Annotated in this window: 39 protein-coding genes and 6 pseudogenes; 20 read left to right on the plus strand and 25 right to left on the minus strand. The window is 72.0% G+C overall.

Annotated elements, in window-relative coordinates:
- A pseudogene (locus ACZ4UU_RS33055) lies at nt 1-397 on the plus strand (hypothetical protein); the annotation flags it as partial.
- A gap of 271 nt (nt 398-668) precedes the next feature.
- Here the strand turns inward: ACZ4UU_RS33055 and ACZ4UU_RS33060 are convergent.
- Complete coding sequence (locus tag ACZ4UU_RS33060; protein ID WP_471907055.1) at nt 669-3,140, minus strand: SpoIIE family protein phosphatase; 2,472 nt, start codon at nt 3,138-3,140, stop codon at nt 669-671.
- 198 nt (nt 3,141-3,338) lie between these two features.
- Between ACZ4UU_RS33060 and ACZ4UU_RS33065 the strand changes: the two genes are divergently transcribed.
- The 5 genes from ACZ4UU_RS33065 to ACZ4UU_RS33085 all read left to right on the plus strand — a co-directional run bounded on the left by ACZ4UU_RS33065 (nt 3,339) and on the right by ACZ4UU_RS33085 (nt 10,933).
- Entirely contained in the window at nt 3,339-5,405 is a 2,067-nt protein-coding gene (locus tag ACZ4UU_RS33065; protein WP_471907056.1) for a SpoIIE family protein phosphatase, read from the plus strand.
- Nucleotides 5,406-5,613: 208 nt separating this feature from the next.
- The gene (locus ACZ4UU_RS33070) at nt 5,614-6,393 is read left to right on the plus strand and encodes an IclR family transcriptional regulator (protein ID WP_471907057.1); all 780 of its coding nucleotides are present in this window, start codon (nt 5,614-5,616) and stop codon (nt 6,391-6,393) included.
- Between the two features lie 130 nt (nt 6,394-6,523).
- On the plus strand, nt 6,524-7,660 hold the full coding sequence (locus ACZ4UU_RS33075) for a PP2C family protein-serine/threonine phosphatase (RefSeq protein WP_471907058.1): 1,137 nt from the start codon (nt 6,524-6,526) through the stop codon (nt 7,658-7,660).
- Between the two features lie 181 nt (nt 7,661-7,841).
- Entirely contained in the window at nt 7,842-8,177 is a 336-nt protein-coding gene (locus ACZ4UU_RS33080; RefSeq protein ID WP_471907059.1) for a hypothetical protein, read from the plus strand.
- Nucleotides 8,178-8,233: 56 nt separating this feature from the next.
- On the plus strand, nt 8,234-10,933 hold the full coding sequence (locus ACZ4UU_RS33085) for a SpoIIE family protein phosphatase (protein WP_471907060.1): 2,700 nt from the start codon (nt 8,234-8,236) through the stop codon (nt 10,931-10,933).
- Between the two features lie 46 nt (nt 10,934-10,979).
- Here ACZ4UU_RS33085 and ACZ4UU_RS33090 read toward each other — a convergent pair.
- Nucleotides 10,980-11,156: pseudogene (locus ACZ4UU_RS33090) on the minus strand (MurR/RpiR family transcriptional regulator); the annotation flags it as partial.
- 6 nt (nt 11,157-11,162) lie between these two features.
- Between ACZ4UU_RS33090 and ACZ4UU_RS33095 the strand changes: the two are divergent.
- Both ACZ4UU_RS33095 and ACZ4UU_RS33100 read left to right on the plus strand, forming a co-directional pair.
- A pseudogene (locus ACZ4UU_RS33095) lies at nt 11,163-11,704 on the plus strand (ABC transporter permease); the annotation flags it as partial.
- A 5-nt stretch (nt 11,705-11,709) separates the two neighbouring features.
- Nucleotides 11,710-12,585, plus strand: coding sequence for an ABC transporter ATP-binding protein (locus ACZ4UU_RS33100; protein WP_471907061.1), 876 nt, complete (start codon nt 11,710-11,712; stop codon nt 12,583-12,585).
- Nucleotides 12,586-12,597: 12 nt separating this feature from the next.
- On the opposite strand, the gene ACZ4UU_RS33105 is transcribed toward ACZ4UU_RS33100, so the two are convergent.
- Nucleotides 12,598-14,610 (minus strand): flavin monoamine oxidase family protein, encoded by a 2,013-nt coding sequence (locus ACZ4UU_RS33105; RefSeq protein WP_471907062.1) that lies wholly within the window; start codon nt 14,608-14,610, stop codon nt 12,598-12,600.
- A 260-nt stretch (nt 14,611-14,870) separates the two neighbouring features.
- On the opposite strand from ACZ4UU_RS33105, the gene ACZ4UU_RS33110 reads away from it, so the two are divergent.
- The 4 genes and pseudogenes from ACZ4UU_RS33110 to ACZ4UU_RS33125 all read left to right on the plus strand — a co-directional run bounded on the left by ACZ4UU_RS33110 (nt 14,871) and on the right by ACZ4UU_RS33125 (nt 18,793).
- Entirely contained in the window at nt 14,871-16,361 is a 1,491-nt protein-coding gene (locus ACZ4UU_RS33110; RefSeq protein ID WP_471907063.1) for a family 43 glycosylhydrolase, read from the plus strand.
- 62 nt (nt 16,362-16,423) lie between these two features.
- The gene (locus ACZ4UU_RS33115) at nt 16,424-17,839 is read left to right on the plus strand and encodes a family 43 glycosylhydrolase (protein WP_471907098.1); all 1,416 of its coding nucleotides are present in this window, start codon (nt 16,424-16,426) and stop codon (nt 17,837-17,839) included.
- A gap of 130 nt (nt 17,840-17,969) precedes the next feature.
- Nucleotides 17,970-18,323: pseudogene (locus ACZ4UU_RS33120) on the plus strand (polysaccharide deacetylase family protein); the annotation flags it as partial.
- Between the two features lie 29 nt (nt 18,324-18,352).
- Nucleotides 18,353-18,793: an SRPBCC family protein gene (locus ACZ4UU_RS33125; protein WP_471907064.1), complete on the plus strand. Its 441-nt coding sequence runs from the start codon at nt 18,353-18,355 to the stop codon at nt 18,791-18,793.
- A 177-nt stretch (nt 18,794-18,970) separates the two neighbouring features.
- On the opposite strand, the gene ACZ4UU_RS33130 is transcribed toward ACZ4UU_RS33125, so the two are convergent.
- The 10 genes from ACZ4UU_RS33130 to ACZ4UU_RS33175 form a co-directional block, all read right to left on the minus strand.
- On the minus strand, nt 18,971-22,135 hold the full coding sequence (locus tag ACZ4UU_RS33130) for a S41 family peptidase (RefSeq protein ID WP_471907065.1): 3,165 nt from the start codon (nt 22,133-22,135) through the stop codon (nt 18,971-18,973).
- Between the two features lie 45 nt (nt 22,136-22,180).
- The gene (locus ACZ4UU_RS33135; RefSeq protein ID WP_471907066.1) at nt 22,181-23,752 is read right to left on the minus strand and encodes a SagB family peptide dehydrogenase; all 1,572 of its coding nucleotides are present in this window, start codon (nt 23,750-23,752) and stop codon (nt 22,181-22,183) included.
- Nucleotides 23,753-23,811: 59 nt separating this feature from the next.
- Complete coding sequence (locus tag ACZ4UU_RS33140; RefSeq protein WP_471907067.1) at nt 23,812-25,911, minus strand: TOMM precursor leader peptide-binding protein; 2,100 nt, start codon at nt 25,909-25,911, stop codon at nt 23,812-23,814.
- Nucleotides 25,912-25,914: 3 nt separating this feature from the next.
- On the minus strand, nt 25,915-26,061 hold the full coding sequence (locus tag ACZ4UU_RS33145) for a hypothetical protein (protein WP_234766714.1): 147 nt from the start codon (nt 26,059-26,061) through the stop codon (nt 25,915-25,917).
- A gap of 127 nt (nt 26,062-26,188) precedes the next feature.
- The gene (locus ACZ4UU_RS33150; protein WP_471907068.1) at nt 26,189-28,318 is read right to left on the minus strand and encodes a TOMM precursor leader peptide-binding protein; all 2,130 of its coding nucleotides are present in this window, start codon (nt 28,316-28,318) and stop codon (nt 26,189-26,191) included.
- A 64-nt stretch (nt 28,319-28,382) separates the two neighbouring features.
- Complete coding sequence (locus ACZ4UU_RS33155) at nt 28,383-29,534, minus strand: XdhC family protein (protein WP_471907069.1); 1,152 nt, start codon at nt 29,532-29,534, stop codon at nt 28,383-28,385.
- A 62-nt stretch (nt 29,535-29,596) separates the two neighbouring features.
- Nucleotides 29,597-31,057, minus strand: coding sequence for an NCS2 family permease (locus ACZ4UU_RS33160; protein ID WP_471907070.1), 1,461 nt, complete (start codon nt 31,055-31,057; stop codon nt 29,597-29,599).
- A 244-nt stretch (nt 31,058-31,301) separates the two neighbouring features.
- Complete coding sequence (locus ACZ4UU_RS33165) at nt 31,302-33,686, minus strand: xanthine dehydrogenase family protein molybdopterin-binding subunit (protein WP_471907071.1); 2,385 nt, start codon at nt 33,684-33,686, stop codon at nt 31,302-31,304.
- A 5-nt stretch (nt 33,687-33,691) separates the two neighbouring features.
- Nucleotides 33,692-34,294 carry a (2Fe-2S)-binding protein gene (locus tag ACZ4UU_RS33170; protein WP_062719967.1) on the minus strand — a complete coding sequence of 201 codons (603 nt, stop codon included), beginning with the start codon at nt 34,292-34,294 and terminating at the stop codon, nt 33,692-33,694.
- Nucleotides 34,294-35,184 carry an FAD binding domain-containing protein gene (locus ACZ4UU_RS33175; protein WP_471907072.1) on the minus strand — a complete coding sequence of 297 codons (891 nt, stop codon included), beginning with the start codon at nt 35,182-35,184 and terminating at the stop codon, nt 34,294-34,296. The genes ACZ4UU_RS33170 and ACZ4UU_RS33175 overlap by 1 nt, the downstream gene beginning before the upstream one ends.
- A 377-nt stretch (nt 35,185-35,561) precedes the next feature.
- Between ACZ4UU_RS33175 and ACZ4UU_RS33180 the strand changes: the two genes are divergently transcribed.
- Together ACZ4UU_RS33180 and ACZ4UU_RS33185 are read left to right on the plus strand one after the other, a co-directional pair.
- Nucleotides 35,562-37,238, plus strand: a complete 1,677-nt coding sequence (locus tag ACZ4UU_RS33180; protein WP_471907073.1) for a PucR family transcriptional regulator — start codon at nt 35,562-35,564, stop codon at nt 37,236-37,238.
- A gap of 153 nt (nt 37,239-37,391) precedes the next feature.
- Nucleotides 37,392-38,168 (plus strand): hypothetical protein, encoded by a 777-nt coding sequence (locus ACZ4UU_RS33185; protein WP_471907074.1) that lies wholly within the window; start codon nt 37,392-37,394, stop codon nt 38,166-38,168.
- Nucleotides 38,169-38,335: 167 nt separating this feature from the next.
- Here the strand turns inward: ACZ4UU_RS33185 and ACZ4UU_RS33190 are convergent, their stop codons facing one another.
- On the minus strand, nt 38,336-39,130 hold the full coding sequence (locus ACZ4UU_RS33190) for a GntR family transcriptional regulator (protein ID WP_471907075.1): 795 nt from the start codon (nt 39,128-39,130) through the stop codon (nt 38,336-38,338).
- Nucleotides 39,131-39,285: 155 nt separating this feature from the next.
- Between ACZ4UU_RS33190 and ACZ4UU_RS33195 the strand changes: the two genes are divergently transcribed.
- On the plus strand, nt 39,286-40,137 hold the full coding sequence (locus ACZ4UU_RS33195) for a (2Fe-2S)-binding protein (RefSeq protein WP_471907076.1): 852 nt from the start codon (nt 39,286-39,288) through the stop codon (nt 40,135-40,137).
- A 328-nt stretch (nt 40,138-40,465) separates the two neighbouring features.
- Entirely contained in the window at nt 40,466-41,506 is a 1,041-nt protein-coding gene (locus tag ACZ4UU_RS33200) for a DUF2637 domain-containing protein (protein WP_471907077.1), read from the plus strand.
- Nucleotides 41,507-41,575: 69 nt separating this feature from the next.
- Here ACZ4UU_RS33200 and ACZ4UU_RS33205 read toward each other — a convergent pair whose 3' ends face one another.
- Complete coding sequence (locus ACZ4UU_RS33205) at nt 41,576-42,058, minus strand: ATP-binding protein (protein WP_471907078.1); 483 nt, start codon at nt 42,056-42,058, stop codon at nt 41,576-41,578.
- A 145-nt stretch (nt 42,059-42,203) separates the two neighbouring features.
- On the opposite strand from ACZ4UU_RS33205, the gene ACZ4UU_RS33210 reads away from it, so the two are divergent.
- Nucleotides 42,204-42,485 carry a hypothetical protein gene (locus tag ACZ4UU_RS33210; protein ID WP_471907079.1) on the plus strand — a complete coding sequence of 94 codons (282 nt, stop codon included), beginning with the start codon at nt 42,204-42,206 and terminating at the stop codon, nt 42,483-42,485.
- 174 nt (nt 42,486-42,659) lie between these two features.
- Here ACZ4UU_RS33210 and ACZ4UU_RS33215 read toward each other — a convergent pair whose 3' ends face one another.
- Nucleotides 42,660-43,277, minus strand: coding sequence for a hypothetical protein (locus ACZ4UU_RS33215; protein WP_471907080.1), 618 nt, complete (start codon nt 43,275-43,277; stop codon nt 42,660-42,662).
- A 244-nt stretch (nt 43,278-43,521) separates the two neighbouring features.
- Between ACZ4UU_RS33215 and ACZ4UU_RS33220 the strand changes: the two genes are divergently transcribed.
- Nucleotides 43,522-44,811 (plus strand): helix-turn-helix domain-containing protein, encoded by a 1,290-nt coding sequence (locus ACZ4UU_RS33220; RefSeq protein ID WP_471907081.1) that lies wholly within the window; start codon nt 43,522-43,524, stop codon nt 44,809-44,811.
- Nucleotides 44,812-44,820: 9 nt separating this feature from the next.
- On the opposite strand, the gene ACZ4UU_RS33225 is transcribed toward ACZ4UU_RS33220, so the two are convergent.
- From ACZ4UU_RS33225 to ACZ4UU_RS33235, 3 genes are all read right to left on the minus strand, one after another.
- Nucleotides 44,821-46,101: a PP2C family serine/threonine-protein phosphatase gene (locus ACZ4UU_RS33225; RefSeq protein ID WP_471907082.1), complete on the minus strand. Its 1,281-nt coding sequence runs from the start codon at nt 46,099-46,101 to the stop codon at nt 44,821-44,823.
- A 254-nt stretch (nt 46,102-46,355) separates the two neighbouring features.
- On the minus strand, nt 46,356-46,961 hold the full coding sequence (locus ACZ4UU_RS33230) for a dihydrofolate reductase family protein (RefSeq protein WP_393629014.1): 606 nt from the start codon (nt 46,959-46,961) through the stop codon (nt 46,356-46,358).
- A gap of 144 nt (nt 46,962-47,105) precedes the next feature.
- On the minus strand, nt 47,106-47,330 hold the full coding sequence (locus ACZ4UU_RS33235) for a helix-turn-helix domain-containing protein (RefSeq protein ID WP_471907083.1): 225 nt from the start codon (nt 47,328-47,330) through the stop codon (nt 47,106-47,108).
- Nucleotides 47,331-47,655: 325 nt separating this feature from the next.
- Here ACZ4UU_RS33235 and ACZ4UU_RS33240 point away from each other — a divergent pair, with 325 nt between their 5' ends.
- Both ACZ4UU_RS33240 and ACZ4UU_RS33245 read left to right on the plus strand, forming a co-directional pair.
- Nucleotides 47,656-48,645, plus strand: coding sequence for a helix-turn-helix domain-containing protein (locus tag ACZ4UU_RS33240; protein ID WP_471907084.1), 990 nt, complete (start codon nt 47,656-47,658; stop codon nt 48,643-48,645).
- Nucleotides 48,646-48,760: 115 nt separating this feature from the next.
- On the plus strand, nt 48,761-49,243 hold the full coding sequence (locus ACZ4UU_RS33245; RefSeq protein ID WP_471907085.1) for a DUF456 domain-containing protein: 483 nt from the start codon (nt 48,761-48,763) through the stop codon (nt 49,241-49,243).
- A 203-nt stretch (nt 49,244-49,446) separates the two neighbouring features.
- Here the strand turns inward: ACZ4UU_RS33245 and ACZ4UU_RS33250 are convergent.
- The 6 genes and pseudogenes from ACZ4UU_RS33250 to ACZ4UU_RS33275 all read right to left on the minus strand — a co-directional run.
- Nucleotides 49,447-49,938, minus strand: a pseudogene (locus ACZ4UU_RS33250) (methylated-DNA--[protein]-cysteine S-methyltransferase); the annotation flags it as partial.
- 2 nt (nt 49,939-49,940) lie between these two features.
- A complete protein-coding gene (locus tag ACZ4UU_RS33255) occupies nt 49,941-51,341 on the minus strand; it encodes a bifunctional transcriptional activator/DNA repair enzyme AdaA (RefSeq protein WP_471907099.1) in 1,401 nt (466 codons plus the stop codon).
- Nucleotides 51,342-51,505: 164 nt separating this feature from the next.
- Entirely contained in the window at nt 51,506-52,657 is a 1,152-nt protein-coding gene (gene rsgA, locus ACZ4UU_RS33260; protein WP_471907086.1) for a ribosome small subunit-dependent GTPase A, read from the minus strand.
- Nucleotides 52,658-53,319: 662 nt separating this feature from the next.
- Nucleotides 53,320-53,727, minus strand: a pseudogene (rsgA, locus tag ACZ4UU_RS33265) (GTPase RsgA); the annotation flags it as partial.
- Nucleotides 53,728-53,985: 258 nt separating this feature from the next.
- Nucleotides 53,986-55,476: a cellulose binding domain-containing protein gene (locus tag ACZ4UU_RS33270; RefSeq protein WP_471907087.1), complete on the minus strand. Its 1,491-nt coding sequence runs from the start codon at nt 55,474-55,476 to the stop codon at nt 53,986-53,988.
- A gap of 189 nt (nt 55,477-55,665) precedes the next feature.
- Nucleotides 55,666-57,003 carry a radical SAM protein gene (locus ACZ4UU_RS33275; protein WP_471907088.1) on the minus strand — a complete coding sequence of 446 codons (1,338 nt, stop codon included), beginning with the start codon at nt 57,001-57,003 and terminating at the stop codon, nt 55,666-55,668.
- Nucleotides 57,004-57,187: the final 184 nt, after the last annotated feature.

A 57,187-nucleotide genomic window follows, 5' to 3' on the forward strand; every position in this document is an offset into this window, starting at 1 on the left:
CTACCCGGAAAAGCCCGCCTACCCGGTCAAGCCGGTCAAGCCCGCCTACCCGGAAAAGCCCGCCTACCCGGTCAAGCCGGTCAAGCCCGCTTACCCGGTCAAGCCCGCGTACCCGGAAAAGCCCGCCCACCCGGTCAAGCCGGCCTACCCGGAAAAGCCCGCCTACCCCGCCAAGCCCATCAAGCCCGCGCACCCGGTCAAGCCGGCGTACCCAGTCAAGCCCGCGCACCCGGTCAAGCCGGCGTACCCAGTCAAGCCCGCGCACCCGGTCAAGCCGGCGTACCCCATCAAGCCGGCCCACCCCGTCAAGCCGGCGTACCCGGTCAAGCCGGACTACCCCAAGCACCCGAGCAAGCCCAAGCACTCGGGTCACGAGAAGAAGCAGCACGGGTGGTGACGACGCAGGGACACTGATCTCGGCCCCATGGGAGAGGTCGCACGTCATGGAAGCCGGGCCCGGACATCCGGGCCCGGTTTGCCAGGTCGGGCAGGGCCCCGACCGCAGCAGGTCGTCGGGCCGATGGGGATTCCGATCGCCCGGATGTGCCGGCGGACCGCCCGGGGACACAAGGCCGACAGGCAGCCCGCGCCCGTATCTCGTACCTCGCCCCCTGGAGCCGCGTGGGGAGCCACCAGGCGTTCATGAACGGCGAGCCGGCACCGAGCTCTCAGGCGATCTCCTGCTCCGCCCAGATGATCTTGCCGGCCGGCGTATAGCGGGCGCCCCAGCGGTGGGACAACTGGGCCACCAGGAACAGGCCCCGGCCGCCCTCGTCCATGCTGCGGGCGTGGCGGAGCCGGGGCGCGGTGCTGCTGGCGTCGGCGACCTCGCAGGTGAGGCGGGAGTCGCGGATGAGGCGTAGGCGGATGGGGGGTTCGGCGTAGCGGATCGCGTTGGTGACCAGTTCGCTGACGATCAGTTCGGTCGTCATGGCGAGTTCGGTGTAGCCCCAGGACTCGACCTGGCGGGTCGCCCGGCCCCGGAGGTCGGCGACGGCGGCCGGGTCGACGGGCACCTCCCAGGAGACGACGTGTTCGGCGCCCAGCGCGTGGGTGCGCGTGAGGAGCAGGGCGATGTCGTCGGGCTGTGGGGCGGGCACGAGTTGGCGTACCGCGGAGGAGCACAGGGTGTCGAGGTCGGAGTCCCGCCGGGACAGCAGGTCGCCGAGCCGGGACATGCCACGCTCCATGTCGCGGTCGGCGGCGGCGACGAGGCCGTCGGTGTAGAGGCCGAGGAGGCTGTTCTCGGCGAGTTCGATCTCGCCGGCCTCGAAGGCCATCCCGCCCAGCCCGAGCGGCGGTCCGGCCGGGGGTTCGGGGAAGGAGACCTGCCCGTCGGGCGCGACGACGACCGGCGGCGGGTGGCCGGCCCGGGCCATCGTGCAGCGTCTGGTGACCGGGTCGTAGACGGCGTAGAGGCAGGTCGCGCCGAGGAAGCCGGTCCGGCCCTGGCGGGCCGCCTCGGTCGCCTCCTCGTCGGTCTGCTCCTCGCTGAGGCGGAGCACCAGGTCGTCGAGGTGGGCCAGCAGTTCGTCGGGCGGCATCTCCATGTCGGCGAGGGTCTGTACGGCGGTGCGCAGCCGGCCCATGGTCGCCGCCGCCGTGATGCCGTGGCCGACGACGTCTCCGACGACCAGGCCCACCCGGGCGCCGGACAGCGGGATCACGTCGAACCAGTCGCCGCCGACCCCGCCGGACGGGTCCGCGGGCAGATAGGAGGAGGCCACCTCCAGGGCCGTACCGCCCGTGAGGGCCTGGGGCAGCAGACTGCGCTGGAGGGTGACCGCCGCGGTGTGTTCGCGGGTGTAGCGGCGGGCGTTGTCGACGCACAGCGCGGCGCGGGCGACCAGCTCCTGGGCGACGAGGACGTCGTCGGGCTGGAAGGAGACGGGGTTGCGGGAGCGGATGAACGTCGCCAGGCCGAGGGCGGTGTTGCGGGCCCGCATCGGTACGGAGATGAGGGAGTGCAGTCCGAACTCGCGGATGCTGGCGGACCGCGCGGGCTGTTCGGCGGTCCACAGCGCGTCGGAGGGGTCGAGGACCGGGATGAGGATCGGGCCGCCGTCGATGAGCAGGTTCGCGCCGTGCGGCGGCGGGACGAAGTCCACCCGCTCCCCGATCCGCGCCACCGCCTCCGGGCAGCCCTCGCGCACCGAACTCATCCCGGCCCGGCGCATCACCGGCTTGGCGGGCGCCGGCCCGGCGTCGGGCAGCCACGCCCCGTGTCCCTCGGAGCTGAGCACCGGCTCCAGCAGGTCCACGACGACGAAGTCGGCGAACCGGGGCACGGCGAAGTCGGCGAGTTCCTGCGCCGTCCACAGCACGTCCAGCGTCGTGCCGATCCGGGTCCCGGCCTCGCTGACCAGCGAAAGCAGCTGGCGGGCGTTCCATCGTTCGGTGACGTCCAGGACCATGTAGCAGACCCCGGTGATCGAGTTGTCGGGGTCCACCAGAGGGAAGAAGGACGTCGAGTAGGCGTGCTGGCGGTGCGGGTCGGCCCAGCTCCAGCCGACGTACTCGTAGTCGGTGACCGGCAGCCCGGTCTCCAGGACCTTGCCCATCAGGCCCTCGATGGTGTCGGCCTGCAGCCCGGGCAGCAGTTCGCTCAGCCGTCGGCCGAGGCGCTGCTCACGGGGGACGCCGCCGAAGCGTTCCAGGGTGTCGTTGAGCCAGACGTAGCGCAGCTGGGTGTCCATGACGGCCATGCCGACCGGTGAGCGGGTCAGGAACCCGTCGAGGACGGACTGGCCGACCGCCCACTGCTGCCGTCGCTCCCGCGCGGAGATCAGGAAGCACTCGTCCACGCCGATCCGGAAGGACGCCGAGACCCGCAGGTCCACGTCGATCCGGCGGCCGTCGCGGTGCCGTACGGCGATGAGGCCGCTCCATCCCATGCCGGCCCGGCAGCGTTCGGCGACACCTGCCACCCGGACCGGGTCGCCCGGCATGGCCAGCAGGTCGGAGGCGGACGTGCCGACGGTCTCGGACGCCGTGCGGCCGAGGAGTTCCTCCGCGGACCGCGTCCAGCCGAGGACGACACCGCGTCCGGACACGACGGCCGCCGCGTCGGTGGACGCGTCGAAGAGCGCGCCCGGTCCTGCGGACGTGGGCGCCTCAGGTCGTTCTCGCGCAGCATCCATGGGTCCTCACGCAGCGTCCATGGGTCCCGTCCTCACAGGACCATGTTCCTGCTTGTCCGCCGGATGTGCACGGGCCGGTGCCCGGCGGGCGGGCGGTGGCGGTCGGAGGGAGCATGGAGGTGCCGGTCGGCCCAGGCGTGGTACCCGGTCGTGGTCGAGGTCGGCGGGCCCGGCCGGCCCGGCGCAGGAGGAGCTGCGATGACAGCTGGATCCTTCGAGTCCGAGGCAGGCGGGTACGACCCGGAGCCGCCCCGCCCGACCGGCCTGCTCGACGTGCTGAGCGTGGCGGCGGTGGTGGTCGACGCGGGTGGGCGCGTGGTGTTCTGGACCCCGCAGGCCGAGGAGCTCTTCGGCTACACCGCGCAGGAGGCGCTCGGCACGCACGCGGCGCGGCTGTTCATCCACCCCGACCAGCTGCCGGCCGTGGTGCAGTTGTTCACCGAGGTGCTGGAGACGGGACGGAGCTGGGCCGGCACCTTCCCGGTGCGGCACAAGGACGGCAGCACCCGGCTGACGGAGTTCCGCAACATGCGGCTGCTGGACGACCTCGGTGACGTCTACGCGCTGGGTATCGCCGCCGACCACTCCCTGCTCCAGCGCGTCGAGACCGATCTGGCGCTGTGCGAGCGGCTGATCAACCAGTCCCCGATCGGCTTCGCCCTGCTCGACCCGGACCTGCGCTATCTGCTGGTCAACCCGGCGCTGGAGCGGATCGACGCCACCCCTGCCGAGGAACACGTCGGGCGCCGGCTGCGGGAGACGCTGCCGCTGCCGGACATCGACACCATCGAGTCCGCGCTGCGTCAGGTGCTCACGACCGGCACACCGCTGCTGGACCAGTACCACGTGGGTCGTCCGCCGGCCGACCCCGACAACGAGCACGCCTGGTCGCTGTCCTTCTACCGGCTGGAGGATCCCGGCGGGCGGGTCCTGGGCGCGGCCATCTCGTTCGTCGACGTCACCGAGCGGCATCGCGCGTCCGCGGAGGCGGATCGGGCCCGGCGCCGGCTGGCCCTGATCGCGGACGCCTCCACCCGGGTCGGCACCACGCTGGAGGTGGAGCGGACGGCGCACGAGCTGGCGGAGGTCGCCACGCCGGAGCTGGCCGACGTGGTCGCCGTGGACGTGCTGGACTCCGCGCTGGCCTGCCGCCGTATGCGCAATCCGGACAACGGGCCGGAGCTGTTCCGCGCCCTGGCCCTCAAGTCGGCCTACCCGAGCGTGGCGCTGCGTGCCGCCGACCCGCCCGGTGACCTCGCCGCGTACGACGGCGACCGGCTGGTCACCCTGTGCGTGCACACGGCCCGGCCGGTGCTGGTGCGCCATGTCGGCGAGCGGGATCTGCCGCGTATCGCCCGGGACGAGGAGGCCACGTCGCTGCTGGCGCGGGCGGGCGTGCACTCGTATCTGGCCGTGCCGTTGATCGCGCACGGCGAGGTGCTCGGCGCCCTCGACCTCAAGCGGACCCGTAATCCGGCGCCGTTCGACGAGGACGACGTCGTCCTGGCCGCCGAGCTGGCCAGCCGGGCCGCGGTGGCCATCGACAACGCCCGCTGGTTCCAGAGTGTGCGCAACACCGCGCTCACCCTCCAGCGCAGCCTGCTCCCCGACCATCCTCCGCATCACACCGGTCTGGAACTCGCCTCCCGCTACCAGCCCGCGCAGGCCACCAGCGAGGTCGGCGGCGACTGGTACGACGTGATCCCGCTGGACGACGACGAGACCGCCCTGGTCGTCGGCGACGTCATGGGCAACGGCATCGACGCCGCCGCCACCATGGGCCGGCTGCGCACCGCCACCTGCGCGTACGCCGACCTCAACCTCGATCCCGGCGCCGTGCTCCAGCACCTGGACAAGATCACCTGCGATCTGGAGCACTACATCGTCACCTGTCTGTACGCGGTGTACGACCCGCGCACCCAGCGCTGCCACATCGCCAACGCCGGACACATGCCGCCCGCGCTGGCCCGCCCCGGCCGGGCGCCGCGGCTGCTCGACCTGCCGGCCGGGGGCCCGCTCGGTGTCGGTGGCATCTCCTTCGAGACCACCACGATCGAGCTGGGCCCCGGCGATCTGCTGGTCCTCTACACCGACGGCCTCGTCGAGACCCGGCACCATCCCATCGACGACCGCCTCGACGTCCTCCTCGGCTTCCTCGACGAACCCCGCAGGCCGCTGGAGGAGACCTGCGACCTCCTCCTGTACGGCCTGCGCCATCCCGACGACCACGACGACGTGGCGCTGCTCGTGGCGCGGGTGCGGTAGCCCTGTCCGGCCGGCGGAACCAAGCCGGCTGCGCGGAACGGCATTTGATCAACGCAGGTGAGCAGGGCGATGGCGGTGCCCCGCGCCCTTACGGCGGTGCGGGAGGGGGCGCGGCGGCCCCCGCGACGCCGGCCTGATCCGCCGGCCAGGCCCCGGCCCGCGCCGGTTCCGTCTTGCCCGGGCCGCGCGCCCGGCGCAGGCTGTTCCTATGGGTGCGGACAGTGGCCCCACGCTCATCGGCTCCGTCCAGCGGGCGTTCCGTCTGCTGGAGGCGATGAGCGCGCACCAGAACGGCGCGCCGGCCAAGCAACTGGCGCGGGAGACCGGTCTGCCCCTGGCCACGACGTACCACCTGCTGCGGACGCTGGTCCACGACGGATACGTGCGCAAGCTCGACGACGGCGGGTTCATCCTGGGCGACCGGCTGGAGACGCTCCACAGCTCGGGGCGGGCCCAGTCGCTGATCAGCCGGGTCCGGCCCACGCTCGCCGCGCTGCGGGACGAGTTGTCGTCCGCCGCGTACCTCACGTTCTACGAGGAGGGGGAGATCCGGGTCGCCGAGATCGTCGACGGTCCGCGCGCGCCCCGGGTGGATCTGTGGGTGGGGTTCGAGGACGCCGGGCACGCCACGGCGCTGGGGAAGTCCGTGCTGCGCGAGCTGGACGAGGAGGCCCGCAAGGACTACCTGTCCCGGCACGCGCTTCCCGACCTCACACCCAGGACGATCACCGACCCTCCGGAGCTGATCCGGCGGCTGGACTCCTCGCCCCTGGCCCCGGCGGTCACGGACATCGAGGAGTACACGCTCGGCACGGTCTGTGTCGCGGTGCCCGTCTACAGCGGCAGCACCCTGGGCTCGCTGGGCGTGTCGCTGCGGGCGGACCGACGGTCCCGTATCGAGGAGACGCGGGCCCGTCTGGAGGAGGTCAGGGCGCGTCTGCTGCCGACCGCGAGCCGTGTGACCAGGGGACTTTCGCTCACGATGTGATCGGTGAACCCCTCGCTCACTATCTGAAATCCCTCTCCTTGTCCTGTCCGGGTCCGGGCCGTTTTCCTATATAAAACGGACTTTTCCCGGGCGTATGCCCTTGTTCACAGGTGAGGACAGCCGAGAAGACATGAGCGAGGCCCCGCACCACGGTCGTGACCACTGGCCGAGGCGACTGGTCGCCACCACGCCCGTACTGCCCATCCTGATCGTCTCCGCCATCGTGCTCGTCGCACTCGTCTGCGGCTCGGGGATGACCTGGCTGCCGCTGCTCGCCGTCGGACCCGCGCTCGCCGCGACCACCAACGGCCCGCGCGGAGTCCTGTGCCTCGGGCTGTTCGCCGCCGTCCTCGGCGCGGTCCTCGGCGTCCGTGACGACGTCGAGAGCCGCGAGCTGGCCGTCGTGCTGGCCGCGCTGTTGGCCGTCACGCTGGCGGGGAGCCTGGCCAGCGCGCTGCGCGGGCGCCGCGAACGGGTGCTCGCCGCGGTCCGGTCCGTCGCCGAGGCCGCCCAGCACGCGCTGCTCCAGCCCGTCCCGGCGACCGTCGGCCCGTTCCAGGTGGCCGTCCGCTACAGCGCCGCCGCGGCGGAGGCCCGGATCGGCGGCGACCTCTACGCGCTCGTGTCCACTCCCTACGGAGTGCGGCTGATCGTCGGCGACGTACGCGGCAAGGGGCTGCCCGCGGTCGGGACGGCGGCTCTGGTGCTGGGTGTCTTCCGCGAGGCCGCCTACGACGAGCCCGATCTGCTCGCCGTCGTCGCGCGGATCGAGCGGAGCCTGGCCCGCAACCTGGGCAGCGACGACTTCGTGACCGCCGTGGTCGCCGGGTACCCCCGGGAAGGGCAGCTGGAGGTCGTCAACTGCGGGCACGCGCCGCCGCTGCTGGTGCGCGACTCCGTCGTCGTACCGGTCGAGCCGGACCGTCCGGCGCCGCCGCTCGGGCTGCGCACCCTCTCGGGCGAGACGCCCGCACTCCAGGTGCTGCCCTTCGCCGACGGCGACCAGCTGCTGCTCTACACCGACGGCGTCACCGAGGCCCGCGACCACGACCGGGAGTTCTACCCGCTCGCCGAAGGGCTGGAGCGGCACACCTGCGAGGAGCCGGTGCGCACCGTCACCGCGCTCCACGACGAGCTGCTGGCCCATGTGGGCGGCCGGCTCCACGACGACGCGGCGCTGCTGCTGCTCCGTATGCCGGAGGCCGCCGGAGCGGCCGTCGCCCGCGAGGCGCTCGACGCCGGGCGCGTGGGGTCGTGCTCACCGTAGGTCCGACGGGGCCTGGAACACCCTGGAAGTCCTCGGCCTTGGCGCGGGCGATGTCGACCGCCCGGTCAACGCGATCCCCGGCCGGGCACGCGCCGCACTTCAACTGCGGTACGTCGTCGGCACGGACGTCGGCAAGGCCGCGGAGGCGGTCGCCGAGCACCTCGCCGAGCACGGGTTCCCGATGGTCGACGTCCGGCTGCTGGGCAGCTTCGCCGCGAGCCGTACGCCCCTGGACGACCCGTGGGCGCGCTGGGCCCGTACGACGCTGGAGCAGGTCGCCGGACGGCCCGTCGCCGTCCTGCCCAACATCGGCGGCTCCCTGCCGAACGCCGTGTTCACGGACGTCCTCGGCCTGCCCACCCTCTGGCTGCCGCACTCCTACCCGGGCTGCCTCCAGCATGCCCCCGACGAACACCTCCTCGCGTCGATCGCCCGCGAGGGCCTCGTCCTGGCGACCGGGTTCTTCCACACCCTGGGCCACCCGCCGGCCGGGCACCCGCTGCCGACCCGTCCGTAGGGCCGAACCGGGACAACAGCCGTGCCCGGTCCACCGAACGGTGTTAGAAAAGAGGCATGGCCGCAGTCCTCGGCCGCCTGCGCTCGCTGGTGAGCGCGCGTACCGTCGCCCGGCAGGTCTTCGTGCTGCAGGCGGCGATCGTCGTGCTCCTCGTCGTGGCCGCGGTGGTGGCGCTGGTACTCCAGGTGCGCAACGACACCGAGCGGGAGGCCCGCAACCGGTCCCTGGCCGTGGCGGAGGCCTTCGCGAACGCGCCGGGTGTCGTGGACGCCCTGGCGGAACCCGATCCGACCGTGCTGCTCCAGCCGCGCGCCGAGGCGGCGCGCGAGGCGACCGACGTGGACTTCCTCGTCGTGATGAACACCGACGGGATCCGGTACACGCACCCCAACCCCGAGCAGATCGGCAAGCACTTCGTCGGCACCATCGCACCGGCCGTGGCGGGCGGCACCGTACGTGAGACGTACACCGGGACGCTGGGGCCGTCCGTGCGGGCCGTCGTCCCCGTGACCGACGACGACGGCCGGGTCGTCGGACTGGTGGCGGCCGGTGTGACGCTGGCCAGCGTGGGCGGTGTCGTGGACCACCAGCTGCCGATGCTGCTGGCCTCGGCGGCGGCCGCGCTCGCCCTCGCCACCGGCGGGACCGCGCTGGTCAGCCGTCGGCTGCTGCGCCAGACGCACGGGCTGGGGCCCGCCGAGATGACCCGGATGTACGAGCACCACGACGCCGTCCTGCACGCCGTACGCGAGGGCGTGCTGATCCTGGACGGCCAGGGCCGCCTCGCGCTGGCGAACGACGAGGCGCGCCGGCTGCTGGGGCTCGGTTCGGACGCGGAGGGGCGGCCGTGCCTCGCTCTGGGCCTGGGCAGCGACCTCGTCGGGTTGTTCACGTCCGGGCGGGACGCCACCGACGAGGTGCATCTGGCGCAGGGCCGGCTGCTGGCGGTGAGCCAGCGGGCGACCGACCGGGACGGCGGGCCGCCCGGCAGCGTGGCGACGCTGCGGGACACCACCGAGCTGCGGACGCTGACCGGCAGGGCGGACGTGGCGCAGGAGCGGCTGAAGCTGCTGTACGACGCGGGCCTGGAGATCGGCACCACCCTCGACGTCACCCGCACCTCGCAGGAGCTGGCCGACTTCGCGGTGCCCCGGTTCGCCGACTTCGTCTCCGTCGACCTGGCGGATCCGGTGCTGCGGGGCGAGGAGCCCAAGGAGGGCCGCACCGACATGCGCCGGGTCGCCTTCCGGGGCGTACGGGAGGGCAGCCCGCTCTATCCGATCGGCAAGCTGATCCACTTCGCCCCGGACAGCCCGCAGGCGTTCGGCTTCGGCACCGGCGAGTCGGTGCTGGAGGCGGACCTGCCCGCCTTCTCCGGCTGGCAGGTCCAGGACCCGGAGAACGCCCGCAGACTGGTGGGGTTCGGGATCCACGCGATGCTGACGGTGCCGCTGCGCGCCCGGGGCGTGATCATGGGCATGGCCACGTTCTGGCGGGCCGACCGGCCCGAGCCGTTCGAGCGGGAGGACGTCTCCCTCGCCGAGGAGCTGGTCGCACGGGCCGCCGTCAGCATCGACAACGCCCGCCGCTACACCCGCGAGCACACACTGTCGGTCACGCTCCAGCGCAGCCTGCTGCCGCGGGCCCTGCCCGACCAGAGCGGCCTCGACGTCGCCTACCGCTACCTGCCCGCGCAGGCGGCGCAGGGCGGCGTCGGCGGGGACTGGTTCGACGTGATCCCGTTGCCCGGCGCGCGGGTGGCACTGGTCGTGGGGGACGTCGTGGGGCACGGGCTGCACGCGGCGGCGACGATGGGACGGCTCCGTACGGCGGTCCACAACTTCTCGACGCTCGACCTCCCGCCCGACGAACTCCTCGGCCACCTCGACGAGCTGGTGGCCCGCATCGACCAGGACGAGGGCGGCGACGGCGAGATCGCGCCGGTCACCGGGGCGACCTGTCTGTACGCCGTGTACGACCCGTCCTCCGGGCTGTGCACCCTCGCCCGCGCCGGCCACCTCGAACCGGCCGTCGTCCACCCCGACGGCGACGTCGAGTTCCCCTCGGTCACCGGCGGGCCGCCGCTCGGCCTGGGCGGCAGTCTGCCCTTCCAGGCGACCGAGCTGCGGCTGCCCGAGGGCAGCGGTCTCGTCCTGTACACGGACGGGCTGGTCGAGGACCAGGGGCGGGACATCGACGTGGGTCTCGAACTGCTGCGCGGGGCGCTGGCCGCGACGCCGCCGACGCACGGCCGGACGCCGGAGGAGACCTGCAAGGCGGTCCTCGCGGCCCTGCTGCCGGAGCGGCCGCGCGACGACGTCGCCCTCGTCGTCGCCCGGACCCGGATGCTCGCCGCCGACCGCGCGGCCACCTGGGACGTCCCGGACGATCCGGCCGCCGTGGCCCGGGTCCGGGCCGCGGCCGCCCGGACCCTGGACTCCTGGGGCCTGACCGAGGAGGCGTTCACGACCGAGCTGATCCTGAGCGAGCTGGTCACCAACGCCCTGCGCCACGCCACCGGCCCCATCCGCGTCCGCCTCATCCGCGACCGCGCCCTCATCTGCGAGGTGTCCGACGGCAGCAGCACCGCCCCGCACCTGCGCAGTGCGGCCACGACGGACGAGGGCGGCCGCGGGCTGTTCCTGGTGGCGCAGTTCGCCGAGCGCTGGGGCACGCGGTACACGACGACCGGCAAGGTGATCTGGACGGAACAGCCGTTGGCGCAGGACCCGGCGATCGGGTCGGGCGGGCTGTAACGGTCGGCACGGCTGTAACGCGCGATACAACCGGGTTCGGGCGCCGTCACGCCCTGCGGCCGCGAGGCTCCTTCTGCGCCAGGAGCTGTTCCCGCAGGGCCGTCAGCTGGTGGGAGTGCTCCACCGCGCGGGTCTCGTCGAGGGTGGTCAGGGCGAGGACGAGGGCGTCGGCGACGACGAGGCCGGTCAGCGCCTCGTTGGTGTTGCCGGTCGGGGTGTGGGGGGGGCGGGCACGGTCGCCGCCTGGCGCGGCGGCTGGGCGGACACGCTGGTGTCCCGGGTGACCGACGTGATGTACGCCTTCCCCGGGCTGCTGTTCGTCGTCCTCGTCATCGCGGTGTTCGGGGCGGGCATCACCACGTCCGTCCTGGGACTCGGGCTGGCCTTCGCGCCGACGATCGCCAAGCACACCCGCAGCGTGGCACTGGCCGAACAGGCCAAGCCCTACGTCGACGCCTATCGCGTACAGGGCATGGGCGGTCTGCGGATCTGCGTACGGCACCTGGTGCCCAACCTCGCCCGGTCGATCGTCGGATACCTCGTCGTGCTGTTCGGCGAGGCCCTGATGAGCCTGGCCACCCTCAGCTATCTGGGGTTCGGTGCCCAGCCGCCCAGTTCCGACTGGGGGTTGATGGTGCAGGAGGGCCAGGCCGCCATCGTCCAGGGCGCCCTGCTGCCCGCGCTGGTGCCGGGCACCGCCATCGCCGCCGTCGTGGTGGCCTTCAACGTGGTCGGGTCTGGGCCGCCGACCGGCTCGGCGCCAGGAGGTGACCGCCATGCTGCTCGACATCCAGAACCTGACCCTGAGCCTGCCCGGCGCGGCCCGGCCCCTGCTCGCCGAGGTGAGCCTGCGGGTCGGCGCCGGGGAGACCGTCGGTCTCGTCGGCGAGTCCGGCTCGGGCAAGTCGACGACCCCGAAGACCGTGCTGCGGCTGCTGCCCGCGCACGGGACGGTCACCGGCAGCGTGCTGGTCGACGGCACGGACGTGCTCGCCCTGAGCGGAGCCGCGCTGCGCGAGTACCGGGCCGGTACGGTCGCGATTCGGCCGCGTTCCCTCGGCCGGGGCAGGGCCGCGCACCGGCTGGCCCGCGCCCGCGAGATCCAGATGGTGTTCCAGGATCCGTATGTCTCCCTGGACCCCCGGCTGACGGCCCGCCAGTGCCTGCGCACCACCCTGCGCCTGCACGGCCGTGACGGGGACGACGACCAGCGGATCGCCGCCCTCCTGGACCGGGTGGGGCTCGGTGCCCGGGAGGCGGGGGCGCGCCCGCACGAGCTGTCCGGCGGTCAGTGTCAGCGCCTTGCCATCGCCCGTGCCCTCGCCGTCGATCCGCGTGTCCTCGTCCTGGACGAGGCGGTCGCCGCGCTGGACGTGTCGATCCAGGCGCAGATCCTGCGACTGCTGGGTGAGATCCGGCGGGACACGGGCGTGGCGCTGGTCTTCGTCAGCCATGACCTGGCGGTCGTCCGGCACATCACCGACGAGACCGTGGTGATGCGGCGCGGCCGGGTGGTCGAGCAGGGCCCGTCGGACCGGGTCCTCGGTGCGCCCGAGGACCCGTACACCCGCCTGCTGCTGGCCTCCGTGCCGCGCCGGGGCTGGGATCCGGCCGACGCGGTACGGGCCAGGGCGCAGGCGGATGCCGCATAGCGCCACGGGGTTTCAGGCGCCGTGCGCCTCCAGCGCCGCCCGCACGCCCGACTCCAGGGCGCCCTCGATCCACGACGGTTTCACCGAGGTGTGGTCCCCCGCGAAGTGGAGCGGGCCCTCAGGGGTGCGGATCGCTTCGAGGAGTTCCGTGTGCTGGCCGGGGAGGAGGACGGGCGCCTCGCCGTAGGCGTACGGGTCGCGCAGCCAGCTCTGCGTCCGTCCGGCCCCGGTGTAGAAGACCTCGACGCGCTGGCCGTAGACCTGTTGCAGCCCCCGCAGCGCGTGCGGATAGCGGGCGTCCTCGTCGAGGGAGTCCCAGCGTGAGGCGTCGTCGGCCCAGCTGTAGGAGGCCAGGACGACACCGCCTTTGCTGCCGTCGATCGGGTGGGAGGGGTTGATCATGAAGCGGTTGGAGTTGTCGGAGACCGACCCGCCGCCGATGATGTGCGCGGCCTCGGGCTGGTCGCGGGTGCCCCAGCGGTTGGCGGCGTAGTGCATGCGCTGGGCGTCGTTGATGTGGCCGCGCGGCACGGAGGGGTGAGTGCCGAGGAGGCTGCCGTCGGCGGGCGCCTTGCCCTTGCGGTAGTCGTCGTAGAGCCCGGGCCGTACGGCGTCGAGCTCCCGCTTCCAGTCGTCCTCGGTGAACTCCCACCAGCGCAGGCCGAACTCGAGCAGCACCTTGGTGGCGCTGTCGTAGTGCAGCTCCGCGACCGCACGCCGCTTCTTGTACGACATCAAGGGGCTGACCTGCACCTGCCTGAGCCCCGAGAACGGCACGGTGACGATCGCGAGGTCCCCGGTGAACTGCTCGCGGACGACCTTGCCGTCACGTCCCTCGGAGACCGTGTCGATCCAGACGTGCGGGCCCTTGGCATGGACGTGGGAGGTGTCGTCGGCGCCGGGCCTGTCGGGCGCCCAGTATTCGATGTGGGTCGCGCGCCGGTCGAGCCGCAGGACGTCCGCGACCTGCTCGAGCAGCGCGTCCGGGAGTGTCGCGGTGCCGCCGACCAGCTCCCAGAACTCGGTGTCGGGGCTGATCAGGGACTGGCTGATGAAGCTGTGGATGAAGGAGAGCGGCAGGCGTGAGGTGAGGTTCTCCAGGGTGCCGATCAGGTCGACGGTCCGCTCGTCGAAACCGGCCTCCTCGGTCAGGAAGCGGTACATCGACCAGTCGCCGTACTTCTGCACGACCCGCGCCCAGCCCTTGACCCGCTCGGGCATCGGCTTGTCGACGCGCTTGCCGTCCGCGCCGACGGTGCTGAACTCGTCGCGCACCGGGTCCAGGGCACGGCGCAGGATGGTCGAGGAGGGGGTGTCCCAGTACTCGCGGGGGACGCCGAAGGAGCGGTTGACCTTGCGGGGTGCCTCGGCGTACTCGGAACGGCGCACGCGCACGCCGTTGACATGCAGCCAGGCGTTGTTGACCGGTTTGCCCTCGCCGTCGACATCGACGAGGTGGAACCGGCGGCGTTTGACGTCGAATTGGTCGATCAGGCTCATCACCAGCGGATGGCTTCCGGGGATGCGCATGGCGCCGGCCTCCGCGTACTGGGCCGGGTCGGCGAATGCCTGGGCCGCCTGCTCGTGGCCGCCGGTCCGGAAGGTCTTGATACGGCCGCCGACGCGGTTGCCGTTGGCCTCGACGAGCGTGACATGGTGCCCGGCCCGCTTCAGCAGCCAGGCGGCGACCAGGCCGGCCGGTCCGGCGCCGACGACGAGGACTCTCCTCGCGGTCTTCGTCCTCTCGCGCGGCAGCCCGGCGTCGAGGATCTTCCGGTACGTCGGCACGAGCGGCCGGTCGTGCTCGTCGACCACCAGCAGGGCGCGGGCGACCGCGAGACAGGTGTCCCAGTCGGCGGTGGAGCGCGGTCGGGTCGGGGCCTGTCGGGGGACGGCGGGGGCGGCAGACGCGACCGCGGCCGCGGTGGGGGTCGACGCGGCCAGGGCGGCGGTCGTGGCGGCTGCGGTCGTGAACTGCCGCCGGGAGAAGGGAGTTGAGCCGGCAGGCGCGTGGTGATGGTCCATGTGCCCTGGATACGGGGGTGAGCGAGGGGCCGGGAGCCCATCCGTCGGTTCATCACCTGAACGGGCAAGCGCATGATCGCGCACCCGCGCCGGGCGCGCGTCCGCACGCGGGTTTGTGAAGCGCATATGACGAAACCGTTGACGGGAACATGGCCCACTTCTATCTTCTGATCTCAATCACGATCGGAATCACGAACTCCGTTCGAAATTACGGACATGGACGGTCTTGTATGCCCCGGATGTCTCAGCAGATATCTCACATGCCCTTCAGGAAACGCCACAGATCGCTCATCCTCTGTGTGCTCGCCGCCCTGCTGGCCATGGTGGCGACCACCCAGCCGGCGACCGCGGCGGACGGCCGTCCGTACACGAACCCGCTGAAGTCGTTCAAGGGCGCCGACCCGTGGCTGCAGTACCACGACGGCAACTACTACCTGATCACCACGACGTTCACCGGCATCCTCGGCATCCGCAAGTCCCCGACCCTCGCGGGCCTCGCCACCGCGCCCAACGTGCAGGTGTACTCGGACACCACGTCGACCCGGAACACCAACTTCTGGGCGCCGGAGATGCACCTGTTCAACGGCCACTGGTACGTGTACTACTCGGCCGGCCAGGCGGGTGTCGCCTGCTGCGACTCCCAGCGCACGCACGTCCTGGAGAGCGCCGGCACCGACCCGATGGGCCCGTACACCTACAAGGGATCGCTCACCGGGTCCAACCTCACGCCGGGCGGCTGGCTGATCGACGCGAGTGTGCTGCAGGCGAACAACAAGCTGTACCTGCTGGGCAGCGGGTTCATCAACGGCAGTACGCAGAGCCTGGTGATCGCCCCGCTGAGCAATCCGTACACCCTGGCCGACGACACCTTCACGATCATCTCCAGCCCGACCCTGGACTGGGAGCGCTCCGGCAGCCCCGTCAACGAGGGCCCCGAGCCGCTCTACCGGGGCGGCCGCACCTTCCTGACGTACTCCGCGAGCTCCTGCCAGACCGCCGACTACAAGCTCGGCCAACTGGAGCTGACCGGCTCCGACCCGCTCGACCCGGCCTCCTGGACGAAGAAGCAGACCCCGGTCTTCCAGCGCAATGACGCGGCCGGCGTCTACGGACCCGGCCACAACGGCTTCTTCACCTCACCCGACGGCACCGAGAACTGGATCGTCTACCACGCCAACTCCGCGTCCAACGGCGGCTGCGGCAACGGACGCACCACCCGCGCCCAGGAGTTCACCTGGAACGCCGACGGCACCCCGAACTTCGGCACGCCGGTCGCCCTCGGCACGACCCTGCCCGGCCCGTCCGGCGAGACGGCCGCGACGCCCACGTCGTACACCCTCGTCAACCGCAACAGCGGCAAGTGCCTGGACGTGAACGGGGGCGACTCCGCCGACGGCACGAACATCTTCCAGTGGACCTGCAACGGCGGGACCAACCAGAAGTGGAAGGTCGAGGACCTCGGCGACGACACCAACCGGGTGGTCAACGTCGCCACCGGCAAGGTGATGGACACCGCGCAGTGCTCCGCCGCCGACGGCGCCGACATCCGCCAGTGGTCCTGGCTGAACAACAAGTGCCAGCGCTACCGCCTCGTCCTCACCGCGAGCGGCGACTACGTCCGGATCGTCAACGAGTCCACCGGCAAGGTCGCCGACGTGGCCGACTGCGGCACGGCGAACGGCACGGACGTACGGCAGTGGACCTGGCTCAACAACAACTGCCAGCAGTGGCGCCTCGTCCCCACGACCTGACGTGATCTGACCTGATCTGGAGAACTCCCTTGAGACGCAACGCTGTTCGCCTGCTCCTGGCGATGCTGACCGCCTTCGCGGCCTGCCTCGTCGCGCCGGCCTCCCCCGCCCAGGCCGCCGTACCCGACTCCCCCGCCGTGACCTACACCAACCCGATCGCGGAGAAGCGGGCCGACCCGCACATCTTCAAACACACCGACGGCTACTACTACTTCACCGCGACCGTCCCGGAGTACGACCGCATCGTGCTGCGCCGGGCGACCACCATCCAGGGCCTGTCGACGGCTCCCGAGACCACCATCTGGACCAAGCACGCCAGCGGTGTGATGGGCGCGCACATCTGGGCGCCGGAGATCCACTTCATCGACGGCAAGTGGTACGTCTACTTCGCCGCCGGCGCCACCAACGACATCTGGGCGATCCGGATGTACGTCCTGGAGGGCACCGGAGCGAACCCGCTGACCGCGACCTGGACGGAGAAGGGGCAGATCAAGACCCAGTGGGAGAGCTTCTCGCTGGACGCCACGACCTTCGTCGTGAACGGCGTGCGCTATCTGGCCTGGGCGCAGCGCGACCCGTCCGTGAACAACAACACGGACATCTACCTCGCGAAGATGGCCAACCCCTGGACCATCACCGGCACTCCGGTGATGCTGTCGCGGCCCACGTACTCCTGGGAGACGGTCGGCTTCAAGGTCAACGAGGGTCCGGCGGTGATCCAGCACGGCGGCAAGGTGTTCATGTCGTACTCCGCCAGCGCCACCGACAGCAACTACTGCCTGGGCCTGCTCTCCGCCTCCGCGAGCGCCGACCTGCTCAACACGGCGAACTGGAGCAAGAGTTCCACGCCGGTGTTCACCAGCAACGCGAGCACGAGCCAGTACGGTCCGGGCCACAACTCGTTCACCGTCTCCGAGGACGGAAAGAGCGACATCCTCGTCTACCACGACCGCAGCTACAAGAACATCACCGGCGACCCGCTCAACGACCCCAACCGCCGCACCCGCGTGCAGAAGCTGTACTGGAAGGCGGACGGTACGCCCGACTTCGGCATCCCGGTGGCCGACGGGGTCACGCCGCAGCGCTTCTCGTCCTACAACTTCGCGGACCGCTTCATCCGGCACTGGGAGTACCGCGCCCGCATCGAGGCCAATGTCTCCCCGCTCGCGGACTCGCAGTTCCGGGTGGTCACGGGCCTGACCGGCAGCGGCACGGTCTCCCTGGAGTCCACCAACTTCCCCGGCTACTACCTGCGGCACAAGAACTTCGAGGTGTGGCTGGAGAAGAACGACGGCAGCGCGCAGTTCGCGTCCGACGCCAGCTTCCACAAGCGGGCCGGGCTGGCCGACTCGGCGGGCGTCTCGTACGAGTCGTACAACTTCCCCGGCCGCTATGTCCGGCACTACGACTACCTGCTCCAGGTGCAGACGCCGAGCACGGCGACGGATCGGGCGGACGCCACGTTCTACGCCCAGTGAGCGGACCGAGGGCCCGGGGCAACGAACCCGCAGGTCAACGCCTATAAAGAAGCTGAAAAGAACGGGGGCCGGGTTGCGTGCCGTCGCCGTCTCGGTGGCGGCCGCTTCCCTGCTGGGGGCGCTAACGGGCCGCCCCAACAAGGAGATAGAGCGCCTCATCGGACGCCGCCCCACACTGATGCGCCCGCCGCAGGGCCGCACCAACGACACGGTGCACGAGATCTGCCGCGAACTCGGCATGGCCGAGGCCCTGTGGAGCGTGACCGCCAAGGCCTACGCGACCAAGGACTCCGCCCTCATCCACCAGCGCGTCGTCGCCCAGGCCGACCGCGACGGCATCATCCTGCTGCACGACCTCCACGACGGCACCGTGCCGGCGGTGCCCGGGATCATCGACGCGCTGAAGGCCCGCGGCTTCGTGTTCGTGACGGTGCCGCAGTTGCTCGCGCCGGGGCAGGCCGAAGCCGGGAAGGTGTACCGGTAGGACCGGTCCCGACTCCTTAAGATCCCTTCGTGGCGAACTTCCAGCTCGAACGCACGGCTCCGCTCCCCCTCGACGAGGCCTGGCGCCGCCTCACGGAGTGGCCCCGCCACGCCCGGGCCGTACCCCTGACCCGCATCGAGGTCACCCCCGCCGCACCCACCCACGAGGGCACCCTCGTCATCGCCCGCTCCGGAATCGGCCCGCTCTCGTTCGCCGACCCGATGGAGGTCACGGTGTGGCGACCACCGGGCGACGACACGCCCGGGCTCTGCCGGTTGGAGAAGCGGGGCCGGGTGGTCACTGGCTGGGCCGAGATCGAGGTACGGCCCGGGCCGGGTGGGCGTGCGCGGGTGGTGTGGCGGGAGGAGATCGGGGTGCGGTTCTTGCCGGGGGGCTTGGACGGGGTGGTCGAGCGGGTGGGGCGGTATGTGTTCGGGCGGGGTGTCAATCGGTTGCTTCGGGGGGTTTGAGGGGCGGGGGCCGGCCCGGGGATGCGGAGGCACCGGGGATGTGGTTCGCGGGGTTTGGCGCTATGAGGTGCAGCTGGGGTGCCGAATTTCTGGCTCGGTCGCCTACGGGGCGCCTTGTGCCGGTTGGTGGGCGCTCGCCCGGCGTTGGTGTGGGCTGGTTGGCCGTGGGAGGTTCCTTCACCAGGCCGGGCGCGGTGGTGTCGCCGGTGGTTGTGCGGTGAGGTGGGTCAGGGCCGCGCGTACCGCTGCCTCCAGGTGGGGGTCTCTGTTCTGGGCCCAGTCCTCGGGGGTGCAGGACACCTCGATGTCCGGTGAGATCCCTTGGTTCTCGACCTGCCAGCCTTGGTGCGTCAACCAGTAGGCCTCGCGCGGGAGGATGAGGCCGGTGCCGTCGGCGAGGGAGAAGTTCCAGTCCATCACGTTCACGCCGCCCCAGGTGCGGTTGCCGACGACCGGGCCGATGCCGAGGGCCTTGACCGCGGCGGTGGCGACATCGCCGTCCGAACCGGTGAACTCGTCCGTGACCACGACGACAGGGCCGCGCGGGGCGAGGGACGGGTAGCTCAGGGCGGATCCGCCGCGCGTCACGCGCCAGCCGAGGACGCGGCGGGACAATGCCTCGACGACGAGTTCGGAGAGGTAGCCGCCGGTGTTCTCCCGCAGGTCCACCACGAGGCCCGGACGGTCGAACTCGGTCCGCAGGTCCCGGTGGAGCTGTGCCCAGCCGGGCCCCAGCATGTTCGGAACGTGCAGGTAGCCGAGGAGCCCACCCGAGGCGGTGGCGACCAGCTCGCGTCGTTCCGCCACCCACGCGCTGTAGCGCAGCGCCGTCTCGTCCTTCAGCGGAACGACCGTCACGGTCCGGGGTGCTGTGTCTCGGGCGCCGCGCACGGTCAGGCGGGTGGGCATCCCCGCTCTGCCGGTGAGGAGGGCGGCCGGGCCACGCGTGGGGCGCAGCGGAACGCCGTGGATCTCCAGGATCGCGTCTCCCGCCCGGACTTCGACTCCCGGCGCGGACAGGGGGGACAGCGCCCCGTCGACGGAGGCGTCGCCCCGCGGTATCCGGGCCACGCGCCAGGTGCCGTCCGGGTCCCGCGTGAAGTCGGCCCCCAGCAGGCCCTGGTGGCGCCGTGGGCCCGATGCCGTCGGGCGTTCCCTGACGTAGGCGTGGGAGCAGCCCAGTTCGCCGTGGACCTCCCAGAGCAGGTCCACGAAGTCGTCGTAGCAGCCGAGCCGGTCCGCCAAGGGGCGGTACCGGTCGAGCACCGCGTCCCAGTCGACGCCTCCCATGTCCGCCCGGACATAGACGTCGCGGATCAACTGGCCGTCCTCCTCGAAGGCCTGGGCCCACTCCGTCCGGGGGGTGATCCGGGTCCGTGCCGTCTCCAGGGCGATCTCCGTCGCCTCGTCCGCCGAGGCCGGGCGGTCCGCGGGGACGGCGGTCAGAGTGCGGCCCGTGCGGGCCAATACCCGTCGGCCGTCGCCGCTGACCGCGAACTCGTCGACTTCCGGACGAAGTTCACTCGCCCGGGCGGTGTTGAAGTCCCACCGCATGAGGGTGCCGCGTTCCGCGAGCCAGTCGCTGCTGGGGTCCTTGCGGATCCACAGCACGCCGCCCTCGGCCGCACGGAGGGTGATGAAGTCGCCGGCGGGCACCGGGAACAGCTCCGCGCGCTCCGCGAGCCCGTCCCGGTCCACGATGACCTCACCGTTGCCCACGGCCCGACGTGGATCGTGCGGGCTGAACGGCGACGGCGTGTCCTTGGCCAGCGGGAGCAGGCACAGGCGCGTGCCGGCGGCGAACGCCGGGCCGAGGAGGTGTGCCTGAGGGACCGGTTCGAATCCTCGTTCCGACAGGAAGGCCAGGTAAAGGCCGTCCTGGGTGAAGGCCGGTGAGCGGTCGCTGAAGCGCAGTGGTGTCGCCTCGACCACTTTTCCGGTCGCGGGGTCCGCCAGGTCCGCGAGCCTGATCTGCCGCAAGCCGTTCGCGCCCGGGTGCGACCAGGCGAGCCACCGGGAGTCCGGGGAGAAGACGACGTCGGTCGCCTCGGCGCCGTCGGTGCGGTCCACCTCCGTCAGCGCCCCGGTGGCCACGCACGCCACCAGGACCCGGCCGTCGTGCGTGGCCACCGCCAGGGACCCGCCGTCCGGTGCCGCGACCAGTTCACGCACGCGGCCCAGGAGCCCGGTCCCGAACCGGTGCGAGGCCGCCTTGTCCCCGGGGGCCGTCGCCTCCTCGCTGACCTCGATCAGCTCGCGGCCGCCGACGACCACGACGTATGCCACCTTGCCGGTGTCCCCGAGGACCCGCGGCAGCCGGGCCCGGGTGCCCGCCTCTCTCGGCAGTTCCCTCGTGGGTTCGGCCGGACCGCCGACGCGGTGGACGGAGCCCCGAACGGTCACGACCGCTTCCCGGCCCGCACGGTCGGTGTCGAAGTCCTCGACTCCTTCGCCGCCGGTGACGACGTACGCGGCCCGCGCGGCGGCCGGGCTGCCGAGGCTGATGTCGACCGGCTCGGGGACGACGCCGGCGCCGAGGCCGGCAAGGAGCCACAGCTCGCCGCCGCTGTGGTAGACGACGCGGGCACCGTCCGTGGCCGCCCCGCGCGTCGCGAAGGGGTGGGCCGTGTGGCACCGCAGATCGCTGCCGTCGGGCAGGCTCGACCAGAGCCGGCCGTTCTCCTCGTGGTCGGACAGGAAGGCGATGCGGTCGCCGACCCACAGCGGGCACTCGATGTTGCCGTCGACGTCCTCGTGGACCCGGGTGAACGCACCGTCCCCGCGCCGGTCCATCCACAGCCGTCCCGTGGTCCCGCCCCGGTACCGCTTCCAGTGGGCGGCCTCGGCGAACATCGAGGGGGTCTGTATGAGCACGGCGCCGCCCGGACCGTGCGCCACGCCTGCCACCGGGCCGTAGGGCAGCCGCCGGTCCAGCCCGCCGTCGATCCACACCGCCCGGGCCCAGGTTCTGCGCGTCGCGCGCTGCCCGACGGCGCTCACCACGAGGAGTTCCTGCGGCGAGAGCCAACCGAGCACGCGGGTACGGGCGTTCGCCCAGTGCGTGACCTGGACCGGGGCGCCGCCCTCGACCGGGGCGACGACGGCCTCGGGCACACCCTCGCGCCACGAGGTCCACGCGATCCGACGGCCGTCCGGGCTGAGCCGCGGATGCCGGGCCCGTTCGGGGTCCGCGCCGGCCCGCCAGGCCCGGCCTCCGGAGACGGGAGCGATCCATACGTCGTTCTCGGCGACGAACGTCAGCAGGTCGCCGTGCAGATGCGGATCCCTGAGGTAGCCGCGGGCGGGACGGGCGGTGTGCGAGGAGGGCGGGAGAGACGGCAACGGAGCTCCTGGGCGGCGGTGTGGTCGGGGACGTCGGCGCCGACGTCAGTACAGGCGGTCGTCGAGGCGTGCCTCGCCCTCCTGGCGGTGGCCGAGGAAGACGCACAGCAGGGCGTGGCGGCCGTCCGCGTCGAGCCCGAGTGCCGCTTCGAGTACGGGGCCCTGGAAGCCGAGGACGATCCCGGAGGCGAGGCCGGCGCGGGTGGCGGCCACCTGTATCCGCTGGGCGCTCGCACCGGCGGCGAAGGCGGCGTACCGGTAGGCGCGCGGACCGGCGCGGGTGACGGTGCGCTCCGGATGCCAGTGCGGGACGAGGGTGACTGCGGCTTGTCCCACGGAGTAGTTGGACAGGGCGTAGACGCGTTCGTCGAGGGTCGGGGGGTCCACCGGGACCGGCGCGAGCGCTCGGCGCCCGGGGAGGTAGTCGTACACGCCCGGCGCGAGACCGGTCACCCGGTGGGCCGCGAGCCGGATCCCGGTGCCGTCGTGGAGCACGTAGGGCGGGCCCTGCGTGGCTGCCGCGAGGAGCTCTCCCAGGGCGGACAGTTCCACCGGACGTACGCCGTTGAAGCGGCCGTTGGCCGAGACGCGGCGGGCGAGGGCGTCGGCGACGGGGGCCGTGCGGGGGTTGTCGGTGAGGGCGGGCAGGGGCAGTTCCTTCGCGGCGGCGGCCTCCGGCGGCTCCGTGAGGCTGCTCCGGTCGCCGTCCTCGGTGGTCGACGTCGCCCGGTGCACGGCGGTGACCATGGGGAACTCCCGTGTTCTGCGGGAGCGGCCGTAGGGGGCCACGCGGACCGGGCGGGCGGGACCGGGGTCGTGCGAGGGGGCGACGGAACCGTGTTGCGGTGCGTCGGCCCCGTGCTCGGCCCAGGGCAGCGGCAGGACGGCCAGCACCCCTGCGTCCGCCGGTTCCAGGCCGACGAGACGGGAGAGCGAGGCGTCGTCGAAGTGGAGTCGGGGGCGTGCCTCGGTGCCGTGCTCCCGGCAGAGCAGGTCCCATGTGCCGAGGAATGCCCCTAGGTCGTGCAGCATCAGGTGGTAGGCGAAGTTGTTGTACTTGTACGCCGACTTCCAGAACCGCAGCACGCAGAGCAGGAAGCCGCCGTCCGGGTCGCCGCACGGGGTCCGCAGGGCGGCGCGGATCCGCGGGACCGGGTCTGCGGCCGCCACCCGCTCCAGGGCGTGCAGACCGGAGGCGTAGTGGTGGATTCCGGCCGGCACGGGCGCCGAGGGCCCCGCGGCCAGGTACAGCTCCAGGGGGTAGGCCCCGCCGCCCGACGGGGTGCCTCTGCCCCAGCGGGCCCCGGTGACGGATTCCGTCCGTGCGCGGTCGGGGCTCCGGTCGATCTCCCAGCGGCGGGACAGCACCCCGGCGGACAGTTGGAGGAACGAGCCGAGGAGCGGCACGTCGTATCCGCCGCGGCGGGTGGTGGCGCCGGCGGTGTGCAGCGGCAGGGGCAGCCGTTCGGTCCGCGGGTAGTAGGTGTGCGGCGCGGGGCGGTCCGCCCAGTCGGGCACGAACCCCGGAGGTGCGACGGGGTCCGTCCAGCGTGTGCGCACCGCGTGTACGTAGTCCAGCACGGTCCGAGCCGTGCGGGGTTGGTGGGGTCCGTCCATCGTTCTCCTCTGCCGGCTCGTCGTGTCCCGGTCGGCCGGCTTCGACGTCACGGGACCGGTCAGGGGAAGGGATGCGGGTGGCGGTGGATCTCGTCGTCGTTCAGGGGCGCCGGGCGAAGTCCGGCGCGGTGGGCGGCGGTACGCAGCCTCGGGCTGTGCAGGGCTCGCTGTTGGTCCCAGCCGAAGTCGATGGGGATGAGCCCCTGGGAGACGACCGCGGCGGTGCGCAGCCCCATGCCGTACTGCTCCGGGGAGGTCTGGTCGACCACGGCGAGATCACCGCCGGCCGTGCCGGTGACGAGCCGCGCGCAGAAGGTGAGCTGCGTCCGCAGGTCGCCGTCCGTGGGCCGGATCCGGTTCCAGTCCGCGAACACCTCGTCCAGTGGCCGTGGTTCGGCCCGCGGGGAGTCGAAGAGGAAGGCCGTTCTGTCGGCCATTTCCGGCAGCCCGTAGAGCATGAGGTGGTCGTGGAGGGTGCGTACGCGGTCGTAGTCCCCGGCCATGGCGAGGAGGTCGCTCTCGGCCTTGGCGACGCGTTCGGGGAAGTTGTCCACCAGCGACGACACCTCGCCCACGGCGGAGGCCACGGCGTCCGCGGGCTCCAGCGCCGCGCCCGCCGAGAAGACCACGTCGCCCGGTCCGGGCACGCGGCGCTTGGCGACGCAGAGGACGGCGGGCACGGGCAGGTCGATGCGCATGTCGAACAGATGGATGTCGTAGCCCGCTCCGCGCATGCGGTCGATCAGGGCGGCCGTGCCGGGGCGCCCGCGGGTCGCGGGGTCGAGTCGGGTGGGCGGCTGCGCCCCGTACCAGGTCAGCAGGAACGCGTCGCGCTCGATCAGCTCCAACAGGCCGAACAGGGCGGCTTCTTCGAGACAGCTGCCGGTGGCACAGCCGCTGGAGGAGCTCGTGGTGAAGCGCACGCCGGGTGGACGTGGCCCGTAGAAGGCCAGCTGCTCGGGTACGAGCACGGCCTGCCGGTCGCGCAGGGAGTGGCCCCACAGCCAGTCGACCTCCAGGTCCGGCGAGAAGGGCACCGTGCCGGGGTGCCGCGCGGCGTAGAAGTCCGGCCCGTGCAGGAGGCCTTCTCCCGGGTCCAGGGCCGGAAGGGACTGCTCGCGCAGTTCGTTCAGCGAGGCCGTGGCCGCCGCCCGGCGTCCACGGGCGTGCTGCCCCGCATACCGTTCCATGCCTTCCAGGAAGGCCATGGCCTCGCTCTCGGCGTACGAGACGCAGTGCCCGGACCAGCTCACCTCGTACAGGGGGACGCCTTCGGTCCGCATCCCGCCGAGGCGCATGGTGCCGTTGAGGTTGGCGTTGGCGGCCGCCCCGCGCGACGAGGCCGCCGACAGGGCGCCGAGGATCCCGCACACCGGGTTGACCAGGGCCTTCTTCGGCAGCGCGTAGTCCCGCCAGCTCCGCAGCCGGGAGCTGCCCGGCGCCAGACCGGGGCGGGCCAGGGGAAATCCGGTGGCCGACGGTGGCTCGTCCGGCCGGCCCGGGCCGCACTGCGGGCAGTCGGGCTCGGCGAGCAGGGGATGACGGGTCGTCCTGCCGCTGAAGAGGTCCACCTCGACGACGTCGGCTACGTCGTCGGCACGGGTCACGCCGTTCACGCCTGGAGGTGCTGGGGCCGTGCCCTCGGCGTGCAGCCGCGCCAGGACGGCCGCGATGTGGGGCGTACCGAACTCGGCGAGGAGGGGGGTGACGCCTTCCACGACGTAACAGGCGCCGTCCCCTTCGAGGGCCTCGCGCTCGTGTTCCCTGCGCAGGCGCAGCCAGCGGCGGCGCAGACACGTCACGCACGGCCGCCGCGTGCCGGCGGGAAGCCGAACGGGGCCGATCAGTGCTGTGTCCCGGTACAGCAGGACCGGGACGACCGGACGGCCGCCGGGCGCGTCGGCCTGTGGGCACGGCTCGGGCGGACCGGTGTCGCCGGGCAGTCCCAACGTGCCGATCTCCACCAGCAGTTCGTCAGAGGCCAAGCCGTGGGCGGCCGCGTCCCGCGCGAGTCTGTCGCGTACGGCCAGCACGTCGGGGGCGGGCGTCGCCACCGGTGGCAGCGTCACTATCTCCATCGTCTTCAGCGCACTCCTGTGCAGGTGGACCGGGTTGGTGCCGTGGTGGCCGGCCGCCCGGCCGGCCACCACGGCGGACATGGGCTACTTCTTCTCGGGGACCTGGTTGCAGTGGCAGCCGCAGAACACGCAGTCGGTGTGCAGGGACTCCGTGACGAGCTCGGCGGGGACCGCCTCAAGCTCGAAGGACTCCACGGTCAGGCTGCTCAGGTCGGCGAGATCGTTCTGCATGAGGACGTACCTTTCTGTTGGCCTTCTTCCGGGATCGCCCCGGAAGCCGCCCGGTGTCGGGCACCGGGAAGTCACAGGAGGTTCAGCAGGGGGTCCGCGGGGCGTTCGCAGGGAGTCCGCGGGAGGTTCAGCGGGTGAGCAGGACCCGGCCGGTCAGCGCCGGCAGGCCCACCGCTACGGCCGGCGGCAGGGTGCTCACCAGGACCGCCTCACGACCGCGCCGCGCCAGCGCGGTCAGGACGCCCGCCAGGTCGACGACCTCGGACTCCGCAAGCGCGGGCTCCGTCGACGCGGCGACCGGCGGCCAGGTGTCGGGGCACACGAGCGAGCGAGCGCTGTCGAGGCGCGGTGTGTCGTACGGGAGTTGCAGCATGCCTGCCAGTTCCAGCACGGCGCCGCGCAGCGCCTCGGCCCTGGTCAGGCCGATGGCCACCACCTGTACCGCGCGGCGCCCACTGCCGGTGGGCAGCTCGGCGCGGGCGACTACGACGCGGGCCGGCTCGGTGGGGTCGGGGGCGGGCAGCTCGCCGAAGTGCAGTTCGCCCGCCGATCGGCGCAGGGCGGGGAGGATCGACAGCTCCTTGCTGTCACGTTCGGTGGCGGTGAGCTGCAGAGGCTGAACCGTCACCGCACCGCGGAGGCCCGCCTCGACGCGCTCGTGCAGCAGCACGGAGAGGACTCCGGCGAGGGCGGTCTCCTCGAAGGTCGCCCCCGACCCGTAGCCGACGGCCGCACCATGGCCGAACGCCGCACCGGCGCTGTCCGTCCCGGCGGGGGCGAAGGCGATGCGCTGGGGTATCCAGGTCAGGGTGCGACGGCTCAGTGAGAAGGCGGGCACCCAGGTGGACTTCTCCGTGGGGCCCTCCCCCGGAGCCGTCGACCGCCGACGGGCGCCGAAGCGTGCGGCGGACAGCGCGTCCGAGCCCTCGTCCGTCAGCTGTTCCCAGGTGCCGAGGGTCTTCGGCAGGAAGGACGGAGTGCGGTCGTCGACGGCCGTGCGGCGGACCATGCGTTCCACGGCGTCGATCCGCGCGGCCTCCAACGTCTCGAAGCTGTACCCGTAGGCGTGCCGGGCGGTGCCGGGGTCCGTCGTGGCCGGGGCGCGCACCCTGCCGGTCTTCACCAGGAGTTGGGGCAGGTCCTGGTCGTCGTAGTCCGCGAGCGGGCCGAGGGTGGGGGCGAGCGCCGCCGTCTGAGCGGCGGCGCGCTTCTCGCCGTCGCGAGGCAGGTCATGTCCGCCGGAGGACCATTCCAGAATGCGATCGGCGCATTCGCCGAGTGGTTCTTCGTGGCTGCAGTGAGGACATGACGGGTGGGCGACCAAGGGTTCCCGTGTGCTCTCCAGGGAGAGCGGGTCGCGTAGGACGACACCGTTCACGAGTTCCGACTCGATACAGCCGGACAGACTCTTGAAGAGCTCTGCGGCCAATTCACTTCCGGCGGCGGCGGAAACGGCCGGGAAGAGTTCGATGGGCGGTTCTCCCCGCGCGGCCGACGTTTCCGTCGTTTCCGTCAGCGCGGTCCTGAGCTGGAGACAGTGCCAGCACGAGTCGCTCGTCCCGCCATGCCGCACCAAGGGACCGAGCAGCAGGCGGTCGGCTCTCGCGTGCCCGGCGAGGAACAGCAGCTCTCGCTGCGCGGCATGGTCCGCGAGAGCGGCGACGAGGCCCGCCGACGGGCCTTCCGGGAGGACGAGGAGGGCGTCGGGGCGCCAGCTCGCGGCTCGCCCGAGAACGGCCGCGTCGTCGTGCCCGGGGAACGGTTCCAGGCCCTCGGGGGCGTCGTCGACGGAGCCGCACAGGGCCACCCGCCGCACGCCGTTGCGCAGCAGCAGACGTACCGCCGACGCGGCGGCGGGGCCTTCGCCGACCGCCAGTACCCGGGCCTCCCTGACCTTCCGGAAGGCGGCCTGCGGCGTGTCCGTGTGATGTGCCAGGAAGGAGATCTGCTCGGCGAACCGGGACCGGGTGGCCCCGTCGAGCACCCCCTCAGGCTCGACGCGGCGTACCCGGACGAAGCCGCTGCGCACCAGCTGGGCGAGCAGCCGCCGGACCGCCGCCGCCCGATCCGCGTCGAGCCCCGCGCACAGGCGCTCGGCCGTGCATCCGACGGAGAGCGCGGGCGCTAATGCCGTGAGCCAGCGGTAGGCGGATTTCCCTTTCAGGAAGAAATCCTCGCCTCCTCCTCTGAGCAGCACCCCTTCGGGCGTTTCGAGAAATGCGGCGTCCTGCCTCAGGAACAGCTCTTCGCTGTCCAAGAATCCCCCTCATTCTCAGGAAAACGTGTACACGCCGGTTGAGGTCGCATGGCGGCTCGCGCCGTTACGCCACGGAGCCGATCCGTCCCGCGGGCCGCCCGGCCGCGTCGTGGTGGATCGGTGTGTGAGCCCCCGTCAGGGACACCCCGCTTCCGCCCCGCCGACTCGCGACGATCTCCGCGGCGATCGACAGGGCCGTCTCCTCCGGGGTGCGGGCGCCGAGGTCCAGTCCGATGGGGGACCTCAGCCGGGCCAGCTCCAGTTCGCTCACGCCGACTTCCCTGAGCCGGTCGTTGCGGTCCAGGTGGGTGCGGCGGGAACCCATCGCGCCGACGTACGCGACCGGCAGCCGCAGCGCGAGCTGGAGCAGGGGTACGTCGAACTTGGCGTCGTGGGTGAGGACGCACAGGACCGTCCGGGCGTCGACAGAGGTCCGCTCCAGGTACTTGTGCGGCCACTCGACGACGATCTCGTCGGCCTCCGGGAAGCGGGCCTTCGTCGCGAAGACGGGGCGGGCGTCGCACACGGTCACGCGGTAGTTCAGGAACTTGCCGACGCGCACCAGCGCCGACGCGAAGTCGATGGCGCCGAAGACGATCATCCGGGGTGCCGGGACCGAGGACTCGACCAGCACCGTGAGCGGGGCGCCGCAGCGCGAGCCCTGTTCGCCGATCTCCAGCGTGCCCGTGCGGCCCGCGTCCAGGAAGGCGCCGGCCTCCGCCGCGACCGTGCGGTCCAGTTCGGGGTGGGCGCCGAAGCCGCCGTCGTAACCGCCGTCGGGGCCGACGAACAGAGCGCGGCCCATCAGCTCGGCCGGCCCGGACACGATCCGGGCCACGGCCGCCGCCTCCCCGCTCGCGGCCGCCCGCAGCGCGGCCGCGAGAACCGGGCGGTACGGGTCGGCGGCGCGTACCGGCGTGACGAGGATGTCGATGATGCCGCCGCAGGTCAGTCCGACCGCGAAGGCGTCGTCGTCGCTGTAGCCGAAGCGCTCCAGGACCGTCTCGCCGTCCTGCAGCGCCTGTTGGCACAGCTCGTACACCGCGCCCTCCACGCAGCCGCCGGAGACCGAGCCGATGGCCGTGCCGTCGGCGTCCACCGCGAGCGCGGCACCGGGTTGCCGGGGTGCGCTGCCGCCTACCGCCACCACGGTGGCCACGGCGAAGTCACGTCCCTGCTCGACCCACCGGTGCAACTCCTCGGCGATGTCCAACATCTCTCGGTCTCCTTGACAGCGGTCGTGTGGAGGGCGTTTCCCGGGATCCGGTCCGGGACGGGTCAGTGCACGCCCATCCAGCTCTCAATGGGATTGAGGGCGAAGTAGACGATGAAGATGCCTGTCAGCGCCCACATGAACGCCCCGATCTCCCGCGCCTTGCCCTGGGCGATCTTGATGGCGACGTACGAGATGACGCCGGCCGCGACGCCGGCCGTGATCGAGTACGTGAACGGCATGAGCACGACGGTGAGGAACACCGGGATCGCGGTGGCCCGGTCGGCCCAGTCCACGTGCCGCGCGTTCATCATCATCATGGCGCCGATCACCACCAGGGCCGCGGCCGCGACCTCGCCCGGCACGATCGCCGTGAGCGGGGTGAAGAACAGACAGGCCGCGAAGAACAGGCCGGTGACGACCGAGGAGAGGCCCGTGCGGGCGCCCTCGCCGACGCCGGTCGCCGACTCCACGAACACGGTCTGGCCGGAAGCGCCGGAGACTCCGCCGATCGCACCGCCCGCGCCGTCGATGAACAGGGCCTTGGACAGGCCCGGCATCCGGCCCTTGTCGTCGGCCAGGTTGGCCTCGGTGCCGACGCCGATGATGGTCGCCATCGCGTCGAAGAACCCGGCCAGCACGAGCGTGAACACGATCATGCCGACCGTCATCGCGCCGACCTCGCCCCAGCCGCCGAACTCGACGTCGCCGAAGATCGAGAAGTCCGGCATGGACACCGCGCTGCCGTGCAGTTCGGGAGCGACACCGCCCGCCCACTGCTTGGGGTCGATGACGTCGAAGGCGTTGAGGACGACGGCGAGGACGGTGCCGCCGACGATGCCGATCAGGATGGCGCCGGGGATACCGCGCGCCTGGAGCATGAAGATCGCGAGCAGCGTGACGGCGAAGAGCAGCACCGGCCAGCCGGCCAGTTCACCGGCCGGGCCGAGGGTGACCAGGGTCGACTCGCCCTGGTGCACGAAACCGGCCTTGGCGAAGCCGATCAGCGCCACGAACAAGCCGATGCCCATGGTGATCGCGTGCTTGAGCGCGAGCGGGATCGCGTTCATGATCATCTCGCGCAGGCCGGTGACGACCAGCAGCATGATGATGACGCCGTACATCACACACATGCCCATGGCCTGCGGCCAGGTCATCTGCGGGGCGACCTGCGAGGCGAGGACTCCGGAGACGGAGAGGCCGGCGGCGAGGGCCAGCGGCACCTTGCCGAAGAAGCCCATCAGGAGCGTGGTGAAGGCCGCCGCGAACGCCGTCGCGGTGATGAGGGCCTTCTGGGCGAGCATGTCCCCGGCGACGTCCTTGCCGGACAGGATCAACGGGTTGAGCAGGAGGATGTACGCCATCGCCATGAAGGTGGTGACGCCGCCGCGCACCTCACGCGCGACGGTGGATCCTCGGTGGGATATGTGGAAGTACCGGTCGAGCCACGACCTGCCGGCCGGGACGCGGGTTCCTTCACCCGCGTCTTCGGCCGAGGTCGTGGGCTCCAGTGACTGCTGGGTCATGTGGGGCCTACTCCCAAGGTTCAAAGGGGCACCCGCGCGGCCGCCCTGACGGCAGCGGGATTTGGGAAGGTGCTTCGGCCGCACGACCCGGGGGACGGCCCGAGACGAACGAACAGGATCCGGTGAACGGGATCCGTGGTGCTGGTACTTGCTGGGGAGTCAAGTGCCGCGAGCGGTGCGGCACTCGGTTCCTCCGGGCGGCGCGGCGAAGTGTGACGTTCCCGGCGCCGCCCGGAGAGCTTGCCTACGCCGTTCCGGTGAGGTGCTCCGGACGTACCGGCGTGCGGTTGAGCTCCAGCCCGGTCGCGTTCCGGATCGCCGCGAGGACGGCCGGGGTCGACGACAGGGTGGGGGCCTCGCCGATGCCCCGCAGCCCGTACGGGGCGTGGTCGTCGGCGAGTTCGAGCACGTCGACGGGGATGATCGGCGTGTCGAGGATCGTGGGGAGCAGGTAGTCCGTGAAGGACGGGTTCCTGACCTTCGCGGTCTTGGGGTCGACGATGATCTCCTCCATCACCGCGACGCCCATGCCCTGGAGCGTGCCGCCCTGGATCTGGCCGAGGACGGACAGCGGGTTGAGCGCCTTGCCGACGTCCTGGGCGCAGGCCAGCTCGATCACCTTGACCAGGCCGAGCTCGGTGTCGACCTCGACGACGGCGCGGTGCGCGGCGAAGGAGTACTGGACGTGCCCGTTGCCCTGGCCGGTGCGCAGGTCGAAGGCCTCGGTCGGACGGTGCCGCCACTCGGCCTCGACCTCGACGCTCTCGCCTTCGAGTACGTCGACCAGGTCGGCGAGTACTTCGCCGCCGTCGGTGACGACCTTGCCGCCCTCCAGGAGCAGTTCGGCGGTGGCCCAGGCGGGGTGGTAGGAGCCGAACTTGCGGCGCCCGATCTCCAGGACCTTCTCGCGGACCAGCTCGCAGGAGTTCTTGACGGCGCCGCCGGTGACGTACGTCTGCCGGGAGGCGGACGTCGAACCGGCCGAGCCCACCTGGGTGTCCGCGGGGTGGATCGTGACCTGGGTGACACCCAGCTCGGTGCGGGCGATCTGCGCGTGGACGGTGACACCGCCCTGGCCGACCTCGGCCATCGCGGTGTGCACGGTGGCCACGGGCTGGCCGGCGATGACCTCCATGCGCACCTTGGCGGTGGAGTAGTCGTCGAAGCCCTCGGAGAAGCCGACGTTCTTGATGCCGACCGCGTAGCCGACACCGCGGACGACGCCTTCGCCGTGCGTGGTGTTGGACAGACCGCCCGGCAGCTGCCGTACGTCCGCGCCCTCGCTGGACTCCCACTGGCGCTCGGGCGGCAGCGGCATCGCCTTGACGCGGCGCAGGAGTTCGGCGACCGGCGCCGGGGAGTCGACCGGCTGCCCGGTCGGCATGACGGTCCCCTGCTCCATGGCGTTCAGCTGCCGGAACTCCACCCGGTCCATGCCGACCGCGTCGGCGAGCTTGTCCATCTGCGCCTCGTAGGCGAAGCACGCCTGGACCGCGCCGAAGCCGCGCATGGCGCCGCAGGGCGGGTTGTTGGTGTAGAGGGCGATGGCCTCGATGTCGACGTCGTCGACCACGTACGGGCCGATCGACAGCGAGGAGGCGTTGCCGACGACGGCCGGGGAGGCGGAGGCGTACGCGCCGCCGTCCAGCACGATCCGGCACTTCACGTGGGTGAGCTTGCCGTCCTTCGTGGCGCCGTGCTCGTAGTACAGCTTGGCGGGGTGGCGGTGGACGTGCCCGAAGAAGGACTCGAAGCGGTTGTAGACGATCTTGACGGGCTTGCCGGTGCGCATCGCCAGCAGACAGGCGTGGATCTGCATCGACAGGTCCTCGCGGCCGCCGAAGGCACCGCCGACGCCGGACAGCGTCATGCGGACCTTGCTCTCGGGCAGGCCGAGGACCGGCGCGATCTGCTTCAGGTCGGAGTGCAGCCACTGGGTGGCGATGTAGAGGTGGACGCCGCCGTCCTCGTCCGGCACGGCGAGACCCGACTCGGGGCCGAGGAAGGCCTGGTCCTGCATGCCGAAGGTGTACTCGCCCTTGACGACGAAGTCGGCCCGCTCGGCGGCCGCCGCGGCGTCGCCGCGGAAGATCGGCTGGCGGTGGACGATGTTCGGGTGCGGGACATGGCCGCTGTGGTGGTCGTCGCGGCCTTCGTGGACGAGGATCGCGTCCGGGGCGGTCGCGGAGGCCTCGTCGGTGATGACGGGCAGCTCGCGGTAGTCGACCTTGATCTTGGCGGCGGCGCGGCGCGCCGTCTCCGGGTGGTCGGCGGCGACGATGGCGACCGGCTCACCGTGGTGGCGTACCTTGCCGTGGGCGAGGACCGGGGTGTCCTGGATCTCCAGGCCGTAGTTCCTCACGTCGGTCGGCAGGTCGTCGTACGTCATGACGGCGTAGACACCCGCCATGGCGAGGGCCTCGCTCGTGTCGATGGACACGATCTCGGCGTGCGCGACGGTCGAGCGGAGGATCTGCCCCCAGAGCATGTCCTCGTGCCACATGTCGGACGAGTACGCGAACTCGCCGGTCACCTTGAGGGTGCCGTCCGGACGGAGCGTCGACTCACCGATGCCGCCCTTGGTCTGGGACCCTTGGGTGATCTTCGTAGGAGCGCCATTCGTTGGCATGCCGCTCAGACCGCCTCTCCCTGCCGGGCGGCCGCGAGGCGGACCGCGTCCATGATCTTCTCGTAACCGGTGCAGCGGCACAGGTTGCCCGACAGCGCCTCGCGGATGTCCGCGTCGGTCGGGTTGGGGTTGCGCTCCAGCATCTCGTCGGCGGCGACCAGCAGTCCGGGCGTGCAGAAACCGCACTGGACGGCGCCGGCGTCGATGAAGGCCTGCTGGACCGGGGACAGTTCGGTGCCCTCGCCGGTCTGCGAGTCCTGCCCCTTGGCCGCCCAGTGCTGGGCGTCCTGGAGCGAGGTCCCCGCCTTCCCGTCCGTACCGCAGGCACCGGTCGCGCAACCACCGCGCTCGGCGCGCTGCTTGGCGAAGTCGGCGAGCCCCTCGACGGTCACGACCTCGCGGCCCTCGACCTGTCCGGCGGCGACGAGACACGCGCAGACCGGCTCCCCGTCGAGCCGGACCGTGCAGGACCCGCACTCGCCCTGCTCACAGGCGTTCTTCGAGCCCGGCAGACCGAGCCGCTCGCGCAGCACGTACAGCAGGGACTCGCCCTCCCACACGTCGTCGGCTTCCTGCGGGCGTCCATTGACAGTGAAGTTGACTCGCATCAGGCGACTCCCTCCGTGCGGGCGGCGGTGCCGCGGTACGACTCCCAGGTCCAGGTCAGCGTGCGGCGGGCCATCACGCCGACCGCGTGGCGGCGGTAGCTCGCGGTGCCCCGGACGTCGTCGATCGGGTTGCAGGCGCCGGAGCACAGCTCCGCGAACTGCTTGGCGACCGACGGGGTGATGATCTTGCCGTTGTCCCAGAAGCCGCCCTCTTCGAGCGCCGCGTTCAGGAACTCCTCGGCGGCCTTGGCCCGCACCGGCGTAGGGGCGGCCGAGCCGATCCCCGTACGCACGGTCCGCGTCCGGGGATGCAGGGCAAGCCCGAAGGCACACACGGCGATGACCATGGCGTTCCTGGTCCCCACCTTGGAGTACTGCTGCGGCCCGTCGGCCTTCTTGATGTGCACGGCCCGGATGAGCTCATCCGCTGCCAGCGCGTTGCGCTTGACGCCGGTGTAGAACTCGTCGATCGGGATACGGCGGCTGCCGCGCACCGACTCGACCTCGACCTCGGCGCCCGCCGCGAGGAGGGCGGGGTGGGCGTCACCGGCCGGGGAGGCGGTGCCGAGGTTGCCGCCGACGCCGCCGCGGTTGCGAATCTGCGGGGAGGCGACCGTGTGCGAGGCCAGGGCGAGACCCGGCAGCTCGGCACGCAGGTGCTCCATGATGCGGGTGTACGGGACGGAGGCCCCGAGCCGCACGCTGTCCTCGCCGACCTCCCACTCGTAGAGGTCGCCGATGCGGTTCAGGTCGAGGAGGTACTCGGGCCGGCGGTGGTCGAAGTTGATCTCGACCATCACATCGGTGCCACCCGCAATCGGCACAGCGGTGGGGTGCTCTGCCTTAGCGGCGAGCGCCTCCTCCCAGCTGGCGGGGCGAAGGAAGTCCATGACCGGCTCTCTTCTTCTTCGTCTCGTGGGTCGTACGGTTTGAGCCAGATCAGGTGCGGCGGGCCCGGCTCGTTCATGTGCTGTTAACGCGGATTGACGTCAGTACACAGCGCGCTGCTCCACCGGGGTCAGTCACGGAAACCATGAAGGAGTTGGCTGGCCAGGGCGGTCATCTTGTAGATTCGTATGAACGGAGGTCACCAGTAACCTCCACGCTTTTCTCCGGAAACATCGGCCACGGCCCTGTGACCTGGGACACCGTCCGAAAGACGACGAGCACCGCCGCGGGCGCCGCTCACCGGCCCACCGTCCGGGCCTCACCACAGACCCATCAAGATTCATCGTAGATTTCGAGACAAAGAACGGCGGCGACGAGAATGCGGCTGCGCGCACTGCTGGACACCGACGCGCTGGGCCTCAAGCTGCTCGGCGGCGAGGACGAGCTGGACCGCACCGTGCGCGGTGTGATGACCACCGACCTCAGGGACCCCAGCCGCTACCTCTCCGGCGGTGAGCTGGTGCTCACGGGGCTGGCCTGGCGCCGCGACTCGGCGGACTCCGAGCCTTTCGTCCGCCTCCTGGCCCAGGCCGGGGTGGCGGCGCTGGGGGCCGGTGAGGCCGAGCTCGGCGACATCCCCGACGACCTGGTGCTGGCCTGCGCCCGCCACCGCCTCCCCCTGTTCGCGGTGCACGAGTCGGTGGCGTTCGCGACGATCACCGAGCATGTCGTACGGCAGGTGAGCGGCGAGCGGGCCGGGGATCTGGCGGCCGTGGTCGACCGGCACCGCCGGATGATGACCTCGGGCCCGGCGGGCGGCGGCCCGGACGTGGTCCTCGACCTCCTCGGCTCGGACCTGGACCTACGGGCCTGGGTGCTGTCACCGACGGGCCGGCTCATCGCGGGCTCGAAGGCCGGCGGCCCGGCGCTGGCCCCCGAGGTGTGCGCGAGGCTGGCTGCGGAGCATCTGACGGCCGCACGCACGGGCCGCCGCGGCCCCCACCGGCTGCCGCTGGGCAGCACGCAGTACTCGCTCTTCCCGATCCGCAGCACGGGCCGCTCGGCGCAGGCCGCGCGAGACGTGCGTGAGACGGTGCTGTCGGAATGGCTGCTGGCCGTGGAGGCGGACGCGAGCGACTGGCCCGAGGAGCGGCTGGATCTCCTCCAGGGCGTCACCCAGCTGATCGCGGTGGAACGCGACCGGCGCGACGCCGCCCGCACGGTCCGCCGCCGCCTCGCCCAGGAGGTCCTCGAACTGGTCCAGACGGGCGCGGCACCCGCCGAGATCGCCGCCCGCCTGCGCGTGGCGGCCCCGGTCCTGCTGCCCGGCCTCGGCGCGGCCCCCCACTGGCAGGTGGTCGTGGCCCGGGTCGAATGGGAGGGCGCCGACATCGAGGAGGAGGGCCCGATCGCCCAGTCCCTCCTGGAAGAGATCCTGGTGGACCCGCTCGCCACCGGCCCCGAACCGTCCGACCGCATCGCCGTGGCCCACACCGGCGACGAGGCCATCGCCCTGGTCCCCCTCCCGGCGGTCTCGTCGGAGCACGACGGCTCGGAGACCGGCATCCTCGCCGACGCTCTCCTCGACTCGGTCCGCGACGCCCTGTCGGCGGGCCTGGACGGCGACGGCCGGGTCACGCTCGGCGTGAGCGCGGCCGTGCACTCCGCGGAGGGCCTGCGCGGAGCCCTGGAGGAGGCCCGGCACGCCCGCCGGGTGGCGGCGGCACGCCCCGGCCGGGTCTGCGCGGCGGGCCACCAGGAACTGGCCTCGCACGTCCTGCTCCTGCCCTTCGTCCCGGACGACGTACGCCGGGCCTTCACGGCCCGCCTCCTCGACCCGCTCCGCGACTACGACCGCCGCCACCGTGCCGAGCTGATCCCCACCCTTGAGGCGTTCCTCGACTGCGACGGCTCCTGGACGCGCTGCGCGACCCGTCTCCACCTGCACGTCAACACACTGCGCTACCGAGTGGGCAGAATCGAGCAGTTGACGGGCCGGGACCTCTCCCGGCTGGAGGACAAGCTGGATTTCTTCTTGGCATTGCGCATGAGTTGACCTCACCGGGCACCCCCACCGCCCGGCACCAAGTGCCGCCACTGTCCCACGACTTTGTGAAATCCTTCACCCACCCTCTTGGCCGAACCCGGCGATCCGTGCTGAGATGCCGCCACCACTCAACAGCTCGATGGCGTGCTCGGGGAGGGCGAGGTGGCGTATACCGCCATGTCTGGTAACGGAACGACCGCCGGTGACGATCCACTCCAGACCGCGGTATGGCGGCTGCGCTCACGCGCGTGCTGGGCGGACGCGGCGGCCCTGCTACAGCCGGTGACCGCACAGGCCGCGCTCCAGCGGGCGTCGCTGCTGGTGGAGCGCTGTCTCTACACCGAGCAGGGCTGGGCGGAGGCCGAGGACGCGCTCCGTACCGCCGAGGCGCTCGCGCACAGTGACGACGAGCGGGGCGCGGCCGCTTGTGAACGCGGGCAACTTGCCTACGCCGCGACGCTGCACTCGGTGCGCGATCGGGCCGACGAGGCGCGGGCCGCGCTGGGGCGGGCGGCGGCGCTGATCCCTCCGGGGGCTGCGGGGAGGGCACTGCTGGACTTCCGCCGCGGACTCCTGGCGGAGAACCTGGCGCGCTCCCCGCAGGCGGCCCGCGCCGCATACCGCCGGGCCCACGCGGGCGCGACGGCCCACGCCGACCCCCTGCTCCTCTCCTTCACCTGGCGTCACCTTGCCGGACTCGCCCTGCGCGACGGCGAGTTGGCGGAGGCCCGCCACGGCTTCGCCGAGTCCCTCCGCATCCGAGAGGAACTGGGCTACCTGGTGGGCACGGCCCCCGCACTGGCATCCCTGGCCGACGCGGAGACCGAGCCGGAGGCGACCCGCCTGCGCAACGAGGCCCGCCGCCTGTTCCATCTCCTCGGCGGCGTCCCCACCTGGCTGGCCCGCCAACTGGCCCCCACACCCCCAGCAGCCGCCTGACCCCACCCACCTTTCCTCGCCCCCGCCGACACTGCGCCGCGAAGCCCCACGAGGCACCGGTGGAACCACGGGAGGACGGACACACCCGGCACGGCCCCGACCCGACCACCCACCGGACCGCGCTACGCGAACCCCCGCCCAACCGCAACGGGCCGCCGCAGGCATCGTCACCCCGCGAAGTGCTCCCCCACCAGCACCCGCACCGCATCCACATCCCCGGCGATCAACGCGTCCAGCAGCGCCGAGTGTTCCGTCGCGTCCGCGAGGAGGTCGGTGCGGCTGCGGGTGGAGGCCCGCAGGGGCCACTGGGCCCGGCGGTGGAGGTCGTCGGCGATCTGGACGAGTTGTTCGTTGCCGCAGAGGGACAGCACAGCGCGATGGAAGGTCCGGTCGGCCTCCGCGTACGTCGCCCGGCACCCCGTCGACGCCGCCCGGACGGTCGCCTCGGCCAACGGCCGCAGTTCCGCCCACCGTTCGGCCGACACCGTACGCGCCAGCCGCAGCATCACCGGCACCTCGATCAACGCCCGCACCTCGGCGAGTTCGGCCAGCTCCCGAGCGCCCCGCTCGACCACCCGGAACCCCCGGTTGGGAACGACCTCGACGGCCCCTTCCTGCGCGAGCTGCTGCATCGCCTCACGCACCGGCGTCGCGGAGACGCCGAAGCGCTCCCCGAGCGCGGGTGCAGAGTAGACGACGCCCGGCGTCAGCTCCCCAGTGACCAGCGCGGTGCGCAGAGCGTCGAGGATCTGCCCCCGCACCGAGGCCCGCTGCACAACAGCACGCGGCACCGGCATCGGCGGTTCGCTGTGGACGTGCTCACCCCGAGCCGTCGGCACCGAGACACCCCGGCCCCGCTCCACACCCCCGACCCGCCCCTGCGACGGCACCCTGCCGGCCCCGCTCTCCCCCGACACCTGCGGAATCCCCGTCACCGCGGAGCCCTGCGCGCCCTGCTTCACGGGTCCTCCTCCCGACGTGTCGGTACTTGGGGTCATTACGGCGTCTTGTTACTCGCCCGTCAAGCACCTTAGGCGCAGAACGCGACAGTTCAAATCGCAGCGATCTTGGGTAAGGTAAGGCTTACCTTCAAAGCCTCGCGGATCGGCGGTCCAGTATGTCTGTGCCCCCCTCGGCCCTCACGGACGCGTACAGCCGTCTCACCGAGGTCTTCCCGGGGCTGGACATCACCCAGCTCACCCCGGACGCACAGCTCCCCCGACACGACGGCTGGATCACCGCCACCGCGCTCGCCGAGGGCGCGGACGGCCTCGACACCTTCCTGGCCTGGGACGACGCGCAGATACGGCGCGACTACGGACAGCCCGCACGCCCGGACGTCGTCGCCAGTTTCGGCCTGCACCGCTATGCCTGGCCCGCCTGCCTGCTGATCACCGTGCCCTGGTTCCTGCTCCGCCGCGTCCCCCGCTTCCCCGTGACACATGTCTCGTACGACCGCACGGCCCCCGACCTCCCCATAGGCCGCCTGGCAGCGCGCCCCACCACCTTCGCCTGCCTCCCCGGCGACCCGGCCGCCGCCCTGCCCGGCGCGAGGGTCGTCCCCGACGAGGAGGCACTGCGCGCCGAGGTGCGGACCGCCGTCGCCGAGCACCTCGAACCCGTCCTCGCGGGCTTCGGTCCGCGCATGCGGCGCCGCGGGCGAGCACTCTGGGGCATGGCGACCGACGAGATCGTCGAGGGCCTGTGGTACGTCGCCCATCTGTTCGGCGACGGGGAGCAGGACCGGGCACAACGCGAACTGGAGCTGCTGCTGCCGGGCGCGACGAAGCCGTACGTCGGCTCGGCCGCGTTCCGCGAGCTCACCGGCCCGAACGGCGAGTCCCTGCCCACCCGGGACCGGGCGAGCTGCTGCATGTTCTACACACTGCGCCCCGAGGACACCTGCCCCACCTGCCCGCGCACCTGCGACGCCGACCGGGTCACCAAGCTTGTGGCCACCGCCAGTTGAGGCACCCTCAGACACCCCCGCGGCCGCACCCTCCGGCACGGACGTAAGCCCTCGTGCCGTAAGATCACCCGCGAGCAGGACACCCGTTACGGCTACAGGCGTTTCACAAATTCCTCACTTCGCGCAGGAACTTTCCGTGGAACCACCCGCACGGGTAGTGTTGTTCGAACTCAACTCCCGCCCCTCAAGCGGCAGTTCGAGCAGAACGCCGCCCTGGGCATTCCCTTGCACTTCCTTGGCGGCCTCTTGCCCCGAAACCCCCTGAGGGCCAGTGGGATTGGGCCACTATGGCGGGCGTTACGCCCTATCCCAATGCAAGGGACCCCAGATGAGATTGACCGACATATCGCTGAACTGGCTGCTTCCGGGCGCCGTACTGCTCCTGGGCCTGCTGGCGGCGATAGCGGTGCTGCGGCGCGGGAAGACCGCGGGGAAGGACGCCGGCGCGGACGACTCGTGGGAGCGCAGCGAGGAGCGCCGCAGGCGCAAGGAGGCCATATACGGCACCGCCTCCTATGTGCTGCTGTTCTGCTGCGCGGCCGTGGCCGCCGCCCTCTCCTTCCACGGCCTGGTCGGCTTCGGCGAGCAGAACCTCGGCCTCCACAACGGCTGGCAGTACCTCGTGCCGTTCGGTCTGGACGGCGCCGCGATGTTCTGCTCCGTGCTCGCGGTGCGGGAGGCCAGCCACGGTGACGCGGCCCTCGGCTCCCGGATACTCGTGTGGACGTTCGCGGCCGCCGCGGCCTGGTTCAACTGGGTGCACGCGCCCAGGGGCATCGGCCACGACGGCGCCCCGCACTTCTTCGCCGGCATGTCCCTGTCCGCGGCCGTGCTGTTCGACCGGGCGCTGAAGCAGACCCGCCGGGCCGCCCTGCGTGAACAGGGTCTGGTGCCCAGGCCGCTGCCGCAGATCCGGATCGTCCGCTGGCTGCGGGCCCCGCGCGAGACCTACAAGGCCTGGTCGCTGATGCTCCTGGAGGGCGTGCGCAGCCTGGACGAGGCGGTCGACGAGGTCCGCGAGGACAAGCGGCAGAAGGACGAGAGCCGACTGCGCAGGCGCGACCAGCAGCGCATGGAGCGTGCCCAGCTGAAGGCCATCAGCCGGGGCCACCGCGGCTTCATCGGCCGCGGGAACGGACGACAGGTCGAGACGCAGGCCCTGGAGCGTGCCTCGGCCCAAGTGACCGCGGAGCCTGCCATATCCGCGCCGGAGCAACTGCCCGTACGGTCGCGTCCCTCACTTCAGCCCGTTCGCACCGGTTCTGACCCGGTCGCCGTCGACCTCACCGCGGAGGACGACACCATGGCGCTGCCGCGACTCGACTCCCTGGAGCGCAAGCTCAAGGATCTTGAGCAGCAGTTCGGCTGAGAACACCGATCATCGACGGGATGGGGCGCGACCCGAGGTTCGGGTCGCGCCCCATCCCGTTGTCGTTCCTCACGCGGCATCCGCGTCGAGTTCGAACCACACCGCCTTGCCCACCCCGTGCGGCTGTACGCCCCAGGCGTCCGCGAGGGACTCGACCAGGACCAGGCCTCTGCCGTTCGTACCGTCGTCGGCGATCGGTACGCGCAGTCTGGGCCGACGGGCGACGAAGTCCCGTACCTCCACCCGGAGTCCGTCCGGTCCGACGGTCGCCGTCAGGACCGCCTCACGGTCGGTGTGGACGATCGCGTTGGTGACGAGTTCGCTGGTGAGCAGTTCGGCTATGTCCGACCGTCCGGGCCTCCCCCAGTGCCGCAACAGGTCGCGCAGGGCCCTGCGGGCCTCCGGTACGGCCCGCAGATCCGCCCGCCCGAGTCTGCGCCTGAGCTGTGGTGGCTGCGCCCGCTCCCCCTCGATCGCGGCCTGGTCCTCCACCGTCTCCACCGAGAAGGCCCCGTACGCTATGGGACCGCCCCCTCGTGCCTGCCTCTTCATGACCCCCGCCCGCGTGCCGATGTCGGTTCCCCTCCTGGCTCGAACACGTTCACGGGAACCATTTCCCATCGGGACCGGCGCCAGTCATGTCGAATCGTCAACGACCAGGTGTTCGGCCAAGGTTGGCGCGGCGTACGCCGGGTGCATGAATCCCGGAACGTCACCCACCGGCCGCCCGGAGGCCGCCGTACGCGACGACCGGAGCGAGTCGGTCACCGGCCACGGACCTGCCCGCGGGCCGGAGGCGGGCGTGCGGGGAGAGGAGGCGAGGCGGTTCGTCTGCCGGTGGCGCGGGCGGCCGACCTGGGCAGTCCCGCACGGCCGCGCGCCGACTCACGCCCGGTCGTCGGGACCGGACGGGATCGGCCCGGCCGCCGATCCCCGGCTGCCGATCCGGCCGTATGTGACGCGGGCATGGGGCAGTTGAGAGCCCGGCGGCGAGGCGTCGTCGACGTGAACGCCCCGCGCCGGACCCGCGGCCGGCGAAACTGGCCGGAATTCGCTTGCTCGGCCGTGGTTCAGCGCGTGGCGAGAGCGGGTGGTGGGTGCGGGGCCGCCCGTCCGACCCCCGTCCGGGAGGGCGGCCCCGCTGGTGTGGTGGTCAGTAGAGCTTGTTGACCGCCGTGGTGGTCGTCTTCTTGAAGGCCTTCACCGGCGCGTCCGTGAAGTCCCCCATCTGACCCCACTGCACGACGGTGACGGTGCCGCCGTCCCGGCCGACGGAGACGAGGCCGATGTCCATGGCGCCCCACGAGGCGCGGGTCGCGAGGCCGTGGACACGGGCGCCCTCCTCGACCGGCAGGGTGCCGTAGCTCCGGTACTCGGCCTCGATCTCAGGGTCGGCGTCGCTGCGTTCGGCGCAGGACCGGATCTCCTTGTTCAGGCGGGTGGCGAGCGCCTTGGCCTTGGCGCTGTTCCCGACGACGACGTTGAGCTGCTGGGCGTTGGTCTCCAGGTCGGTGCGGAAGGCGCGGTAGCTGGAGTCGTAGGCGAGCAGCGCGTCACCGAAGCAGTACCGCATCTCCTCCGGGACGCCGTCGGTGACCTTGCCGGCGGTCCAGGCGGAGGTGGGGTGCGGCGGGAGTTGGGACGCCGACAGGAACTTCGGCGCGGGTGCCTTCGTGGCGGCGCCGGCCGGTGCGGCGGTGAGTGCGGCGCCGGCGGCGAGCGTCGCGACGGCGAGCGCGGCGAGCGCTCCGGTTCGAGTGCGGTTGGGCATGGCTGTCCCCCGTGAACGAGATGAGTGCGATGAGAGCGTGAACGTGTGAAAGTGGTCGTCACCGATGGCGGATGGTCTGTCCTGCCTCTGGTCGGTGCGACACCAAGAGCATCAGCCGTCACAGCGCACGGCCGCAAGCTCCGCCGCCCGATCCGCGACGGTGGAACCATCCCAGCCCATCTGACGTGCAGGTATATGGAGTGCCTGGGATACCGTCCCGGGACGGCGAGGACCCGGGGGAACGGTGTCTGAAGCACGGGACGACGACGTCCAGGAGTTCGCGGCGGCACTCAGGTGCCTGAAGGACCGCACCGACCGCAGCTACGGTCAGCTGGCCCGCCGCCTGAACATGAACACCTCCACGCTGCACCGCTACTGCGCCGGCGACGCGGTCCCCCTCGACTTCGCCCCCGTGGAACGGTTCGCCGCCCTGTGCGGGGCGACACCGGAGGAGCGGCTGGAGCTGCACCGGTTGTGGATCCTGGCGGTGGCGGCACGGCAGCGGTCGCGTACGGCGCCCTCGACCGCGCCGGTGGACGCCCCGGCTCCGGCCGACGGTCCGCCCGGTGATCCGGTCGAGGAACCGGCACCGGACGACCCGCCCCGCCGCCCCTGGTACCGCCGCCGACGCTTCCTGGTCTCGGCGGCCGTGGCGACCGCTCTCCTCGCCACGCTCGGCAGTCTCTCCGCCCTGCCCGACGGCGACCGCCGTCCCGGCGCGAGCGACTCCGTCGAGGCCGCCGATCCGCCCCGCACCACACCGCCGGGCGCCCCGCGCCCGAAGTCGCCCAAGTCCCCGAGCGCGTCCGCCAGCACGTCCTCCCCCGAGGCCGGCGGGTCGAGGAAGCCCTCGGCGAAGCCCACCGGGACCGCCGAGGAGCCCTCGAAGGAACCCGGTCAGCAGCGGCCCCCGGCCGGGGTGCCCCTGACCTGGAGCGCCGACTCCCATGTCTGGCAGGCGGGTTGCGGACACGACTACGTCGTCGGCAGGTCCCCGCAGCAGGTGGCCCCACCACCCGCCCCGCAGGACGCCGAGGCCTGGGCGGGCTCGCACAACGCCGTGCACGGGCGGCAGACCCTGGTGAAGGTCTCCGTGCAGGGCCGGACGCCCACGGCCGTCGTCCTGGAGGCGCTGCGGGTGCGCGTCGTCGGTCGCTCGGCGCCCGGCGGGGGCAGCTCGTACGCCATGGACAACGGCTGCGGCGGAGCACTGACGCCCCGCTACTTCGACGTCGACCTGGACAAGGACCGGCCCGTCGCCCGCCCCGCCGACGGCAACGACTCGGGTGTCACGATCCCGGCGATGCGGCTTCCGTACCGGGTGTCCGCCGAGGACCCCGAGGTGCTGCTGATCGACGCGCGGACCAGGAACTGCGCCTGCAGCTGGTACCTCGAACTCGACTGGTCCTCGCAGGGCCGCACCGGCACGGTGCGCATCGACGACCACGGCCGCCCGTTCCGCACGACGGGCATCGACGGGCTGCCGCGCTACGAGTACGACACCTCGGCGCGCCGGTGGGTGCCGTACAGCTGAGGGAGCCTGTCACGCCTCCCACACGGCGGCGGCCGTACGGTCGTCCGCGTATCCCTTGACCCGGACCTGGGTGTCGGCGAGGAACTCGGCGAGACCGGGCGGCTCGGTCGCGGACCAGCGCTCCGTCAGGTGGGCGGCGAGTTCGGGTTCGCCGCGCAGGGGGTCGGCGAGGCCGCCGGTGCACATCAGCAGGGCGTCGCCGGGGCGGGCCACGGAGGCGCGGAAGCGGAAGGGTTCGCGGCGCGGCTCGGGGGCGGGGTCGTAAGGGCTCGGGGGTGTGGTGATGCCGAGGTCCATGGTGAGGCGGTCGCCTTCGGGGGTCTCGGCGGGCAGGGAGCCGAATCCGACGACCGGTTCGCCGGTGACGTCGGTGACGCGGGGCTCGATGTCCTGCCATTCGCCGTCGCGCAGCCGGAAGAGTCCGCCCGTGCCGACGCCGAAGAACACGCGGGTACGGCACTCGGGGTCGGCGGGCAGCAGGAGGCAGCGCAGGGTCGCCGCGTACTCCTCGGGTTCGATGCCCTGTTCGGCGGCACTGGCGCGGAGCTTGCCGAGGCTGCGGTCGGTGAGGCGGTGCAGGCCCGACTTCAGGTCGCCGCGCCGGGCGGCCCTGATGTCCTCCGCGAGTTTCGGGTGAGCGCGGCCGACGGCCCGGCCGATCCAGTGACAGGCCTCGGCCGCGGCGCGGTGGGCGCCCGGCGTGGCCCGGGCGCCGGTGGCCATCGCCACCAGGATCAGGGCCTGGTCGCCGGTGCCGAAGCGGGCGGTGAGGAGACAGTCGCGGCGGGGTTCGCCCCGGTAGCGGGCGGAGTCGCCGCGCAGGGACACGGCGCGCAGGGTGCAGGCGCCGTAGCGGGCGCCGTCGAGGACGGTGTCGGCGACCAGGTCGTCCAGGTCGTCGGGGTCGGCGGGCGGGAGGGCGGTGGGTTCGGCGGCGTAGGTGGGCGGGCCGTCGCCCACGTAGTCGAGGGGGCGTGGGGGCGGCGCGGGTTCGGGCGGTGGCTCCACGGTGAAGCCCGGCGGTTTCGGCAGCCCGGACGGGAACGTCGACCGGCCCGGCGCGGCATCCGTGTCGGCTCGCGGCGACGGAACCGCCACGCCCGTCTCCGGGGCCTTCGTGCCGGGAGCCCCGGCCGCCGCAGGCTGGTTCACCGCGCCCGCCGCCGAGGCGAACCGGTCGTCCAGTGAGTCGGGCGCCGCCGTGGGGCCCGTGTCCTCGGTGAAGTCACCGTACAGCTGCCCCCACCAGTCGTCCTCGTGACCGGTGGGCCTTCCCCCCTGCTGGCTCATGCCCCCAATTGTCCACCGCACGGGCCGGATGAAAACGGGGCATCAGGAAAATCCGACCCGTGGAGCCGCCCCAAGTGACGTTGTCGAGTGAGGTGTTGAACACTCTTGCGAAACCACTGGGGGAACGCGTCGCCGAACGGCAGGGGGGCATGGCGATGCCGCGGTCGTCGAGCGGAGTGATCAATGGCTCCGTGCCTGTTGTGCTGCGGCGTCGACTCGCGCCGCACAGCGACGATGGACCGGGCGTCCCGACGTCACGCAGGGACGCCGAGCGGCGGGTGCTCCAGCACACGGGGCTTGTACTCGACCAGCTGGATGCGGCCGTCGAAGGTGCGGTGCTCGATCATCTCGAGGGCGACGTCCGGATAGCCGTCGTAGATGCGTTCTTCGCCCGTGGCCCCGGTGATCACCGGGAACATCACGACCCGGAAGCGGTCGACGAGTCCGGCGCGTAGCAGGGACCGGCACAGGCTGAGGCTGCCGATCGTGCTGAGGAGCCCCGAGCCACTGGACTTCATGGCGCGGACCGCCTCGACGGCGTCGTCGCGGACGAGCGTGGAGTTGGCCCACGTCAGTGGCTCCTCGAGCGAGGAGGAGAACACCACCTTGGACGCTTGCGTGAGCTCGTCGACGGACGCCTCTTCCTCGGGCCTGAACTCGTCCTGGCCCTTCGGGACCTCGCCTGCGGCGAAGCCGGACATCAGGCGGTAGGTGTTCGCTCCCATCAGGTAGGTGGCCTCGGGCTGCTCGCCGAGCCAGGCGAGGTACTCCGGGCCCTCGAGGCCCCAGAACCCGGGCCATCCCTCTCCCGACGCGTAGCCGTCGAGGGAGGTGATGAAGTCGACGAGAAGCTCCGACATGGCGGTGTCCTTTCCTGGGGTGTCACGAGCTTGGACCGGGCGGGAGCCACAAACTCATCGGCCGCGCTGTGGAGTAACGAGAAAACCCATGACGCCGCAGCCGATCAGGCCGGCGAAGCGGCACTGCTTCGGAGGCTCGGAGCCCTACGTGATCTCGCCGTAACGCAGGCTCATCCGGACCCTGCCTGTGCGCTCCAGCAGTCGCAGGTAGCGCTGTGCCGTCTGACGGCTGGGGCCGGCCTGCGCCGCGACCTCGATGGCCGGCAACGGGCCCGGTGCCGTCCGCAGCGCCTCTCTCACTCGTTCGACGGTGAACGTGGAGTGGCCCTTCGGCAGGGTGGCCGCGTCCGGGGCCGAGCCACCGAACACGCCGAAGATGCGTTCGCCCTCGTGCTGTACGTCCGAGTGCAGCCCGCCCGCGCGGCCGTGTGCGCCTGGCCCGTGACCCGGAAACCCGGGATTTGGTGACGTAGGCCGCGTTGACGCGGGCAACCCGGTGCTGCCGCTGTCCGTTGACGCGAAAGCGCAGGCCAAGGAGGCCCAGGTCGGGCAAATCGGGCGGTGGTTGATGCTGCGGTGGCGACACCTTGGCAGAGTGACAGGTGGTACGGCGATGATGTGCCAAGGCCGGTTGTGCGGGCCGTTTTCCCGCCACGGACCGAACACCGGTGTTCTCTGGGAGGGGCGCGGCCCGATGCTGGGAGTGATTGGTCTCGACGAGACGCATGAGTCGGCGTACCGGGCCCTGGTGTCCGTGGGAGCCGCCGACGTGCCCGATCTCGCGCGACGGCTGACGCTCGGCGAGCACGACACGGAGCGCGCGCTGCGCCGCCTGGAGCGGCACGGGCTCGCGGCGCAGTCCTCGGCCCGCCCCGGCCGCTGGGTCGCCGCCCCGCCCGGGGTGGCACTGGGCGCGCTGCTCACCCAGCAGCGGCACGAGCTGGAGAAGGCGGAGCTGGCGGCGGCGATGCTCGCCGAGGAGTACCGGGCGGGGCTCGCCGAGCCCGCCGTGCACGATCTCGTCGAGGTGGTGATCGGCGCGGCCGCGGTCTCGCAGCGCTACCTCCAGCTCCAGCTCGGGGCGAGCGAGGAGGTGTGCGCGCTGGTCACCGGCAACCCGGTCGCCGTCACCGGCACGGAGAACGACGCCGAGGAGCGGGCCGCCGATCGCGGAGTGCGCTACCGGGTGGTCCTGGAGCGCTCGGTCCTCGACCAGCCGGACGGCATCACCGAGCTGTCCGCCACCCTCGGCCGCGAGGCGCAGGTCCGGGTCGTGGACCAGGTCCCGGCCAAGCTGGTGATCGCCGACCGTACGCTCGCCCTGGTGCCGCTCACCTCGCACACCCCGGAACCGGCCGCGCTGGTCGTCCACGCGAGCGGGCTGCTGGAGCTGCTGTCCGGGCTGTTCGAGTCGGTGTGGCGGGAGGCGCTCCCGATACACCTCGGCACGTCCGGTGTCGCCGAGCAGCAGCCCGACGGGCCCGACGACACCGACCTGGAGGTGCTCTCCCTGCTGCTGGCCGGCCTGACCGACGCGAGCGTGGCCAAGCAGCTGGACCTGGGGCTGCGGACCGTGCAGCGCCGGGTGAAGCGGCTGATGGACCTGACCGGGGTGACGACCCGGCTGCAGCTGGGGTGGCACGCGTACGAGCGGGGGTGGGTGGCTCGGGGGCGGCAGGGGTGACGGGGTGCGGGAGCGGCCGGGGGCGATGGGCGTGGCGTCCGGCGGTGACCGGCCCTCTCACCTGCGGCGACGACACTGATCTGCGTGTTCTCGCGGGCTCCGGCACTCTGGTCAGATGGGAGTGTGGGACCTCGTGCTGGTCGGCCTGGTCCTCCTGCTCGGCCTCTGCGGAGTGCTGGTGCCCGGCGTGCCGGGGTCGTGGCTGGTGTGGGCCGCGGTCATGTGGTGGGCCGTGCAGGACCCCCAGCCGGTCGCCTGGTGGGTGCTGGTCGGGGCCACCGTCGCGCTGTTCCTCTCCCAGGTGGTGCGCTGGGCACTGCCGCCGCGCCGGCTGCGCCCGAGCTGGGCGGGCCGACGCGTCGTGGTGTACGCCGCCTCGGGCTCGTTCCTGGGCTTCTTCCTGATCCCCGTGCTCGGCTCGATCCCCGGTTTCATGGCCGGCATCTACCTCGCGGAACGGCTCCGGCTCGGCCGCCACGGCGAGGCGAGGGGCGCGCTGCGGACGGCGATGCGGTCGGGCGGGTCGAGCGTGCTGGCGGAGCTGTTCACCTGCCAGTTGATCGCGGGGGCGTGGGTGGGCGCGGTGATCTGGGGCTGATCCATCGGGTCGCTCCCGCCGGTACCGTGCTCGCCACCGGATCCGCCCTCGGCGGGACCCCGACGCGGGCGAGGGCGCGATCCGGATCGCCCTGCGGAAGGGCGGCTCGGCGTTGATCACGGCACGCGGGGGGACCGCCCGGACCTGACGATGGCGCCGGTAGGGCCGAACGAGGAGGCGCCCTGGAAAAGAGAAGCCCCCGGGAGCCGGCCCTCCAGCGTGAGCAGCCGCACCTTGCGTTCGAGGCCGCCCGCGTACCCGGTCATCGAGCCGTCGGCCCCGATCACGCGGTGGCAGGGGCGGACGATCAGCAGCGGGTTGGCGCCGATCGCGCCGCCGACGGCCCGTACGGCGGCACGGGAGGCGCCGATCCGTGCGGCGATCTCTCCGTACGTCGTGGTCGCCCCGTAGGGAACGGTGTCGAGGGCGGCCCAGACCCGCTCCCGGAACTCACTGCCACCGGTGCGCAACTCCAGCTGGAACTCCTTGAGTTCACCCGCGAAGTAGGCGGCGAGCTGTTCCTCCGCGGCCCGGAAGAGCGCGGGGTCGTGCCGCCAGCCCTCCTGGACGGTACGGCCGCCCTTCTGGCCCGGCACGGAGAGGGAGGTCAGGGCGCCGGTGCCGGGGTCGGCGGTGAGCAGGAGCGGGCCGACGTGGCTGTCGACCTCGGTCCAGTGCGTGGTCGGGACGGTCATGGTTACTCCAACTCCCCTGCTGTGCGCAGGTGTTGCGATGCGTAGGAGCGCCAGGGGCGCCAGTTTTCCGGGGCGGTGACGCCGGGCGGTGCGACGTCCGGATCGCCGAGGGCACGGGTCCGGATGACGGCGACGGTACGGGCGTCAAGACCGGGCAGGGCGAGCAGCGCTCCCTCCGCCTCGTCCCGGTCCGCGCCCGGGTCCAGCCGTAGGTCGCCGTCGGCGAGGGCGGCGGTGAGCGCGCCCAGCGGGCCGTGCGGCTCGGCCTCGGCGAGGACGGCCGCCTCGGGGAACAGATGGGTCAGGCTGCCGCAGGGCGCGTCGAGCACCTTCCCGTACCGCCGGACCAGCACCTCGGCCCGCTCGGGCCCCACGAGCGTCCGTACGGCCAGTTCCTCGGCGTCGGCCGCCCCGGGTGACCGCAGCCCGGGCCGCGCGGCGACCAGCGGGGCGAGCCGGGGGTCTGCGCCGAGCCGCTCGTCGACGGCGTACGGGTCGGCGTCCAGGTCGAACAGTCGCCGCAGCCGGTGGACGGCTGTGGTCAGGTCACGGGGGTCGGTGAGATGCAGACGGGCGTCGAGCCAGCCGCCGGGGTGAGCGGCCCGCGCGTGGCGCCCCGCGCCGCCCGGCCGTTCCCGCACCGCGACGATGGCGGTGCCGTGGGGCAGCCGGAGGGTACGGCGGTGGACGCGGCGGCCGGGTGGGCCGCAGACGTCCTCGATGCCGGGGACGGCCTCGCGGGCCAGCAGGTCGAAGACGGCGCCGGCCTGGTAGGGGCCCCGGTGGGCGAGCCGCAGGGGGATCCCGGCCGACGGGGTGGCCGCACGCCGGGAGGGGCGGCCGGCGGTCGGCGCGGCGGCGCGCAGCTCGCTCGGGGTCGAGGCGTAGACGGCCCGGATCGTGTCGTTGAACTGCCTCACGGAGGCGAACCCGGCCGCGAACGCGATCTGGGTGATCGGCAGCTCGGTGGTCTGGAGCAGTACACGCGCGGTGTGCGCCCGCTGGGCCCGGGCGAGGGCCACCGGCCCGGCGCCGAGCTCGGCGGTCAGCTGCCGCTGCACCTGCCGGGGGCTGTATCCGAGCCGCGCGGCGAGCCCGGCGACGCCTTCCCGGTCGACGACGCCGTCGCCGATCAGCCGCATGGCCCGCCCGACCGCGTCGGCCCGTACGTTCCACTCGGCGGACCCGGGCACGGCGTCCGGCCGGCACCGCCGGCAGGCCCGGAATCCCGAGCCCTGCGCGGCGGCGGCTGTCGCGAAGAACCGGACGTTCGACCGCTTCGGCGTGACCGCCGGGCAGCTGGGACGGCAGTAGATGCCGGTCGTCTCGACGGCGAAGAAGAACTCGCCGTCGAAACGGGCGTCACGGCTCCGTACGGCCTCGTACCTGGTGTCTTCGTCCATCACACCGTCCAGTGTCCGCCCTCACCGAGGCATGGGCTGGCGGAAAACGGACACGGCGCTGTCCAACCGGCCCGTCCGGTGTCTGCGGACGAGGCCCGTTCAGCGCCGGAGCGGGGGTCCGGGGGCGGCGGCCCCCGGAGACGGCCACGCGGACGCCGGAACCGTCACTGCCAACGCCCCCGCTTCGCCTCCATCGCCGCCCTCCCCTCGGCACCCTTGCGCTTCCAGTCCCGCTTGATCTCGGCCCGTAGCCGGGCGTCGGTCTTGGCCACGATCCGCTGGTTCTCCCGCATCAGCTTCCGGTAGCTCTCCATCCGCCGTTCGGGCAGCTCACCGGCGTCGAGCGCGGAGCGCACCGCGCACCCCGGCTCGCTGTCGTGGGCGCAGTCGTGGAAGCGGCACCGCTCGGCCAGCGCCTCGATCTCCGAGAACACCTGGCCGACGCCGGTTTCGGCGTCCCAGAGGCCGACGCCGCGCAGCCCCGGGGTGTCGATCAGGACGCCGCCGCCCGGCAGGGCGAGCAGATTGCGCGTGGTGGTCGTATGGCGCCCCTTGCCGTCTACGTCGCGCGCGGCCCGGACCTCCATCACGTCCTCCCCGAGCAGCGCGTTCGCCAGCGTCGACTTCCCCGCGCCGGACTGTCCGAGCAGCACGGACGTACCGCCGGAGACGGCCGCGACGAGGACGTCGAGCCCGTCCCCGTCGAGCGCGCTGACGGTCAGCACGGGCACACCCGGCGCCGTGGCCTCCACGTCCTGCACCAGGTGCGAGAGCGTCACCGCGTCCGGCACGAGGTCGGCCTTGGTGAGCACGACGACGGGCTGCGCGCCGGACTCCCAGGAGTCCGCCGCGTTATGCAGCAGTGCCTCACCGTTCGAACTGGACATGGCGAGGGCCAGGAACCGCTCGATGCGCCCAAGGTCGAGTTCGACCGCGAGCGACACACAGATGACGACGTGATCGATGTTGGTGGCCAGGACTTGGCCCTCGGAACGCTTCGACGACGTCGATCGTACGAAGGCGGTGCGGCGCGGCAGCAGCGTCCGCACGTACCGCGGGTCGCTGCCGTCGGGGTCGACGGCGACCCAATCGCCCGTGCACACGACCTTCATCGGGTCACGCGGGACGACAAACTCGGTGTCGGCCCGGACGGTACCGACCGGGGTGATGACGTCGCACAGGCCACGGTCGACCCGGACGACGCGACCGGGCAGCAGACCCTGCTCGGCGTACGGAGCGAACTCGGCTTCCCAGCCCTCGTCCCAGCCGTAGACGGCGAGAGGGTGCGACGAAACCGAAGAAGAAGAGAAAGACAAGGGGTGACCCTTCACAAGGTGGCCCCGGCACAGCGCCCAATGGCGCAGGAGAAAAGTAAGGTCAGCCGGAGACCACGGAGGTGGACTGAATGAACTTCCGGATGCGGGCAGCGCCCATCTCAACGACAGCCATCGGTCACACCTCCCAAACCAAGCCAAGTCACCCGCGGCAACCTCCGGTCACCGCTCGAACGGCACTGACACTAGAGACAGTCAGGCCGCGCCGCCACCGAATTACGGCAACCCATGTGCGCGGGTCATTCCATGCCGTAGAGCGTCTCCAGGTCGACCAGTCGACATCGGCTGCCTCTGGGCAGCGTGGTCAGCGAGGTCATCCTCGACAGCCCCGTCTGGGTCCGCACGCAAGATGGCACAACGACACCGAGCCGCACCTCCTGCGCTTCCTCACCGACAAGTACAGGCCTGGAACCGTACTCTCCCGAAGCCTCCTGCAGCAGATCCGTCGTAACGGCCCCCACCTCAGCCCCATCGACCGCTTCAAAATCGGCCGCCCGCGCAAGAAGAAACACCATCCCGTACGCGATTGGCTGCTCCGCTTCCTTGCTCCCCGTCCCGCCGACGCATCGTTGCGCAACGGAATCGTCCCGACCGCCAGGGGCGCCATGCTCCGGCGTGGATAAGGGCCAAGCCGCTGTATGAGCCGCACCCGACTCCCAGGCCAGGGCCAGGAACCGTTCGATACGACCGAGGTCGAGCTCGACCGCCAGCGACACGGCGACGACGGCGTGGTCGACGTTGGCGGCGAGGATCTGCCCCTCGGACCGCTTGGAGGAGGTGGAGCGTACGAAGGCCGTACGGCGCGGGTTCCCGGCCGGTTCGACGGCGACCCAGTCACCGGTGCACACGACCCGCATCGGATCGCGCGGGGTGACGAACGCCGTGTCGGCCCGTACGACACCGTCGGCGGTGACGACGTCGCACTGCCCGCGGTCGACCCGTACGACCCGCCCGGGCAGCAGCCCTTCGGCGTCGTACGGGGTGAACGCGTCGGCCCAGGCGGAGTCCCAGCCGTAGGGAGCCAACGCGGAGAAGACAGAGGTGGAAGTCAACGGGTGACCCTTCACAAGGGTGGCCCCGGCAGCCGCGTGCACCGGACGCGGAGAAGGTGAGGTGTGATCAGCCGAGGGCCACGGAGGTGGACTTGATGAACTGGATGCGGGCAGCGCTCGTCGCAAAGACAGCCATCGGTCGACACCTCCTCACTCACGTCCGCTCGTCGGCGGCGGCCACCGGCCACCGCCCTGATCTTCCGTCACTCCAGCCCGGCCCCGGGAAGGCCCGTCAAACGGTTTTACGCGCGGTCGCGCTCAGCCGCAGTCGTGCCCGTTCAGCGTGAAGTCGTACGCCGGGGAGTTCTTGCCCTCCCGGGAGGCCAGGAACCCGAAGGCGAGTTCGCCGCCGGCGGGAACCGTCTTGTTGTAGTCCGCGGCGGTGGCGGTGACCCGGTCGCCGTTCTGGGCGAAGCTCGCGTCCCACATCTGGCCGACCTGCTGGCCGTCACGGAAGGACCAGGCGACCCGCCAGTCGTCGAGGGCGCGTTCGGTGGTGACGGTGATGGTGGCCTGGAAGCCGTCGGGCCATTCGTTGACCAGGTCGTAGTCGACACTGCACGTCACGGATTCGCTCGCGGACGGGTCCGGGTCGTCGTCCGCACCGGATGTGGCGGACGTGGACGACGTGGTGCCCTGCGGTCCGGGTCCCGGCTTCTTCGGGTCGGGCGAGTCCTCGGCGGCGGTGGCGCTGTCCGACGGGCCCGGGGAGTCCTCGGTGGGCCGGGTGGCGGCGGTGACCGGCAGGGTGAACCCGGGGTCGGCGACCGGCTGGCGGTCGGAGGGGTCACCGGCCGCCGTGCCGCCGTCGCCGGTGGAGCCGGCCGGCATGATCGACACCGCGAGGGCGAGCACGGAGACGAGGACGGCGGCGACGAGGAGGCCGTTGCGTACGACGCGTGCCTTGTGCGCGCCGGGGTTCGGCGGGCCGACGTCGACCGGGTCGGGTCGTCCGGCGCCGAGTCGCACCTCGGCGGCTCGGCGGCGGCGCTCCAGGTAGGCGAGGCCGCCCCAGCCGAGCACCCCGCCCGCGAGGGCCGCGGGCAGCCCGGAGCCGTTCAGCCGCAGACAGGCCGCGGCTTCGGCGCACTGGACACAGGTGGCGAGGTGGCGGGAGAGGTCGCCGGGGGCGTCGGCGCCGGTCGAGCGGGTGACGGCGTCGAGGAGGCGGGCGTAGCTCCGGCAGCGCGGGTCCATCGGTGTGTCGAGGTGGTTGCGCTGGCAGCGGTCCCGGAACAGGCCGCGGACCTGGGTGAGTTCCTCGGAGACGGTGGCCGGGTCGAGACCGAGCCGGCGGGCCACCCCGTGCAGCGGCAGCGCCTCCACCTCCGCCAGCCACAGCAGGGCCCCGTCCGGCTCCTGCATGTCGCGCAGTCCGCGCAGCGCGAGCGGGCGCTGGAGCGGGGGGCCGGTGTAGCGGGCGGCCTTCTCGGAGTTGAGCCACAGGCGAAGGTCGGGGTCGAGCTTGTGGCCCTGTCCGCTCTCCTCCCAGGCGGCCGCCGTGGCACGTACGGCGGTCAGCAGCAGGGGGATGCGGGGCAGGCGGGGCGGCCGGCGGCCGCTGCCGCGTATGGACCCGGCGTCGGAGTCGCGGGCCTCACGTATGCCGGTCGAAAACGCCTCCGTGGCCAGCTGGTTGGCCGCGGCGGAGCCGGCCGTGCACAGGTCGGAGTACGACAGCACGGCGTCCCAGCACTCGGAGAACAGCGCTGCCTCGGTGGCGTCCTGGGGAGTCGGCAGGTCGGGCATGAGTCTCCTGCATCCACATGCGAGGTCAACTCGCCATATTGGCGGTGGAGTTGGGGGAAACCTCGCGGCAGGACATGAGCCTTTCACGTTTCCGACACAACTGACAAGCGCCGTGTTCAGATGTCATGACAGACCGCGCGCCCTCACAACTCCAGCCACTTGTACGGACGCGGGCCCCGTCTGTCTCACCTACACCGTGGTGGAATTCTCCGCCGTCTCGGACTCCCGTGCCGGAAGGCTGTCCATGAAGGAGCTGACCGAGAACACCGCGCGGCCGGGGCCGGGCGGGCCGTAGCCGGGAGGCGAGGAGAGCCCGAAGTCCTCCATGGTCTGGCGGTAGGCCTGGAGCAGCCGGATGTGGTACTCCAGCGGGGCGCCCTGGGGGTTGGCCTTGCCGAGGGGGGTCGTGGGCTCGGGGCACCAGGTGGTGAAGCGGGGTGTGATGCCCTGCGACATGAAGAAGCGCAGGCCCTCGGTGGTGGACGCGATGGCCTCGTCGACCGTCTTGAACCCGAAGGGCTCGGCCATCTCGACGCCCGCCACGAAGTTGGGGATCACGTTGCGCGCGCCGAAGATCTCCGCCGAGTCGAGGATCCGCTTGTGCCACTCGTCGCGGCCGACGTAACGCTCCTTGCCCGGGCAGTACATCTTGAAGAGGTACTCGTCCCACACCTCGTAGTTCGGGTGGTAGATCTGCACGCCGTAGTCCTTGAACCGCTGCACGTCGTCACGCGGCAGCGCCTGCGCGACCACCTTCCCGATCCACCGCCCGGGGAAGCGCTCCTCGATGGCCTTGGCGTAGTGACCGTAGAAGTCGGCCTCGTCCCGGCCGGAGACGGTCTTGGTGATCGCGCCACCGGTGAGGGTGTAGGCGGTGGACGCCTTGGCCGTGTCGTACCGGTCGATGATCTCGAGCGCCTCCAGGACCTCCTCCACGTCCTTGACGCCCGTGTACGGCCGGCCCGCCGCCTTGTGCTGGCGCCAGTTGTGGTTGATGTCGCAGTACTGGCACTCCTCCTTGGCGCCGAAGTACTGGCACACCCGGAAGACGGTCAGATAGATCAGGTAGCCCCACTGGATGGTCGGGGCGACCTCCATGACGGACTTCCCGTTGGCGAGCTTGTGCCGGTAGTACTCCGGCATCGGGGGCACCCCGACGTCGGCGATGCGCTTGCCGTCGAGGTAGAGCCCGAGCATTCCGTGATCGTCCGCCGCGACCCGGTACGGCGACGACGGGTTCACGCGCACGGAGACGACGGTGCGCCGCAGGTCGTACGGGCCGCCGGTGAGGATGATCTCCTCCGGGGGGCGCCGCAGCGCGGCCTCGCCGAGCTCGGGGAGGGTGCCGTGGTCGAAGGAGAAGATGAAGTACGACTTCGGCTTGACCTCACCGCCCTCGTTGTCGCTGAGGGCGGACGGGTCGAAGGCCACGCCGCCCCGGAGCAGGTCCTCCTTGAAGACGGCTTCCCGCGGAACGTGCGGGAATCGCTCCATCAGATCCTCGACCAGTGCGGTGCGGCTGCCCATCCGTAATCTCCTCCCGGCTCAGGCGTACGACTCCTCACGGTATGCCCCTGCCCGGACGTGCGCGGCGCCGGGTCCCCTTCGGGATGTTCCTCGCCCCCGCCGCCCCTACCCGTCCCATCCTTCTGGGGCTCCGCCCCAGACCCCGCTCCTCAAACGCCGGAGGGGCTGGATATTCAGCCCGTCC

The organism is Streptomyces sp. NPDC028907 (assembly GCF_055564995.1).

Excerpts from the sequence above, each read along its gene's own strand:
- ACZ4UU_RS33060 (WP_471907055.1), bottom strand. The coding sequence starts at position 3,140 with ATGGATGCTGCGCGAGAACGACCTGAGGCGCCCACGTCCGCAGGACCG.
- ACZ4UU_RS33065 (WP_471907056.1), top strand. The coding sequence starts at position 3,339 with ATGACAGCTGGATCCTTCGAGTCCGAGGCAGGCGGGTACGACCCGGAG.
- ACZ4UU_RS33070 (WP_471907057.1), top strand. The coding sequence starts at position 5,614 with ATGGGTGCGGACAGTGGCCCCACGCTCATCGGCTCCGTCCAGCGGGCG.
- ACZ4UU_RS33075 (WP_471907058.1), top strand. The coding sequence starts at position 6,524 with ATGAGCGAGGCCCCGCACCACGGTCGTGACCACTGGCCGAGGCGACTG.
- ACZ4UU_RS33080 (WP_471907059.1), top strand. The coding sequence starts at position 7,842 with ATGGTCGACGTCCGGCTGCTGGGCAGCTTCGCCGCGAGCCGTACGCCC.
- ACZ4UU_RS33085 (WP_471907060.1), top strand. The coding sequence starts at position 8,234 with ATGGCCGCAGTCCTCGGCCGCCTGCGCTCGCTGGTGAGCGCGCGTACC.
- ACZ4UU_RS33100 (WP_471907061.1), top strand. The coding sequence starts at position 11,710 with ATGCTGCTCGACATCCAGAACCTGACCCTGAGCCTGCCCGGCGCGGCC.
- ACZ4UU_RS33105 (WP_471907062.1), bottom strand. The coding sequence starts at position 14,610 with ATGGACCATCACCACGCGCCTGCCGGCTCAACTCCCTTCTCCCGGCGG.
- ACZ4UU_RS33110 (WP_471907063.1), top strand. The coding sequence starts at position 14,871 with ATGCCCTTCAGGAAACGCCACAGATCGCTCATCCTCTGTGTGCTCGCC.
- ACZ4UU_RS33115 (WP_471907098.1), top strand. The coding sequence starts at position 16,424 with ATGCTGACCGCCTTCGCGGCCTGCCTCGTCGCGCCGGCCTCCCCCGCC.
- ACZ4UU_RS33135 (WP_471907066.1), bottom strand. The coding sequence starts at position 23,752 with ATGGACGGACCCCACCAACCCCGCACGGCTCGGACCGTGCTGGACTAC.
- ACZ4UU_RS33140 (WP_471907067.1), bottom strand. The coding sequence starts at position 25,911 with ATGTCCGCCGTGGTGGCCGGCCGGGCGGCCGGCCACCACGGCACCAAC.
- ACZ4UU_RS33145 (WP_234766714.1), bottom strand. The coding sequence starts at position 26,061 with ATGCAGAACGATCTCGCCGACCTGAGCAGCCTGACCGTGGAGTCCTTC.
- ACZ4UU_RS33155 (WP_471907069.1), bottom strand. The coding sequence starts at position 29,534 with ATGTTGGACATCGCCGAGGAGTTGCACCGGTGGGTCGAGCAGGGACGT.
- ACZ4UU_RS33160 (WP_471907070.1), bottom strand. The coding sequence starts at position 31,057 with ATGACCCAGCAGTCACTGGAGCCCACGACCTCGGCCGAAGACGCGGGT.
- ACZ4UU_RS33165 (WP_471907071.1), bottom strand. The coding sequence starts at position 33,686 with ATGCCAACGAATGGCGCTCCTACGAAGATCACCCAAGGGTCCCAGACC.
- ACZ4UU_RS33170 (WP_062719967.1), bottom strand. The coding sequence starts at position 34,294 with ATGCGAGTCAACTTCACTGTCAATGGACGCCCGCAGGAAGCCGACGAC.
- ACZ4UU_RS33175 (WP_471907072.1), bottom strand. The coding sequence starts at position 35,184 with ATGGACTTCCTTCGCCCCGCCAGCTGGGAGGAGGCGCTCGCCGCTAAG.
- ACZ4UU_RS33180 (WP_471907073.1), top strand. The coding sequence starts at position 35,562 with ATGCGGCTGCGCGCACTGCTGGACACCGACGCGCTGGGCCTCAAGCTG.
- ACZ4UU_RS33195 (WP_471907076.1), top strand. The coding sequence starts at position 39,286 with ATGTCTGTGCCCCCCTCGGCCCTCACGGACGCGTACAGCCGTCTCACC.
- ACZ4UU_RS33200 (WP_471907077.1), top strand. The coding sequence starts at position 40,466 with ATGAGATTGACCGACATATCGCTGAACTGGCTGCTTCCGGGCGCCGTA.
- ACZ4UU_RS33205 (WP_471907078.1), bottom strand. The coding sequence starts at position 42,058 with ATGAAGAGGCAGGCACGAGGGGGCGGTCCCATAGCGTACGGGGCCTTC.
- ACZ4UU_RS33210 (WP_471907079.1), top strand. The coding sequence starts at position 42,204 with ATGAATCCCGGAACGTCACCCACCGGCCGCCCGGAGGCCGCCGTACGC.
- ACZ4UU_RS33215 (WP_471907080.1), bottom strand. The coding sequence starts at position 43,277 with ATGCCCAACCGCACTCGAACCGGAGCGCTCGCCGCGCTCGCCGTCGCG.
- ACZ4UU_RS33225 (WP_471907082.1), bottom strand. The coding sequence starts at position 46,101 with ATGAGCCAGCAGGGGGGAAGGCCCACCGGTCACGAGGACGACTGGTGG.
- ACZ4UU_RS33230 (WP_393629014.1), bottom strand. The coding sequence starts at position 46,961 with ATGTCGGAGCTTCTCGTCGACTTCATCACCTCCCTCGACGGCTACGCG.
- ACZ4UU_RS33240 (WP_471907084.1), top strand. The coding sequence starts at position 47,656 with ATGCTGGGAGTGATTGGTCTCGACGAGACGCATGAGTCGGCGTACCGG.
- ACZ4UU_RS33245 (WP_471907085.1), top strand. The coding sequence starts at position 48,761 with ATGGGAGTGTGGGACCTCGTGCTGGTCGGCCTGGTCCTCCTGCTCGGC.
- ACZ4UU_RS33255 (WP_471907099.1), bottom strand. The coding sequence starts at position 51,341 with ATGGACGAAGACACCAGGTACGAGGCCGTACGGAGCCGTGACGCCCGT.
- ACZ4UU_RS33270 (WP_471907087.1), bottom strand. The coding sequence starts at position 55,476 with ATGCCCGACCTGCCGACTCCCCAGGACGCCACCGAGGCAGCGCTGTTC.
- ACZ4UU_RS33275 (WP_471907088.1), bottom strand. The coding sequence starts at position 57,003 with ATGGGCAGCCGCACCGCACTGGTCGAGGATCTGATGGAGCGATTCCCG.